The organism is Legionella gratiana (genome assembly GCF_001467695.1).
Lineage (GTDB): Bacteria > Pseudomonadota > Gammaproteobacteria > Legionellales > Legionellaceae > Legionella > Legionella gratiana.
In genome coordinates, this window is the sequence record NZ_LNYE01000020.1 from 1 (window position 1) to 57,671 (window position 57,671).

Sequence of the window (57,671 nt, forward strand, 5' to 3'; positions counted from 1 at the left end):
AGTTTGTCTTCTCTCTTCTTAATGAACTCACCCTCAAGGTGTGCTGCGTATTCTACTCATTTCACTCTCAGTGTCAAACACTTTCTGCATTTTTTTATAAAATATCTTGATTAATCTTTTTAATTTTCAATTGAGACAACATATATTAATGTAAGACATGATGTTAAAAATGCAATCTTTGGTCTTAAATTAATTTTTTGCAGGTCTGGCTATTCCTCTTTTTTTTTGCTAATCTCCGCAATTCAACTATGGTGGCTCTATTGGTCCCTTCGCGGCGATAGATCGTGAACCCCGTCAGGCCCGGAAGGGAGCAGCGGTAGCGATTGATTCGAGCGCCGAAGTGTGGCTCTTAGAGCTGCCACCCAACGTACGAAAACATAATATGAGCTATCTGGCACTTGCCCGCAAATGGAGACCACGTACTTTTTCTGAGCTCGTTGGACAAGATCATATTAAAAGCGCATTAATCAATGCACTCAATCAACAGCGTTTACACCATGCCTATCTTTTTACAGGAACACGTGGTGTAGGAAAAACAAGTATTGCGAGGATTTTAGCAAAATCACTCAATTGTGAACAAGGTATTAGCTCTAAACCCTGTTTGCAATGCGACACATGCTGCGCCATTGAACAAGGTCGCTTTATTGATCTGATTGAAATTGATGGTGCATCAAAAACGCGTGTTGAAGACACGCGTGATTTACTGGATAACGTACAATACCTTCCCACTAGTGGCCGCTTCAAAATTTATTTAATTGACGAAGTACATATGCTATCGCAACATAGTTTTAATGCACTGCTCAAAACACTAGAAGAACCACCAGCACATGTTAAATTTATTTTAGCGACCACTGATCCACAAAAATTACCAATTACTGTCTTATCGCGTTGCTTACAGTTTAATTTGAAGCATTTAACTTCTGAATTGATTGGTCAGCAGTTACAACTCATTCTTAGAGAAGAGCGATTCGATTTTGAAATACAAGCTGTTGACATATTAGCTCAAGCAGCCCGTGGCAGCATGCGTGATGCACTAAGTCTTTTAGATCAAGCCATTGCTGGCTGCGCTACTCAATTAAATGCACGTGATGTTAAAATGCTCTTAGGCTATACTCAACAGGATTATGCCCTGCAATTACTTCACGCCTTGGCAGATCAAAATGCGTCTCTGTTATTAAAAATCAGTCACCAAATTTCTCTTGAAGGAGGGCAATTCCAATATGTCCTGGATGAGCTTCTGAATTATCTTCATCAAATAGCGATCTACCAAAACGTAGGTGACATCAACCCTTTAATTAATCCTTCCTCAGAAATACAAAATCTTGCTCATCACATTTCAGCTGAAGATACTCAATTATTTTATCAAATTGGACTTAAGGGACGAGAGGAAATACATCTCGCCCCAGAATTAGTTATTGGTTTTAACATGACACTTTTACGTATGCAAACTTTTAGGCCTGTTTCTAAAGTGGCCCGTCCTTCTTTAGCTTCCTATCAGAATAGCTTACCTCTGCAACAACCGTCTGCCCCAAAAGTGCAAGCAACTATAAGTCCTCCTAAAATGCATGCAGAAGAGAACGCACCTAGTGCTATTACTCCAACTATGAAAGATAGCGATAACAGTCCACACGCTATTCATCAAGAGACTAAAGACTGGCCAAGAATTATTTCAGATCTTAAACTGACGGGCTTAGCACTGAACGCGGTTGAAAACGCAGAACTCATCGCAAAAGAAGGTCGAGAAATCTTGTTGCGTGTAGCTAAAGGACATCAATCCCTTTTTACACCAACAGTACTTACTCGGCTTGAACGTGCATTAAGTCAATATTATCAACATCAGGTCAAAATTACTCTAAACAGTGATGGGTCTGTTCAAGCTTCCCCAGCCCAACAAAAGGAACAAATAATGCAACAAAAACAAAAAAATGCGGAGCGTGCATTACTTAATGATCCTGTATTCCAGCAACTTCAGCAAGAATTTTCAGCTGAATTGGTCAAAAATTCTATTGTCTCATTAAAAGATGACTTGTAATATATGCGATTTAACCCTAAACCTATGAGGTCCTAACAAATGGATATGAATCAAAATCTTGGTAATCTAATGAAAGAAGCGCAAAAAATGCAACAACGCATGCAAGAAGCGCAACAACAATTAAGCCAATTAGTTGTTAGCGGTGAAGCAGGCGGCGGCATGGTGATGATTAAAATGAATGGTCGACATGATGCAACTGAAGTGAAAATAAAACCATCCATGATGGAAGAGGATGTAGAAATGCTCGAAGATTTAGTGGCAGCAGCTATTAATGATGCCGTACGAAAAATTGAAAAAGCGTCTAAAGAAAAAATCAGTCAATTAACTGCTGGCCTTAATATTCCTACTGATTTAATGGGCGGTGATAAGGGCGATAAGGAATAACCCTAAGCATGGATATTTTAACTCGCTTGGTCGAAGCACTCCGCTGTCTTCCAGGCGTAGGCCCAAAATCCGCCCAACGCATGGTTTTTCACTTGCTCCAATATCAAAGACAGCGAGGATTGCATCTTGCTTCTTGCTTAGAGCAAGCAATGAATCAAATACAGCATTGCGAACGTTGTGCTAATTATACAGAACAAAACCTTTGTGCTATCTGTCAAAATCCAGATAGAGATGCCTCCCTTCTCTGTGTAGTGGAAAGTCCGGCTGATGTATCCGCTATAGAACAAAGCAATGCCTTCCACGGTAAATATTTCGTCCTTATGGGAAAAATCTCTCCACTTGATGGATTAGGACCCGATGACATAGGGTTACCGCAACTTAAAAAGCTTATCGTTCAAGAAAGTATTAAAGAAGTAATATTAGCGTTGAGTCCTAGTGTAGAAGGACAAACCACCATTCACTTTATTCATCAGCTTTTACGTGATCAGCCAGTAAATATGACTCAATTGGCGCATGGCATACCTTCGGGTGGAGAATTAGAGTTTTTGGATGGTAATACTATAGGAAACGCTCTTCGCAACAGAGCAATAATTCATGTTTAAAACAGTATGTCGTAACAAGTATATGGAAGTCTTACGGAAACTCACAACAAAGAGACTGCTGCGAGAAGACAGGAAGCGCAAAACCGAAGTGTACACGCAGTCGCATGCAAATTCGAGTGCCATCTCGATAAAGCGATATTCCTCTGTAGTAAAATTTCCAAAGAAATCTATTATTATATTGATGCTACTCTTTACAGGTCTAGCAAACGCATCTTTTTCAAAAAATTTATGGCCTAAGTGGGAAGTAAATAATCCATTATCACATGAAGTGATTGATCATCAACTTTGGCAAACTTTTCTAAACCGTCGTATTGTCAGTAATGAAGAAAACATCAACCTTGTTGATTATAACCATATGACTCAGATAGATTTAAACTTATTAAAAGATTATTTAAAAAGCATGTCAGAAATCAATATTGATAATTACAACCGTAATGAACAACTCGCTTATTGGATTAATATTTATAATGCCTTAACAGTACAAATTGTCGCTAACTATTACCCTATTACTACCATTCAAGAAATTAATATTTCTCCGGGTTTATTCAGCGTTGGTCCTTGGGGCGCTAATCTAATCACCATAAAGAACACTCCTTTGACTCTAGATGATATCAATAATCGTATTATTAGAGCAATTTGGAACGAACCTCGTACTCATTATGCTTTAAATAATGCCACCATCGGGGCTCCAAACATAAGTAGAAAAGCATATCAGGGAAATAAGTTAGAAGAACAATTAAATCAAGCAGCTACAACCTATATTAACTCACTTAGAGGAGTACATGTTGTCGAAGGGAAACTCATAATCTCTAAGATCTATGAATGGTATGAAGAAGATTTTGGCGGCACCAAACAAGATGTAGTTTTTCATTTATTAATATTTGCTAAGGAGCCTTTGCAAAGCCAACTAAAGCATATTAATAGCGTTGATGGTTATATCTATAATTGGCATATTAATAGCCCTACTACCGACCTCTAATGAAAAAAATTTCTAGACTTACCCTATTTTTTACATTTTAAGATCTATAATTGACATATAAATATAAATAGCCGTACTAAGATTGCCAATGAAAAAAGCCGTATTGTCTTATTTTACTTACTTCCTCTTATTCAATTTATGTTTCTTTGTTTTACAATTAGCATTGGTGTACAACAATAACAGCAGTTTTGTGAATGCGATAAAACTTCCAGCACAAATTTGGGTAGAATTAATCGCAACGTTCATGATTCATCTTACTCTTTATATACTGTTATCATTTTTTCAAACGCTTCTGCTTATTGGCATACTAAAACGTCCCTGGCATCATTTTTCTACTCAGCAGTGGATAATTATTATTTGGACTCTCACTGTTTGCGCCATTCTGAGCGCTAATAGTTACTATTTTCCACTGAGTATATTTAGCAAACTGTTTTCACCACCTATACCCGAATCATTTATGCTTGTTGTATTAGTTATTTCGGTATTAGGATTAGGTTTTCTAATCATTAACAGCCTCCTTTATCGAAAGTGTTTGTATCCATTAGCAGTTATTGCCATTCTTCCTTTAATTTTGAACCTGACTCATAGCCAACCCATTCACCCACAGTACAGTGAAAAACCCAATATAATCCTATTAGGAATAGACTCATTAAGTCCAGACAGTGTTAATTCTAAAAGCATGCCTTTTTTTTCTAAATTAGTGAATCAAAGTACTCAATTTACTGATTCAATCAGCCCCTTGGCAAGAACTTATCCAGCATGGTCTAGTATTTTAACTGGGTTATACGCAGAACATCATCATGGAGAGGAAAATCTAGTAGCCAAAGATATGGTCAAAAGTGAATCAAGCATTGCCTGGATACTCAGAAAACAAGGATATACTACTATTTATGCTACCGATGACAGACGATTTAATAACATTGACAAGGAGTTTGGGTTTCAAGACATAATTGGCCCTAAGATTGGAATTAATGATGTTATTCTTGGAACGTCTAATGACTTACCACTCTCTAATTTATTAATCAATTTTCGAATTAGCTCCTGGCTATTTCCGTATAATTACAGTAGTCGCGCTAGCTTTTTTTCTTATTACCCACAAACTTTTACGACTAAATTAAAACATGACCTCTCCTCAGAGGTACGCAGTATGCCTATTTTTCTGGGAGTTCATTTCACACTTCCACACTGGCCTTACGCATGGGCGTCTTCCTTACCCGAGCAAGTCAATAATGAATTTAGCCTTGAGAACAGAGATATTCTGTATCAGCAATCTTTAAAGAAAGTTGATCAACAATTTGAAGCATTCTTTATGTACTTACAAGAGCATCATTATTTGGACAATTGTCTCCTTATTGTATTAAGCGATCATGGAGAAGTGCTCTATCATCCCAACTCTCGATTAACCAATTACTCTAATTATCAGGGCACGCTTCCCAGTAAATTTGCAGAGTATCTCAAAGAGAAAACTGCTACTGATCTAAATAAAAGCGCCGGTCATGGCTCTGATATATTAAGTCCTAAACAATATCACAATGTATTAGCGTTCAGAATTTATAAAAATGGGCAAATAATTACGAAAGATGACAAAATTGATACACGTGTTGCGTTAATTGACCTATCACCTACCATTCTCGATTTTCTGCATCTCAAAAACAAACAAAAAATGGATGGAATTTCTTTACTTCCTGCAGTACTTAATCCTAACCACGCATTACCAAACCGAACTTTTTTTATCGAAAGCGGAATATTTCCTAACCAGAAATTATCAAAAGAAAAGTCCATAAAAATTGGGCACTTATTTTATATGGTAAATCCTGAAACCGGCGAACTTGAAATTAAGCCCAACAAACTTCAATATTTTGAGGAACAAAAACTCTATGGAATAATCAAAAATAATTGGGTGCTCGTTCTTTACCCCGACGATAAAAATTATATTCCCGTTATTCAAAATCTCACAACAGGGGCATGGGATGATGATCTGAAAAGCAACTTTGCAAAAACCTCGCCAGCTTCTCAAATGTACCAACAACTTCATAAGTTTTATGGAAACAAACTATTTTTGCCTTTGCCTTAACTCGAAAATGCTAGTCCTAGATAAGGCAGTTAGTCCGTATCAAGTAAGTAGAACTTCTCGGCTTTTTCTTGAATAATCCTAAATTCGGCAGTTGAATCTACTACGTGTGCCGAATTTAGGATAATATGCTTTGAATATGGTGTAATGGAGTAAAAAATGAATCGTGGAGGCTTTTCCTGGAAAAGACTTATTGGTATTTCTGCTTTGAAAGCTAAAATCTCAAGAAAGATTGGCATCCCACTCACGCAATCGGGCAGACAAAGAAAATTAGGTGCGCTTATCATTAAATTCTTACGTACAATTTTCTTAGAAAAGAAAAAAAACAGAAATTAACTTCTCAATAGAAAATGATTTCTCGAACTTACGATAGGATCGAAAATAATTGCAAGTAGACAATAAACTTGCCAAAATTATGTATAAATATCATGCCTAAATCTAGAGAATTGAATGCCACAATCGAGCTATCTGCTATTTATCGATGAAGATCCGGTCAGCGAAGATCTAAAAAATTACTTTGCGCAATTTAATATAAAGATAGTTCAAAAAAATCAATTTAATCCGATGCAAAATATATCAGGAATACCTATTGCCATTCTAATTCATTGCTCGATGTTAAAAAATGAGCCGCAGATGATCCATCAATTTTATACAAACTATCCAGTTCCTTTATTAGTAATTAATGATACAGTAGATGAAGAAGCATGTATTAAGTCCCTTGAAGCAGGTGCTGATGATTTCATCGTAAAACCACTTCATTCAAGAGAACTTCATGCACGGATTAGCGCTATTAATCGGCGTGTTTTAAGAGCACAACAACACATTGAGCATGAAAAAGAAGTTCTTATTTTTTCCAACTGGAGACTTTATCCTGCTTCCAGGCAAGTTTTTCGTGACGATCACCAAGAGTTATTATTAAGTGCTGGTGAATACGATTTATTACTGACTTTTGTTCAACAACCTCAACGAGTCTTAGACCGAGAACTTTTGTTGCAAATTACTAAAAATAGCGATCTGAATCCTTTTGATCGAAGAATTGATGTCCAAATAAGCAGACTTCGTCAAAAAATAGAGCTCGATGCAAAAAAGCCAGCATTAATTAAAACCATTCGCAATGGGGGTTATATATTTACTGCACAAGTCATAGCATTAAAAGAGAGCGATATAAAATCTTGACCTTTTTAAAGCGTACAGGTGTACTGATGTCTCATTTTTTTGCTGTAAAAAGGTCAACAATTTGCGGCTTTTTGCCTGTTTTAAACATCTTCACACTTTTAATCGTATTATCACCTACTTTTAATACTTCAATACGATAATTTTCTAGGGTTAAGCATGATTCTGCTGGAGGAATATAGCCAAGATATTCAACAATTAAGCCACTTAACGTTTTTGGTCCAATATGCGGTAATTGCCATCCCATTAATCGATTTAAATGGCGTAAGGTTAAACCTCCATCCACAATAACGGAACCATCATTTTGAGGAGTGATGTCTCGGCTTAATGCCGCTACATCTGTAGTAAACTCACCTACAATTTCTTCAAGAATATCTTCCATGGTGACTAATCCTTGAATATTTCCATATTCATCAACTACAAAAGAACTGCGCTTTTTCATTTTCCTAAAATTTAACAGCTGAACATTTAATGGAGTAGCTTCCGGAATATAATAAGGCTCATCTGCTGCATGCAATAAGGTATTAAGATCTAATTTATCTTCTATGGCCAGATTTAATACATCGCGCATGTGAATCATTCCTACTAAATCATCTACTGAATCGCGATATAAGGGGAGTCTGGTATGCTTTGCAGTCTCTAATTGCTCCAATATTTCTGACCAAGGTTTTTCGATATCGATCCCCACAATCTCTGATTTAGGAATCATAATATCTTCTACTGTGGCTGTTTCTAAATCTAAAAGACTAATTAACATACTTTTATGCTCAACAGGTAATAATCCTCCTGCTTCATGCACTACAGAACGTAACTCTTCACCTGTCAATAATTCCTTTTGCATTTTATCTACTGAAACACGAAATATGCGTAAAACTCCATTAGACATTAAACTGCTCACATAGACTAAAGGAGCAAAAATCAATTGCAAAATTCTTAATGGCAGAGACGTAACAAATGCAACTTGTTGAGGATGAATTGCCGCAAATGTTTTAGGAATCATTTCAGAAAACACTAATATGACTAATGTTAATAAGGCTGTAGCTACAGCTATTCCTACATCGCCATAAAGGCGTTGACCAATTAAAGTTGCTATTGTTGAGGCAAAAATATTAGCCAATGTATTGCCGATTAACACAACACTTAGTAATCGGTCGGGACGCGCGAGGATCTGATTCACTCTAATGGCTTGTTTATTTCCCTTCTTAACTAGATGTTTTAATTTGTACCGATTAATAGACATCATTCCGATTTCAGTACCAGCAAAAAAAGCAGCCAATAAGATTAAAAATAATAATAGAATGAATAGAGTAGAAAGTTGAAGTTCCACCGAGTTTCCTTAAGCTTTTAGAACAGAAAATAAAGTAACACATGGTTTGCAAGAAAGCGAGATGAGGAGTAAGTCTGGAAAATCGAGTTAGGTTATTGATGGCTTTTTCTATCCCACAAATCAGACGCTACTGACGCGCATGATTTTCCTGGCGGGTGAGAACGAGTCAAACTTACATTATCAACTGTATTATCTCCATTTATTTACATGCCGTGACAGCCGTATAGCAGCAGTCGACTTCTATTAGAAAAACTACTGCTAAACTCACGTTATTTAGAAATCATATTATAAATACTGATGGGTAAAAACATAAAAGTAAATAATGCTTTTTCTATCATCTTAAAGTATATTTTCTTCCATCCTGCTGCTAAAGCATAATTCTGACTGAATTTCTTAAACCAAGGCCACTCCGAAATTCGAAAATGATCTTTAAAACCACAAAAGAAGTGTCCTGTTAAATACCCATAAAGATGAAAAAATTTATTTGGATAAAAAACATAGGTAGCAGAAGTTGAAGGCTCAAGATAAGTTGTATAATGCCAACAGTTTCTTGGCATGAATAACATATCACCCTTCTCAAGAACTACTTGATATCCTTCAGCTTTATTTATTCTTGGAAACTTTTTGCTGATAAAATCCTTAGGGTGACCAAAGTCAATAAAGCTATTACTTATGAAAGGAAGTTTATAAATATTATCGCTTTGGTCTTGGGTGAATAATAATAACTCTTTTTTTCCGCTTAAGCATAAATGAAGATTACAACAATGCTCTCGATCATAATGCATCTCTGTATGAGCTCCATTTCCACCAAAATAATATCCTACCTTATAATCTTTATTAAAAAATCTTGGCCTTAAAGGAAATTTTTGCCAAAGCGGCACGTGGCATTCTATTTTTGCAGATTCATTTCTAGAGAAAATTTGGGAAAAAATTCGATACGGTTTATTTTCTTTTATTGCAATGAGCGCCTCTTTTAATTCATTGCTTTGATTGTCAACATGGATATTATTTTCAAAAACACTGTATATTGTTTTTCCACTAAAACGCTCAATAAAATAATCCAAAGAAAATTTATCGGTGAAATTTTTTATTTTAATTAACATAGGCTCTTTTGAGTTATATAAAATTTTCATTATTAATTCTTCATAACCATATTCATATTCTAATACTCTAATTTTTTTGAGCTGCATTTTTTACTCCAAAACATCCTTAACATCAATATTTAATCATGCAGATCATTATTTGTACAATTGATTGTATTCATATACGATATGAAAAATTTGAATAATAATGGTTAGGGTGTGTTGACAATTGTCAACACACCCAATTACATCTTGTTAAAGTGGCTTTGTTGCTAGGTAATTGGAAACAGTTGATGAGTGAAATTAGGCCTAATTCTTCTAGATACATAAACGCTTTAGCATCAGTTCGATGCCGCTCTACAATACTAAAAATTGTTCCATCTGAGCAGGCATACGTATATCCGATCATCCTGCGTTACAACCTTATTTTTTCTCATTAAAACGCGCAACGCTGGATAAAATTTCTTTAAAAGCCTCATCAGGACCAACCCAACCATCAAGTTTCACCCATTTTCCTTCTTCTAAGTCTTTGTAATGACTGAAAAAGTGTTCTACTGAGCGCAATAAATGCTGCGGCAATTGTTCATAAGATTGAATGGATTCATAAATTTTGGTCAACTTGTTCGTTGGGACAGCCAGAATTTTCGCATCAATACCAGATTCATCGGTCATTCTCAACATTCCTACAGCTCGGCATGGAATCACAGATCCGCCCACTAAAGGTACTGGAGTTACAACTAATACATCTACCGGATCTCCATCCTCCGATAAAGTCTGCGGAACATAACCATAATTAGCGGGATAAAACATGGGTGTTGTTAAAAAACGATCAACAAATAATACTCCGGATTCTTTATTCATTTCATACTTTACAGGTTCACTGTGCATAGGAATTTCAATAACCACATTAATTTCTTTTGGTAAATCCCGGCCACTACTAATTTTCATTAAACTCATTGACTCCCCCTCCCTTTAATAATCGAATAAAAATTAAACAAACTCTCACGCCTTAAAATTCTTTGTGAAAGGTACATAAGGCGGCTATTATGCGAAAAATCGTCCCAAAAGGCAAAGATAAGCTGTTGTAATATAAGTAAGCAATGTATAATGGGCTATTTTAATTAAAATGAGATTGCTTATGAATTGCTTGTTTTGCAAAATTGCACAAAGTGCAATCCCTGCATCAGTAGTTTTTGAAGATGATGAGATAATGGCGTTTCGTGATCTAAACCCGCAAGCTCCTAAACATGTGCTAATAATACCAAAGCAGCATGTTTCTACACTGAATGATACCAGTGATGAACACCAAGCCCTGTTGGGAAAAATGATGTTAAGCGCAAAGAAAATTGCTCAAGCTGAAGGAATCAGTGATTCAGGTTATCGATTAGTTCTTAACATCAATTCTGACGGTGGTCAAACAGTATTTCATATTCATTTACATTTACTGGGCGGACGTCCTATGACTTGGCCGCCAGGTTAGGAATTACTATGGAACAATTATATAAAGATCTATTAGAACGAATTGGTGAAGATGTAACTCGTGAGGGATTGTTAGATACTCCAGCCCGTGCTGCAAATGCGATGCATTATTTGACTAAAGGCTATAAAGAAAATCTTGAAGACATCATCAATGATGCTCTATTTGAATCAGATATGAGCGAAATGGTTATAGTAAAAGAAATAGAAATGTATTCTATGTGTGAACACCATTTGCTGCCATTCCTTGGCAAATGCCATGTTGGGTATCTTCCTCACGGAAAAGTAATTGGTTTATCTAAAATTGCACGTATCGTTGATTATTATGCAAGACGGTTACAAATTCAAGAACGCTTAACCACAGAAATAGCAAGTTGTATTGAATCCATTACTGGAGCACGTGGGGTTGCCGTAGTTATTGAAGCAAAGCATCTTTGTATGATGATGCGTGGCGTTGAAAAACAAAACTCTGTAATGACAACTTCTGTTATGCTTGGTGACATGCGTAATAATCCAACAAGTAGAGCAGAGTTTTTAACTTTAATTCATGGAAAATAAAACATCGAAAGTACTTGGTTACGTTCCCCACCAAGAAGTGCACATCTTAGCGAAATCTCCCCAAGTTTCTTTGAACAAAAGATTATATATAGCCCGTTTGTTAACAAACGGGAGCATTCATTAATGGTACTAAGTTAATCGCTTTTTTTGAGTAAACTTTTCACATATCGACTTCCGAGGTTTGTCCCCCGGGTCCAGAAATCTCACGCTAGGATTAGATCTCTGGATCTTGTGGGCATGCCACGGAAAGTAAGTATGGGCCTTAACTTAGTGCCAGTAGAGCATACATCAATATGCGAGGCCTCTGGAGTGTTCTTTTCCAAGAGCCCTCAAGTTCAGACTTGCAGTGCACATAAGAGGTGAGCGCGCCTAGAACTACTCTTCCTCATGCCCTTCATGAAGATTCTCTACCGCTGATGTCTCATGATTGCTTTCTTCAACAAGAGTCACTGCTTCTTCACTTTGTTGTGGTTTATCTTTCCATTCGAGCTTCACTCGACCTTGTTTATCAATACCTGCAACAAAAACTTCTATCTCCTGTCCTTCTTGTAAAACAGCGTCCACCTTTTGCGTTCTATCACTACAAATTTGCGAAATGTGAAGCAACCCATCCTTTCCAGGTAAGAGATTAATAAACGCACCAAAATCAACTATCTTACTCACTTTACCTTGGTAAGTTTGACCCACTTCAATTTCGGCAATTAAAGATTTAATTTGCTTTTGTGCTTCTTCTAATGCTTTCAAATCAGGTGAAAATAATTGCACCATACCTGTATCATCTATATCTATAGAAACACCAGTGCTATCAATGAGACTTTTAATGGTTGCACCACCTTTCCCGATGATCGTACGAATCTTATCTTCAGCAACCTTCATGGTGCTAATTCTAGGAGCATGTTGTGATAACTCTTCTCTGTGCTCTGCTAATGCATTATTCATTACCCCAAGAATATGCAGACGCCCCTCTAAAGCTTGATCTAAAGCTTGTTCCATAATTTCATTGGTAATCCCCTGAATTTTAATATCCATTTGTAATGCAGTAATGCCATGTTCTGTGCCTGCTACCTTGAAATCCATATCACCTAAATGATCTTCATCGCCTAATATATCTGTGAGCACTGCATAACGATCACCTTCTTTGATCAAACCCATTGCAACCCCAGCAACAGGTGCTTTGAGTGGTACACCTGCATCCATAAGCGCCAAACTTGTACCACAAACTGTAGCCATTGAGCTGGATCCATTAGATTCAGTAATTTCTGAAACGACTCTGAGTACGTAAGGAAATTCATTTGCCTCAGGCAAAACTGCCATAATCGCACGTTTTGCTAAACGACCATGACCGATTTCTCGACGCTTAGGACTACCAATCATGCCCGTTTCTCCAACTGAATAAGGAGGAAAATTGTAATGGAGCATAAATCGATCTTTTGTTTCACCAGCGATGTTATCAAGCATTTGCGCATCCCTTTCATTCCCTAAAGTAGCAACAACTATGGCTTGGGTTTCACCACGAGTAAATAAAACAGAACCATGTGTTCTTTCTAAAAGCTTTGTACGGATAGCAATTGGACGCACTGTTTTACGATCACGACCATCAATACGCGGCTCTCCGTCAAGTATCCGATTACGTACTGTGGCACTCTCGATCTCAACGAACATAGCACCAATAACATCTGCATTTAACTCTTCATTTTCCGCCTGCAAAGCAGTAACTGTCTGTTCTTTTAATTCTGCCAAACGTTGATATCGTTCTTGCTTATCTTTGATAAGATAAGCGGCTTCTACTTGATGTTTTACCATATCAGCCACACGTGACTGCAAATTAACATCTACTTCAGGAGGAGCCCAATCCCAACGAGTTTTTCCTCCTTGTGTTGCCAGCTCCTCTATGCCTTTAATCACGCTCTTCATCATTTCATGACCGAACATGATTGCTCCTCGCATAATGTCTTCACTCAATTCTTTTGCTTCTGATTCAACCATCAAAATAGCATCTTTAGTCCCAGCCACGACTAAATCTAATTTAGATTGTTCTAAATCTTTGCGGCTTGGATTTAATAAATAAATACCATCTTTGTAACCAACACGTGCAGCACCTATTGGCCCATTAAATGGAACACCAGAAAGAGCTAAAGCGGCAGAGGATGCCACCATTGCCACGATGTCTGGTGACACTTCAGGATTTAATGACAGGACTGTAGCAATTACTTGCACTTCGTTACAAAAACCTTCAGGAAATAGAGGTCGAATTGGGCGATCAATGAGTCTAGAAATTAAAGTTTCATGATCAGTAGGCCTTCCTTCCCGTTTGTTAAATCCCCCAGGTATTTTTCCTACTGCATAAAACTTTTCCTGGTAATTTACTGTCAGAGGAAAAAATCCATTTCCTTCACCACCATCTTTTTTACCCACTACAGTAGCTAACACTTGAGTACCATTCATACTGGCAAGAACTGCTCCATCAGCTTGTCGTGCTACTTCACCAGTTTCTAATATAAGAGTGTGGTCACCAAATGCTATTTCTTTTGTAAACTTCGCCACGTAAGCTCCCTCATTAAGTAATTATAACGAAAAAAAGGCGCAGAAAATTGCGCCTTTATTTAAAGTATTTTGTTTTATGAACACATTTCTAAAGAAATGTTTTTGCTCACTAATCAATAAGAATCTCTCAATTCTAATGATTGAATTAATGTTTGATAGCGAGCTTCATTTTTGCGCTTTAAATATTTTAACAATTTACGACGTTTATTGACTAGTTCTTGAAGTCCACGTCGAGAATGAAAATCTTTTTTATGTTCTTTAAAATGTTCGGTTAAATATTTGATACGGTTTGTAATAATAGAAACCTGAACTTCAGGCGAACCAGTATCTTTATCAGAACGTTGGTATTTCTTTACAATTTCTGCTTTATCCGCGCTGTTTAGCGACATTATACACTCCTGGGACTACTATGTATTCATTCAAAGGCGAACATTCTACCAAGGCCAAGTCAATGAAACAAGTACTGAAAATTAATTTTGTGCAAAAAATTCGATTCATACTTTCAACACAAGAACAAAATTTAAAAAGAAAGCAGTCGTTTCGCCTTAATAGTACCGTTAGGACTTCGTTCACCTAACCCAATAAATTGTGCTCTCATGTCATAAAGACGAACACAATCAGCCAATTCAACACCTATTTTATTTGTGATTGTTCTACCCTGACGAATAGTAATCACTTCATCGTCCACAAGTGTCACTTGCTCCAGATAGGCAACAGCCCTATCTATAGGAATTAAACAAGCTTTTCTTTCGGTCAAAGACATTGACTCTAATTCATCAAGCGAATACATAGGCATATCATTTAAACCTGCTGTATACACTCGATGCAAGTGAGTCACATGCGCTCCTATGCCTAAGGCATCTCCAATATCTTCTACAAGATTACGGATATAAGTCCCTTTACTACAAGTTACTGTCAATGAAAACTGTGTTCCATCAAATTTATCAAGCGTTAACTCGCTAATCAAAATTTCTCGAGCTGTGCGCTCAATATTGATCCCTTTTCGCGCAAAGCAATAAAGCGGAGTGCCCTGATGCTTTAACGCAGAAAACATGGACGGAACCTGCTTTATGAGTCCCTTATGTTGCTCTAATACCTCGACTAATTGTTGTTCAGAAATTGTAAAAGTATCAACGCATGCAATTACATCTCCTGTTGCATCAGCAGTATTCGTTTTAATACCTAGCAAACCCGTAGTTTGATAACACTTATCTGCCTCAAGCAAAAACTGACATATTTTTGTTGCCTCACCAAAACAGATGGGTAACATGCCAGTAGCAAGAGGATCTAAACTCCCAGTATGCCCTGCTTTTTTAGCGCCAAATAATCTTTTTGCTTTTTGTAGCGCATAGTTAGAAGTTATTCCTTGCGATTTATTAAGTAAAAGAATTCCATTAATTATTGTTGTTGATGATGAACTAGTCACTTTCATGATTATCTGGAGGAGCCACTTTATCGATTAGGCGACTCAGTCGTTGTCCGTACTCTATTGATTCATCGTAAACAAAATGAAGTTGAGGTACTGTACGTAAGGTAATACTACGTGCTAAAGCACTGCGTAAATAGCTTGATGCTGCATTTAAAATAGATGTAACCATTTCTCGGTCATCATTAAGCACAGTAAAATATACTTTAGCATGTCCCAAATCAGCAGCAACCTTCACTGCTGATATAGTCACAAACCCAGTTAGTCGTGGGTCTTTAACTTCTTTCGGAATAATCTGAGACAACTTTCGCTGAATCATTTCAGCAACTCTGTCTGTACGTTTAAAATTATGGCTCATCTTTATAAATCACGTTTAATTTCTACTGTTTCATATACTTCAATTAAATCACCTGGTTTTACGTCATTGTAATTTTTCACTCCAATACCGCATTCAAATCCTTGACGAACTTCAACGACATCATCCTTAAATCGTCGTAAGGACTCTAAGGTACCTTCGTAAATAACTACATTAGCTCGCAATACGCGAATCGGATTATTACGCTTAATCACCCCTTCTACAACCATACAACCAGCAATTGCACCAATTTTGGGCGATTTAAATACATCACGAACTTCAGCAATACCAATAATTTCTTCTTTAAATTGTGGTGCGAGCATGCCTGATAAAGCACCTTTAATTTGATCAACAATATCATAAATAACGCTGTAGTAGTGTATTGAAACAGATTCATGTTCGGCAAGTTTCTTGGCACTACTATCTGCCCGAACATTGAAACCAATCAAAATTGCATCAGACGCTATAGCAAGATGTACATCAGACTCAGTAATACCGCCAACACCGCTAGAGATAACGGCAACCTTGACTTCATCAGTAGATAACTTCACTAAAGCATCTGAAATAGCTTCAAGAGAGCCTTGAACATCTGCCTTAAGTACAACATTAAGTACTTTAGATTCTCCAGCAGCCATATTCTCCATGATGCCTTCAATAGTTGACTTCTGGCGTCTTGCTAATTTTACATCACGGAATTTGCCTTGACGGAATAGAGCAACCTCTCTAGCCTTTTTCTCATCAGACACTACTACAGCTTCGTCTCCTGCATGAGGAATTGCCGATAAGCCGAGTACCTCTACAGGAATTGAGGGGCCGGCACTATCTGTCATATCACCATTATCACTTACCAAAGCTCGCACACGACCATATTGGAAACCAGCAAGGAGAGTATCGCCTTTACGCAAGGTACCACTTTGCACCAATACAGTAGCAACTGGACCTCTACCTTTATCTAAACGCGATTCAATAACCACACCTTTTGCAGCGCCATCTGTAATTGCAGTAAGCTCTAAAACTTCTGATTGTAATAATATTGAATCGAGAAGATCGTCAATACCCATTCCTGATTTCGCAGAAATATTTACAAACATAGTATCACCACCCCACGCTTCCGGAATCACTTCATGAACAGTCAATTCGTTCATAACACGCTCAGGATCAGCATCAGGTTTATCCATTTTATTAATAGCAACAATTATAGGTACCTTTGCTGCTTTTGCATGCTGTATTGCCTCTATGGTTTGTGGTTTCACACCATCATCTGCCGCAACAATCAAAATAACGATATCAGTCACTTTAGCTCCACGAGCTCGCATTGCTGTGAATGCAGCATGGCCTGGAGTATCTAAGAATGTAATCTCACCCTTTGGAGTACTTACATGGTATGCACCAATATGTTGTGTGATACCTCCTGCTTCACCCGAAGCAACTTTCGTACGGCGAATATAATCAAGTAACGAAGTTTTTCCATGATCGACATGTCCCATAATAGTCACTACAGGAGCTCTAGATTCGCGATGACTTCCTTCAGTAATAGACTCACCCAAGCCTGCTTCGATTGCATCTTCTTTAATAACACGTGCTTTATGACCCATTTCTTCAACAATAATAACTGCAGTTTCTTGATCTATCACTTGGTTTATGGTGGCCATTGCGCCAAGTGACATCATCACTTTTATTACTTCTGCAGCTTTTACTGACATTCTTTTTGCCAACTCAGCAACCGTAATTGTCTCAGGAATCAAAACTTCTCTTACTACTGGTGCAGTTGGTAAAGCAAAACCATGTTTTAAAGATTCTTCAGCCTCTCGATATTTATCTGATTTCTCTGTACCCTTACGTTTTTTAAACTTACTACGGCCACTGCGTCTATGAACCTCTTGCTCCTCTTCATCACGATCGTACGTTTGGTATTTAGGTTTTTTCTTAGCTTTTCTGAAATCAGATGAATCGGATTCAACCCCCTGGTCTGCATGTTTCTTTTTACTTTGCTTTTCAGGTTTATGCTCTTCTTTTAAGGAGAGTTCAGCCATTTCTTCGAGTGTAGAAGTTTCTTCCGAAACATCTGTAGTCGAGGTCTCTACAAATTCTTCTACTTTTTCTTCTTGGGGACTTTCTTCCTTTGACTCTTGGTGCTGCTCCGTTTCAGTGAATACAGTTTCAACCGGTTCTGTAAGTTCTATAGATTCTGTAGGTGCGGTAAGTTCTGTTGTAGAGGAGGTTTCAAGCACAATCTCTGCCGGCTGCTGCTCAGGCACTGCCACTTTTTCTTCAGCGGCCATGGACGCTTCAGGCTCAGGTTGTTCTATTACTGAACTTCGCTTAACAAAAACTTTCTTTTTACGAACTTCAATATTAACCGTTTTTCCGCTATAAGCATCATGCCCAATAGTAACTTGCGATAAACTTTTTCGTCTTAAAGTAATTCTTTCAGGTGAAACATTTGTATCACGCAAAGAAGTTTTCTTCAGGTGATTGAGAAGAATCCGTTTTTGCTCTTCATTCACAGTTTGTTGATCATCTTTAAAAGATAATCCTGCTTCCTGTAACTGGTTCAATAGGCGCTCAACCGGAATACCAACAACTTGAGCTAATTGTTTAACCGTCACATCCGCCATATTTTAATCCCCTTTCAGCAGTAACATTATTATCTGCATATCATTTGTACTACAATATTATCAAAAATCCATGGCTCTATAAAAACCATGGCTCTCTAGCCTTCATAATTAAAGCAGCGGCCTTGTCTTCTGTCATGCCTTCAATTTCTAATAACTCATCTACCGATTGCTCCGCTAAATCCTCCATAGATGTAATTCCTCGAGCTGCTAATTGATTAGCGAGATCGTGAGTCATTCCTTCCATTTCGAGCAGAGAATCGTCAGGTAGGCCAGATAAATCTTTATTGGTAGAAAGAGCCATTGTAAGTAAGTTATCGTTTGCTCTATTCCTTAGCTCTTCAACGATTTCTTCATCAAATTCTTCTATGGCCAAGAGCTCTTCTTTGGGCACATAGGCAATCTCTTCAAGTGAAGAAAAACCATGTGCTACTAATAATGCAGCTATTTCTTCATCAATTTCCAGTGCGGAAGTAAATAGCTTAATAATTTTACTTGATTCTTCTATGTTCTTATTTTCAAATTCGTCTGTAGTCATTACATTCAAAGTCCAGCCTGTTAATTGACTGGCTAAACGAACGTTTTGACCATTTCTACCGATAGCTTGCGATAACTGCTCCTTCTCTACAGCAAGATCCATAGTATGTGTATCTTCATCAACAACGATGGAAGATATATCTGCTGGAGCCATTGCATTTATAACTAATTGAGCTGGATTATCATCCCATAAAATAATATCGACTCGTTCACCACCAAGTTCACTCGAAACCGCCTGAACACGAGCGCCGCGCATACCGACACAAGCACCTACTGGGTCAATCCGGCCATCGTTAGTTTTAACTGCGATTTTCGCTCTATTTCCTGGATCACGAGCAGCAGCCTTAACTTCAATAACATTTTCACCAATTTCGGGTACTTCAATGCGAAAAAGCTCAACAAGCATTTCGTTACGAGTTCGACTAACAAATAATTGAGGGCCGCGAGCTTGCGGTGTTATTTCATATAAATAAGCACGTACCCTATCATTTGGACGAAACATTTCATGTGGAAGCATTTCTGTGCGCGGTAAGAAGGCTTCGGCTTTTCCACCGAGATCAATAATAATGTTGTCTCGAGTTACTTTTTTTACCGTACCATAAATCAGCTGTCCTAGTTTGCTTCTAAACTGATCAATTACTAGCTCACGCTCTGCTTCTCTAACTTTTTGCATAATCACTTGACGAGCAGCTTGAGCTTCAATTCGGCCAAACTCAATAGAAGGAATTGATTCTTCGATACGATCACCTACAGTTGCAGAGGGATTACGTACTTTTGCTTGCTCTACAGTGAGCTGGCGATCTGGATATTCGAGATCATCATCATTAACTACATCCCAATATCTAAAAGTTTCATAGTCACCAGTGCGTGAATCTAATTTAATTCGTACACCAATGTCTAATCCAAAGATCTTGCGAGTTGCAGACTCCAATGCGGCCTGAATGGCAAGTATAATAACGTCCTTACTTACACCCCTCTCGTTTGATAACGCCTCTGCAACCAGTAACAATTCTTTGCTCATTGTTCGCCTCTCTATACTGTCAAACTTGCTTTCACAATATTTGAAAAAAGTAATTCTTGATCTTCATTGTTTAGATTAAGCACCACAGAAGTTTCAGATACTGAAACTATAGTACCAATCATTTTACGTTTACCGCCAACTGGCTTAAAAGTTTTTACCTGAATCTCATGCCCTAAATAGCGTTGATATTGCCAACTTTTAAATAGAGGCCTAGGAATACCAGGAGATGATACTTCTAAACTATAATTTCCTTGAATTGGATCTTCTACATCAAGTAACGCACTTACTTGATGGCTTACTGCTTCACAGTCATCTATTGTTATTCCATCTGCTTTATCGATATATATTCGTAATAAAGAATGCCTACCTTGTGAAAGATATTCACATCCCCAAAGTTCATAGCCCATATCAGCAAGTGTAGGAGCTAATAAATGTTCCAATTCATCTTGTATCATAATATTTATAAATTTCAAAAGGCATATTTGCCTAATACAAATACAGTATAGTAGCCTTGCTGAAGAGAAAGCATTTCATTTGGAAATATTCTAAAGTAGAAATTCCGTAGAATGACTTTATTTTTCAGGGCTACTATTTTCTTAGTGCAATTACAAATTAACATAATCCTAAAAAACTGAATTTACTGCGAGTGATTGTATGTTTGCTAATTTCGCTGTAATTCAACTGCGTTTTTAAGATAATAAAAAACCCCATAAATGGGGTTCTAAATAAGTGGTAGCGGGGGCAGGATTTGAACCTACGACCTTCGGGTTATGAGCCCGACGAGCTACCAGGCTGCTCCACCCCGCGTCAACTGATGGCAAGTATACTGAGACTCTTCATTCTTAGCAAGTACTTTCGTTCAAGTTTGTTAATAAAATGAGTTCTGCATCAAAAAAATGAATTTCTAATGCAGATATTAGGGTATGTTAGATCAAGCAGCAAACGCATTAATACACGTCGCAATTAAAGCCCCAGGAAAAATACCCAAGTAAAGTAGCGACAAGCAGTTGAACGAAAAAATCAAAACATTACCTTTATTCACAATCACAGGCTCATGATGAGTTGGCTTATCGAAGTACATTAATTTAACAATACGCAAATAATAATAGGCACCGATAACCGTAAAGAATAAACCTACTACCGCAACCCAAGTCATTTGTGCATCGACTAAGGCTTTAAGCACAAGTAATTTAGTAAGAAATCCAACTGTAGGTGGAACACCAGCCATTGAAAACATAATGATTAGCATCATAAATGCAAGCCAAGGACTTCTTTTACTCAGTCCTTTTAAATCATCGACATTATCAATTTCCATCCCTTGGTTTGACATTAAAACAACAAGACCAAACGCAGCTGCTGAAGTAATTGAATAAACTACGATATAATAAAGAGCGGCTGAATACCCTGATGCACTTGCAGCCAGAATACCAAATAAGGCATATCCTATGTGCGAAATTGCTGAATAAGCAAGTAATCGCTTGATACTAGTTTGAACTACCGCAAACAAATTTCCTAATCCTGTCGAAAGCAGCGTGATCACTAACAATATTTGTTGCCATTGCGAACTAATATCTATCAAACCAATGGTAAGCAACCTAAACGTCATACCAACTGCAGCTATTTTCGGTGCGGCACTGATAAATAAGGTAACTGAGCTCGGTGCTCCTTGATATACATCAGGAGCCCACATATGAAAAGGTACCGCAGCCAATTTAAAAGCTATTCCTGACAAAATAAAGACCAAAGCAAAAGCTAATAATGCATTTTGTTGGTGCCAATTTGCAGCAATCGCATTAGCAACATCTAATAAATCTAACTTCCCTGTAGCGCCATAAATTAATGACATGCCGTATAAAAGCATAGCTGATGCGATGGAGCCCATGACAAAATATTTCATTGCCGCTTCAGAGGAATCACCATCTGTTCTCCTAATGGCTGTCATAGCGTACAGAGGCAATGATAATAATTCTAGCCCTAGAAAAACAGTTAATAATGAATGAGCTGAAACAAGAAGCATCATGCCTAGAGTAGAAAACAAACCTAATACATAATAATCGCCAGATGGCATCTGACGCTCATCTATATAGTTTCTTGAATATATAAAGCTAAGTAAAACAGTAAGATAAATAAAAAACTTCATTATATGAGCAACGTCATCACTAATAAATAAACCATTTAAAGTAATGACTTTATACATTCCAATATAAAGAAAGCTAACCAAAGTAGCGATAATCAATCCAATGCAGGATATAAAATAAGCAATTGATTTATATCTATGTCTTAAAAATAAATCGGTAAGCAATGCGATACATGCTGTAGCCAACACAACCATTTCTGGAAGAGCTACATGGATATTTTCAAGTAATGCTGTCATATTGATTAACCTTGATTACAGTTTTGATTGACTTGCTAATGCTAGAGTATGGCTTACTGTTTGATGGATATACTCTAACAATGGCTTAGGATAAACACCCATAGCAATTACTGCTAAAGCAAGCAACACGTAAGCACTTAACTCAAAGCCCGTAAGGTCTTTTAGCGCTGCAACCTTTTCATTAGCTACAGGACCAAAAATGACTCGTTTATACATCCAAAGGTTATAACCTGCTGAAGTAATTAACGTAGTTGCAGCCCAAAATGCGATCCAGAACCCCGCTTTGAGTGAGCCTAAAATTACCATAAACTCACCAACAAATCCTGAAGTTCCTGGCAGCCCGGCATTTGCCATACAAAAGAGCATAAAGAAGGAAGCAAACATAGGCATTGTATTCACAATTCCACCAAAGTCCGCTAATTGTCGGGTGTGCATACGATCATAAATATATCCAACACCAGCAAAAAGACCGCTGGAGACAAAAGCATGTGAAATCATTACAACAATTGCACCCTCTAATATTAAACCCGCTCCACTAAGACCTGATTGTTTCGCAATAGCAAAAATAGCAAAGGAACCTAGAGTCACAAAACCCATATGGGAAATTGAGGAATAGGCGATAAGTCGTTTCATATCCTTTTGAATGATTGCCACCAAAGCAATATAGACAATTGCAATTAAAGATAAAGCAATCATCACTCCTGCATAACGATTACATGCATCAGGGACTATGGGTAACGAAAAACGAATAAACCCGTAAGCGCCGAGCTTCAATAAAATTGCTGCTAAAACTACAGAGCCACCTGCAGGCGCTTCCGTATGGGCATCTGGCAACCAAGTATGAACTGGGAACATAGGAATTTTTATTGCAAAACCCAAGAAAAATGCAATGAAAATCAATGTTTGCGCAGTCATGCCTAACTTAATTGCATAAAAAGCTTCAATGTTGAATGTGCCAGCGATATATCCCATATACAAAAAGCTTGCTAACATTAACACCGAGCCTAAAAAAGTATACAAGAAAAACTTAATCGCAGCATAGACGCGATTATCAGAACCCCAAATACCAATAATTAGGTACATTGGAATCAATGTTGCTTCCCAAAACACATAGAATAAAATCGCGTCTAAAGCAGAAAATACGCCAACTAATAGACCCTGCATGATTAAAAATGCAGCTAGGTACTGGGAGACTCTACTGGTAATGCTTTCCCAAGTTGCTAAAATTACAATAAGATTGGTAAAAATGCTGAGTACAATGAGAAGCAAAGATAACCCATCGATACCTAAGCTATAACTAATCCCTAGAGCGGGCATCCACTGGAATACTTCTAAATATTGCATCCCTAGAGTTTTGGTATCAAAACCACCGACAAGAGGGATACAAAGCAGTAAGCAAAGTATTACCGTGAATAATGCTAAGTAGCGTGAAATATTCGGGTTACGATCATCTCCTACGAGAAGAACAAAAACACCGCCTATTATGGGTAACCAAACTAGTAAATTGAGCAAATAATGCATACCTTCACCCTATATTCAGCCGAGTATCAACCAGCATAAAAATCCAAATAATCCCAATACCATTACTGCCGCATAATGATACAGATAACCACTTTGTATCGCGCGACCTTTAGCTGAAAACCATCTAATAAGTCGGCTGCTGCCATTTACAACCATTCCATCGATTAATTTCTGATCACCTGCACTATAAAATATTTGTCCTATTCCTCTAGAACCCTTTACAATAAATAAGTTGTTAAAAGCATCAAAACCATATTTATTGATCAGTATTTTATAAATAAGTGAAAAACGACGAGCTAAATATCCTGGGAACGATGGAACAGCAATGTAACAAACCCAAGCTATCGCTGCACCTGCCAAAGTAATCCAAAGCGTCAATGAATACACTGAATGCAACATACTTTCAAAAGGTGACGTAACTTCATGTGCTAGTTCAGCCAGGACATTATGTTGAGGAAGAACAAATAATGATGAACCAATGAGGCTGGGGTTATCATAAAGCATAGGCATATAGAGTATATAACCCAATATAACTGAAGGTATTGCGAGTAGAACAAGTGGGAGCCATACTACCCATGGTGACTCATGAATATGGGTTAATGTATGCTCATCCATACGTGGTTTACCATGAAAAGTCATAAATAAGGATCTAAAGGTATAGAGCGCCGTCACACCTGCTCCAACAACAACGCAGAAATAGGCATAACTACTTCCTGGGATCTGTGATAATTGTGCTGCTTCAATAATCGTGTCTTTAGAATAAAATCCAGCAAAAGGTGGAAACGCACATAAAGCAAGAGAGCCAATAACATAGGTCACATAGGTAATTGGCATTTTATTCCATAACCCACCCATTTTTCTCATATCTTGTTCATGATGCATACCTATAATGACTGAGCCAGCACCGAGAAACAGCAACGCTTTAAAACATGCATGGGTAAGCAGATGAAATATCCCTGCACTATAGGCTGAAGCTCCCATCGCCACCATCATATAACCAAGTTGGGATAGAGTTGAATAAGCAACAACCCGTTTAATGTCATTCATGACTAAAGCTAAAATACCCGTAAAGAGTGCGCCACTAGCCCCAATCACCAATACAACGCTCAATGCAGTAGTGGAATATTCAATAAGAGGTGAGATACGCGCAATCATAAATACCCCTGCTGTAACCATTGTTGCAGCATGGATAAGTGCTGAAATAGGTGTTGGACCTTCCATGGACTCAGGCAACCAGACATGTAAGGGTATTTGTGCTGATTTTCCCATTGCTCCAACGTATAAAGCTAAACAAATTACAGTCATTAAAGACCAAGAGTGCCCTTGAAATAGCTCTATGTTTTGAGCAGCCAAGTAGTTTGCATTTTGAAACACTGTTGCATAATCAATACTTCCTGTATATGCAAAAATCAGAGCGATACCTATTAGAAACCCAAAGTCACCTACGCGGTTTACAATAAATGCTTTCAGACTACCTTCAATAGCAGACTCTTTCTGGTACCAAAAACCGATAAGCAAATAGGAAACAAGTCCTACGCCTTCCCAGCCAAAAAATAATTGTAAGAAGTTGTTTGCAGTAACCAGCATCAACATCATAAAGGTAAATAAAGAAATATAACTAAAAAAGCGTTGATAACCATCATCATCTGCCATATATCCAATACTGTATATATGTACGAGCAAAGATACAAAGTTAACAATAACCAACATCACCGCACTTAAGGGATCAATTAAAAAACCTATGTTAAAATCGAATGGAAGAATTAGTCCACCACTTGCCCAATGATAAATAACAGTGCTCTGTGTTGGAATGCTGCCAGAGAAAAGCTGACATGCCAAATATACTGATGTTGCAAAAGAAATAGCAACACCCAAAATAGTGACTGTATGAGCTCCAGCTCGTCCTATTTGATTACGAAAAAAGCCAGCAATCATAGAACCTGCAAGAGGCACTAGAACTATTATTAGACAAAGTTGTTGGATACTCACAATGTTAACCTTTTAAATGATTCATCTTATCTACATTAATGTTACCTCGATTTCTAAAAAGTAACATCACTATGGCTAAACCTATCGCCGCCTCTGCAGCAGCAACTGTTAATATAAAAAAGACAAAAACTTGTCCACCAATTTCGCTATAATAATGTGAAAATGCAATAAAATTAGTATTCACTGCAAGTAACATTAATTCGATACATACTAGCAATAAAATGATATTTCTGCGATTCATCATAATGCCTATAAGACCAAAACCAAATAAAATAGCACCTAAAATCAGGTAATTATTAACAGGTATCATCTAGAATTCCCCAATATTATTTCTCTGCTTTCATATTAATTAATTCCACTCGCTGATTTTTATGCGTCAGAATCTGTTGTTTTACATTTTGTCGTTTTGATTTTCTCGGGCCTCTATGTACCAAAGTGATTGCAGAAACGATCGCTATTAACAATAAAGCAGCTGCAATCTCAAAAGCCAGCAAATAATCTGTATAAAGCACCATGCCTAGAGCTTCAGTATTTGATAATGGTTGATGCACTTCAGATTCATTTTGTGTTGTATCAAGCAATTGTGAACTTATCGCATGACCTTGAACTTCAACGTTTTTCTTAAAGGTTCCTGAAGGAATAGACACCATCAAAAGTCCAAGCAACAAAGCAACAAGAATCAGTCCAAAAGGTAAATACCGCTTATAATGACTTTTCATAATTTCAACATCAATGTTGAGCATCATGACAACAAACAAAAACAAGGTCATCACCGCACCAACATAAACCAGCACCAGAATAAGCGCAAGGAACTCTGCCTCCGCAAGTATCCAAAGTGCTGCGCTGGCGAAAAAGGTTAATACAAGAAATAAAACACTACGTACAGGGTTATCTTGTATAATTACCATGAAGGCAGCACCGATTGCTAATGCCGCGAAAATATAAAAAATCACTTGGACTAATAATTCATGCATAAAAATTACCTCATCATCGGTATTTTTCGTCAGCAGCTCGATCTGCTGCAAGTTTTGGTTCCATCAAATCACCAAGCGCCAATAGCTTCTCTTTAGTCATAATATTTTGACCGCGCTCGCTAACATGATAATGATGTATGGGAGTAACTACTATTGAATCAACAGGACATGATTCCTCGCATAAACCGCAGTTAATGCATTTAAACATATCGATATCATATCGTGTTGTGCGACGGGAACCATCTTCACGTGGCTCTGCTTCAATGGTTATCGCTAGAGCTGGGCACACCGCCTCACATAATTTGCATGCGATACATCGCTCTTCGCCATTTGGATAACGACGCAGAGCTAATAATCCCCTAAACCGAGGTGAAATGGGAGTTTTTTCTTCGGGAAATTGTACAGTTACCTTTTTCTTAAAGAAATATTTACCGGTTAACTTTAAACCAAACAATAATTCTAATAAAAGAAAACTACGTAAATAATATTTTATATTTTGATATGCTTTTTTCATCGGCTTCTCTATTAATCATCAAAACCAAGGTTTAAGATGTGTTATAACCATTAATGCAGTTACAATAATCCAAACGATGGTGACTGGAATAAGTACTTTCCAACCTAAACGCATAAGCTGGTCATAACGATAGCGAGGAAAAGTTGCCCTTACCCATAAATACACGTAAAGGAAAAAGCATACTTTTACGAGTAACCAAACAAAACCTGGTACAACAAAAAAGATCTCTTCTAAAACGGGGATTCCCTCAAATGGAGACATCCATCCCCCCAGAAACAGGACACTGAGTAATACAGAAATAAGAATCATACTGGCATATTCGGACAAGAAAAATAGCGCAAATCCTATCCCAGAGTATTCGACATGGAACCCCGCAACAATTTCTGACTCACCTTCAGCTAAGTCAAAGGGAGCTCTATTTGTTTCAGCAATACCTGCAATCCAAAATACAAAAAAAAGTGGCAATAACGGAATAAACCACCAATGTAAAATGCCCCCTCTTTGTGAATTGACAATATCTGTTAAGTTCATGCTTCCTGCTGCTAGTAGTACTCCTACTAAAGCAAAACCCATCGCTATCTCATAAGATACAGTCTGGGCAGTACTCCTTAAGGCACCAAACATTGCATATTTAGAATTAGATGCCCAACCTGCAATTAATACCCCATAAACACCTAAGGAACTCATTGCAAAAATATAGAGCACACCCGCATTAATGTTGGCTAGAACTACTCCTTCTTGAAAAGGAACAACAGCCCAACCTACTAAAGCAGGTACCAATGCAAACAAGGGTGCGGCAATGAAAAGATATTTATTCGATCGCGTTGGAACAATAATTTCTTTTGTAATTAACTTAATTAAATCAGCAATCGGCTGAAGTAGCCCTTTAACACCAACTCGGTTTGGACCTATCCGTGCCTGAATATACCCTATTACTTTACGCTCAGCGTAAATTAAATAGGCAACACAGAGTAATAAAGGTATTACTATCACTAATATTTTAATGATGATCCAAATTAATATGCTAATATCTTGTAGCATTTTTTTACCTGCCTAGCGCTTAATAGTTATTGCAGCAAATGAATGTCCTAAATCAACAGTCTCAGGCATCGCGTTTGCTACCCATACAACATCTGCCGCAATGCGCTCATCACGTTTAAGCGGCAATGTTATCTCAATATCTCCCTGAGATACAGTAGCAACATCATCTAATTTTAATTTATCTGCTGTTTCAGGATTGATGCGTATACATGCTGATTCAGCTGCAGCACATGTTTGCAACTCCTTAGTATTTCTGACAATTGCGTCACTACGATATAGAGGCCACTCGCCTACTCGGACTAAGGATTGATTCATTAGTGGTAAGCACTCAGGATAATAAGGTTTATATTCATGCTCCATTGTAATTGCAAGAATATTTTTAATTTCAGTCAATACCTCTTCAGTCGACATATATTCAAAATCTTTGCAATGAAGCAAATTACCTAGCACTCTTAAAATTTTCCATGCAGGTCGAGAATCTCCATAAGGAGGTACAGCTCCTTTTACTGTTTGCCAAGTATTATCAACATTAATATATGTCCCTGACGTTTCTGCATAAGGAGCCATAGGTAAGATTACATCTGCATAATCATGCATAGATTCATGATCATAAGCAGAGAGAAGTACCACAAATTCCGCAGCAAGCATCGCTTGTCTTGCACCAAAGGGATTAGCAAAGTCAAACCCTGGCTCAACCCCCATTAAAACATATCCTTTGAGCTTAGCATTGAGCGCTGACTGGATATCCATTCCTAAAGTGGAAGATTTCCCTGCAGCTGCCCTATGGGGGACCATCCCTGCCATCCAAGCTCCTGCAGCATTAGCCCCATGAGTCAACCTGAGTGCTTTTGCACCACTTAATTTTTCAATTAAGAAAACAAAAGTGCGCAATAAGGAAGCTTCTGGATGATTTTCGCAAAGTGCACCGGTAACTAGGCACGCCTTTTCTTCTTTTAATGCCCGAGCAACACTTCGAATTGCCTCATCCGGCTCTAAGCCTATTAATAATTTTTGTATTTCATCAGGTAAATTCTTTACATTATCGGTAAGGGCTAAAATAAGTTTCGCCAATTGTAGTGGCATTTCCAGAGGTGAAATGATAACGCGTTCACTCAGATCAAAGCGGTATTCAAAATCTGCTGGATTAATTGCATAAACTTTGGCTCCATTACGAAAAGCCTTACGAACTCGAACACCGGCCAAAGGAACTTCTCGATCAATATTACACCCAATAAGTAGTATCGAATTTTGATGCTCTATATCTGCATAAGCCAAGGAGCTTTTCGGAGTCGTTGTTTGATTTTCTTGATCTTTAAAATCTACTTGTTGCACTCTATGATCGAGATTGTGCACCCCAAGTTCACGCATCAGTTTTTGCAATAAAAACAGCTCCTCTAAAGTAGAAGAACTTGAAGCAAAAGCGGCTACTTGCTCTGGACCATTATTTTTTATAACGCGAGCTAGCCCATCTGCCGTAAATTTTAAGGCTGTTTCCCAATCAACCGTTTCCCATTGACCGTTTCGTTTAATTTGGGGCTGAGAAGCTCTTGCTGCGCTTTTTAATCCTAAATAACTGAATCGATCGCGATCCGATAACCATGTTTCATTAATTGCTTCGTTTTCCTTGGGAACAACACGCATTAACTCATTTCGACGCGTATGCAAATAAATATTTGATCCTAAACAATCATGCGGCACAACACCTTCATGTTGAGTCAATTCCCATGCTCTTGCTGTAAAACGAAAAGGTTTTGATGTTAGGGCTCCGACAGGGCATAAATCAATAATATTGCCAGAAACTTCTGACTTCATACTGTGCTGAACATAAGTACCGATTTGCATGTGTTCACCACGTCCTGTTGCTCCTAACTCTCTTAATCCAGCTATTTCTTCGCCAAAGCGAACACAGCGAGTACAATGGATGCATCGAGTCATTTCGGTAGAAATAAGTGGTCCTAAATTATCGTCATCTACAGAACGTTTTGTTTCCCTATACTCTGAAGAATCGGAGCCAAATCCCATAGAATTATCTTGTAATTCGCATTCTCCGCCTTGATCACATATTGGGCAGTCTAAGGGGTGATTAATGAGCAGAAACTCCATTACTGCTTTTTGGGAATGTAACGCTTCTTTTGATTTTGTAAATACTTTCATCCCATTGGTGATGGGTGTTGCACAAGCAGGAACTGGCTTTCTGCCATTTTCTACTTCCACTAAACACATGCGGCAATTTGCGGCCACAGATAACTTTTTATGATAACAAAAGCGTGGAATATGGATACCAGCTTCATCTGCCACTTCAATGATCATCTGACCATTTTCTGCTTCAAATACTTTACCGTCGATTTCAATAGTAGTAGTCATAGTCAAACCTTTTAATTATGCTGCGACGATTGAGCGTTTATGTTTCACGAAATATTCAAATTCATCGCGGAAATGCTTAACAAAACTTTGTACAGGCCAAGCTGCTGCCTCACCTAATGCACAAATAGTGCGTCCTTCGATATTATTCGCAACATTGACTAATCTCTCTACATCCCCAGGTTCCCCATGGCCATCCTTAATGCGGTGTAATATACGAACCATCCAACCAGTACCTTCGCGACATGGAGTACATTGACCACAAGACTCATCCATATAAAACTCTGCGATACGATATAATGCATCTACCATACATGTAGTTTCATCCATGACGATTACTGCACCTGACCCTAGTCCTGAACCAGCCTTTTGTATGCTGTCATAATCCATATCAAGACCCATCATAACGTCGCCTGGCAAAACAGGCATTGATGTTCCTCCAGGGATCACCGCTTTTATCTTTCGACCTTCTCGAACTCCACCTGCTAACTGTAAAAGCACTTTAAAAGGTGTACCTAATGGAATTTCAAAGTTTCCAGGCTTATTCACATGCCCACTGACGCTGAAGCACTTAGCTCCGCCATTATTAGGTTTACCTAATTTTAAGAACCACTCACCACCTTTTTCCATAATCACAGGAACAGAGGCAAAAGTTTCGGTGTTATTTATTGTCGTGGGTTTACCATACAAACCGTAATTTGCAGGGAATGGTGGTTTAAAGCGTGGTTGTCCTTTCTTTCCTTCAAGAGAGTTAAGTAGCGCAGTTTCTTCACCGCAAATATAAGCACCCGCACCCAAGTGATTGTATAAATCAAAAGTAACACCAGAGCCTAAAATATTTTTGCCCAATAGTCCTGCAGCGTAAGCTTCCTTTAGGGCCATTTCGGTATGTTCATAAGGTAGCCAAAATTCGCCACGAATGTAGTTATAGCCTACCGTTGCTCCCATGGTATATCCTGCAATAGCCATGCCTTCTATAAGCTGATGAGGATTAAATCTTAGTATATCTCGGTCCTTACACGTACCTGGTTCGCCTTCATCAGAATTACATACCACGTATTTTTGTACTGGATTATTGCGGTTCATAAAACTCCATTTCAACCCGGTAGGGAATCCAGCACCACCTCGGCCTCGTAATGCAGAAGTTTTTAATTCATCAATAATATGTTGTGGAGAAGTTTGTTCTTTTAAAATTTTTCTCCAAGCACTGTATCCACCAACACTTTCATATGCAGATAGTGTCCAAGGCTCTGGTAGATGAAATGTTCGATAACAAACTTGATTTAATTCAACCACGGCAACCACCTCTATCTTATTGGTATTGTTCCAACACTTTGTCTATTGATTCAGGAGTCAAATTTTCATGATAGTCTTTGTCTACCTGCATCATTGGTGCATTCACACAAGCACCCAAACATTCCACTGCTCTTAAAGTAAAGCGCCCATCATCCGTAGTTTCACCTAATTTTATACACAATTTTTTTTCTAGGTGCTCCACAACAGCAGCAGAATCACAAAGCATGCATGAAATATTGGTACATACATTTATCAGATGTCTGCCCACTTGCTTATGCTCATACATCGTATAGAAACTGGCTACTTCATAAATCGCTATTGATGGCATATCAAGATAATTGGCAATTGCATCCATTAATTCAGTACTTAAATAGCCATGCTCCTCTTGAACAATTCTTAAAGCACTCATGACAGCAGATTGTTTTTGATCCGTTGGATATTTCGCAATCCAATGATCAATTTCTTTTATTCTCTCGGCCGAGACTAGTTGACGCAATATTTTTGCTGAATTATCAGACATTTCTAAACCTTTTATTTAGGGGGTCGTGCAAAAAATTTACATGACTTGCAAAACAACGTACCATTAAGAGTTAACGATCAATTTCACCAAATACTATATCCTGGCTTGCTAAAATAGCTACACCATCAGCAATCATATGCCCTCGAGTCATTTCATCATAACTGGACAAATGAGCAAAGCCAGGAGCACGAATTTTCAACCTATAGGGTTTGTTGGCACCATCAGATACCATATAAATACCAAACTCGCCTTTAGGTGCTTCAACAGCACTATATACTTCACCTCGAGGTAAACAAAAACCCTCAGTAAATAATTTAAAATGATGAATTAGTTCTTCCATATCTTCTTTCATTTCCACGCGTCGAGGTGGTGTAACTTTATAATCATCTATTCGAACTGGACCTGGATTTGCTTTCAACCACTCAATACATTGCCTAATAATACGATTTGATTGCCTTAGCTCTTCTACTCGGACTAAATAGCGATCATAACAATCACCTGTTTTACCTACCGGAATATCGAAATCTACACGATCATATGCTGCATAGCTTTGCTTTTTTCGTAAATCCCAAGCAATTCCAGAACCACGAAGCATGGGTCCTGTAAAGCCCCATTGCAGTGCATCTTCCGGTGAAACAATGCCAATATCAACGGTTCGTTGCTTCCAAATTCTATTGTCAGTTAATAATGTTTCATATTCATCAACACAACGTGGAAAACGCTCAGTAAATGCCCAAAGAAAATCAAGTAGGGTGCCATTACGCTCTTCATTTAGTTTTTCAACTTCGCGGTCATTGTGCCATTTTGACGCTTGATACTTAGGCATCGTATCAGGCAAATCCCGTGCTACACCACCTGGTCTATAGTAAGTCGCGTGCATTCGGGCTCCAGATACAGCTTCATAGCAGTCAAATAAATCTTCACGCTCCCTAAAACAATATAAAAAAACAGTCATAGCCCCTATGTCAAGTGCAATTGCTCCCAGCCATAAAAGATGATTTAAGATACGTGTTACTTCATCAAACATGGTTCGAATATATTGAGCACGTAAGGGGATTTCTATATTTAAAAGTTTTTCGATTGCTCGCACATATGCATGCTCATTACACATCATAGAAACATAATCCAGCCTATCCATATAACCAATAGTTTGTATATAGGGTTTTGTTTCTGCTAATTTTTCTGTTGCTCTATGTAATAAACCAATGTGAGGATCAGCGCGTATTATTGTTTCGCCTTCGAGTTCAAGAACTAAACGTAACACGCCGTGTGCCGCTGGGTGTTGTGGGCCAAAATTTAAAGTATAGTTTTTTAGTTCAATCATTTTCGCCACCTTTATTACCAACATAACGGTTATCATTACGAATAACCTTGGGCACTAAAACTCTCGGCTCAATATCTACTGGAGCATAAATAACTTTTTCAGATTTTGCATCATAGCGCATTTCGACATGGCCACTCAGTGGGAAATCTTTGCGAAATGGATATCCAATAAAGCCATAATCAGTCAAAATCCTTCTTAAATCAGGATGTCCATCAAATAAAATACCGTATAGATCATAAGCCTCTCGCTCAAACCAATTCGCCCCTTTCCATAAATCATGTACTGATGGAACAATTAGATGCGACTCATCAACAAATACTTTAACGCGCAAGCGATGATTTTTTTGAGTTGAAAGTAGATGGTAAACTACTGCAAAACGAGGTTTATTGAGGGTGTATGCTTTAACTTCTTGACGTTCAACACCTCGAGAAAAGCCTTTTTCAGTTGCTGTATCTGTTTCCCAATCATATTGACCATAAAGCAAGTAATCCACTGCACAAAGATCAATAAGCTGATCAAAACAAAAAGCATCTAAATCACGTAATTCGAGCATTACTGCTTTTAGATTTAATCCATCAATTTCAATGGTTACTTCATCATGAGCGACAGATATGTTGCTAATATAACTTGCCAATTCGCTCTTGAGTTGTTCAACCAAATAATCATTTTTTATCATCTAATTTGCACCTTCGATAACCTTAACCTTCTAAGATTTTTTTATGCCTGATTTTGTTTTGTAATTGAATAATCCCATAAAGCAATGCCTCAGCAGTTGGAGGGCAACCTGGCACATACACATCAACAGGAACGATACGATCACACCCTCGAACTACTGAATAAGAATAGTGATAATATCCTCCACCATTAGCACAGGACCCCATGGACACAACCCATCGAGGTTCAGGCATTTGATCATAGACTTTGCGCAAAGCAGGAGCCATTTTATTACACAACGTACCAGCAACTATCATCACATCAGATTGGCGTGGACTAGGCCGAAAAATAATTCCAAATCGGTCCAAATCATAACGCGCAGCACCAGCATGCATCATTTCTACTGCACAACATGCTAAACCAAACGTCATAGGCCACATGGACCCACTACGCGCCCATCCAACAAGTTTCTCGACCGAAGTCGTTACAAAGCCACTTTTTTGCAATTCAGCAACCGCCATAGCTAGCCTCTAAGCAGTTAAATATTAATAAAAAAAAGAGTATTTCTAATCGGATACTTCTGCTTATAGAAGTCGATCAGAAATGAACATTACTTGCACCTAAAACTTATTCCCACTCAAGTGCGCCTCGTTTCCATTCATAAATGAAGCCAATAACTAATAATCCTAGAAATAACATCATCCCTGCAAAACCAAACCAACCTATCTTACGTAGAACCAAGGCCCATGGAAAAAAGAAAGCCGTTTCTAAATCGAAAATAATGAACAGAATAGCAACAAGATAAAATCGAACATCAAAAGGGATATGGGCATTTTCAAATGCACCAAATCCACATTCGTAAGGTGAGTTTTTGGCATCATCAGGCTTATGTTTTGAAAATAGGCTACCAGCACCTATCATCGCTAAACCTAATGCGACTCCAATAACTATAAAAATAAGAACTGGAAAATATTGAGATAGCATTTTTGTACCTTGCACGGATTAAAATGGTGCCGAAGGCCGGACTCGAACCGGCACGGCTTACGCCACCGCCCCCTCAAGACGGCGTGTCTACCAATTTCACCACTTCGGCATGTTTTTCTATTTATTATTACTTTTTAACCATTTCTTTTTACTTCAGGAGCAAAGTAAAAAGTTTTACTTATCCTTTTTATTAGTGTTATCAATCGGTACTGGAATTGAATCCACCGGTACGCTTGTTTGCTGAGGAATTACTTGTTGTTCCGCTTTTTTATATTGCATAGATACTAAATAGGATAGCAATAAGCTAGTAACAAAAAAAATCAGCGCTAAAGCACCCGTTAATTTAAATAAAAAGCTTCCAGTTCCTTGGCTACCAAATAGTGTATTTGATGCTCCTGATCCGAAAGCTGCGCCAATATCAGCACCTTTACCATGTTGGATAAGAACCAAGCCAATTAAAACTACAGCAACGATTACATGAATCATTAATATCAATTGATACATTTCACAATTTCCACAAACTGTTTCGCGTTCAACGACGCTCCCCCTACCAAACCACCATCAACATCTGGCATCGAAAATAGTGCAGCAGCATTACTTTCATTAACACTACCGCCATAAAGAAGTGGTAAGCGTTCAGCATCGCTATCATTTATTCCTGCAACCAGCTTTCTAATGAACTTATGTACTTCCTGAGCCTGTTCAGGTGATGCAGTCTTTCCAGTACCTATTGCCCACACCGGCTCGTAAGCTACCACACAATCACGAAAGCAATTTTTATCTTGTTCGCATACTGCCAGCAGTTGATTTGCTATAACTTGTTCCGTCTGCCCTTTTTCACGTTCAATTAGTGTTTCACCGACACAAAGAACAGGTATCATACCATGATCTTTTACATGGTGGAATTTTTGCGCTACAAAATTTTCATCTTCGTGAAATCCACGCCTTCTCTCGGAATGCCCTACTAAGATGTAGCGACAGTTAAAATCCTTCAGCATTGGAGCTGATATCTCTCCTGTATAAGCCCCAAAATCCTTGGGATATACATTCTGAGCTCCTAGCTCAATAGTACTTCCTGCAATTATGCTCCTAACTTGCGGTATATAAATTGATGGTGGCATAACCACAACATGGGTATTTTTAACAGACTGGAGTAACTCTTTAAGTTCATTTGTTAATTGAATTACTTGTTGTAGCTGACCATTCATTTTCCAATTGCCAGCGACTATTTTTTGTCTCATTAATTTACCCTCTTATTTTCCACTGCGGACTATACCCAAACTCAGACCAGATGTGTAGTCTTATTGTATTTTTTTTATTAAAAGCTTTCTTTGAGCAATCATTACTGGGCCAATAATCTACTCTATGGCTATACGATCATCAATTTGACTTATGTCTTCACAAAGTTTTTGTGCGTATTGCTTTACTAAGGATTCGTTAATCCCTTCTACCATAACGCGTAGTAGAGGTTCTGTACCTGATGGTCTAAGCAACACTCGTCCTTCACCATGTAAACGTTCTTCTAAAACCTTGACTCGTTCAATCACTTGTAAATTTTTAGCTAAAAGTTCTGCGTGTTCGGTTTTTAAATTTACAAGACTTTGTGGTAATAATGTAAGACCTTGCGTTAATTGTTGTAGTGTTTTACCTTGCTTTACCATCATCGATAAGACTTGTAATGCAGCAACTATTCCATCACCGGTTGTAGTCTTATCCAAACACACGATATGCCCTGAAGGTTCCCCACCAATTTTCCAATCATTTTTGTGTAAAGCCTCTAGAACATATCGGTCACCCACTTTTGAGCGAATGAATGGAATGCCTAGATCATTAAGCGCCCGTTCCAAGCCATAATTACTCATCAATGTTCCAACCACTCCTCCATGTAATACACCTCGTTGTTGTCTGTCTTTGGCAATAATATATAGAATTTGATCGCCATTAACGAGGTTGCCCTCTGAATCAATTAAAATAGCGCGATCGCCATCACCATCAAGTCCTATACCAATATCTGCCCCTGTACTAATGACCTTTTGCCTTAATAGCTCTGGTGAAGTTGAGCCACAATTTTCATTGATATTAAAACCATCGGGACGATTGCCTATAGAGATAACCTGAGCGCCAAGTTCTGCAAATACATTCGGTGCAATATGATAAGTCGCACCATTTGCACAATCAACAATAATCTTTAACCCTGATAATCGTGTTAAAGAAGGAATGGTAGACTTGCAAAACTCTATATAACGTCCAGTTGCATCATTAATTCGTGTTGCCTTACCCAATTTTTCAGAAGATACGGTTTGCATCTTTTTTTCCAGTTCTGCTTCTATAGCGAGCTCAACACTATCGGGCAATTTTCCACCCTCTGCAGAAAAAAACTTAATCCCATTATCTTCAAACAGATTGTGTGACGCACTAATCACAATACCTGCATTAGCTCTTAGCGTTTGAGTTAAATAGGCAATGCCTGGTGTTGGCATCGGACCTAATAAAGCAACATCAACTCCAGCTGCAGATAAGCCAGCCTCTAAAGCAGACTCTAACATATAACCAGACACTCTTGTGTCTTTACCGATAACTACTTTTTTGCGATGACCATTAGCCAATACCTGACCCACTGCCCAGCCTAATTTTAATACAAATTCAGGATTAATATTGGATAGCCCCACATGCCCACGAATACCATCAGTACCAAAATATTTTCGCTGACTCATCCTTACTTACCTCTCATGTAATCGATGCTGCCTGGGATGTACTATCCGCACGACAAATCATATTGATCATATATAACGCTTGTTTTGTTTCATCGACATCATGCGTTCTTATAATTCCAACGCCTTTCAATGCCGCATACACCGCCACTGCAATGCTGCCTATTAAACGGTCGCCAATCTTTTTTCCAAGTATGGCACCAATGGTGCTTTTACGTGATGCCCCTAAAAGCAAAGGCAATCCAAATGACGAAAAAATATCAAGCTTTTTGACTAGGAGCAAATTATCATGTACTCGTTTTCCAAAACCAAAACCAGGATCTAAGATGATATTCTGGCGATTAATACCTTGACGCTCACATTCCGTGATACGCTCCTTAAAAAAGTGCATTATCTCATTAAGTACGCCATCTGCATAATGAGGATCATCCTGCATATTTTGCGGCTCTCCTTGCATATGCATCAAACAAACGGGAACTGCAAGTTTGGCTGCCATTGAAAGAGCTCCGTCGGTACGTAACGCATAAACGTCGTTAATTAAATTAGCACCTGCATTTACAGCTGCTTCCATCACTTCTGGCTTGTTTGTATCAATGGAAATACAAATATCCGAATCAAAACGAATTTGTTCAATTACAGGAATAACTCTCTTTAACTCAGCATCTACTGATACTTGCTGAGCGCCAGGTCGCGTGGATTGTCCACCAATATCAATTATATCCACTCCTTGAGTAATTAATTGAAATGCATGTTCACATGCATTATCCACTGATAAAAAATGGCCTCCATCAGAAAAAGAATCGGGTGTGACATTTAATATACCCATTATTAATGGATTGTCAGAAGGACTGTCTGGAGTGAGTTGGCGTTGATGCTGAAGCCAACTCATAAATTGCTTTGAATTCACCTGCGTCTCTCACTATGATTAATAAGTTCAGTGCTCTTCGGCAGGATTTATTATTACTTCAGGATCAGTTGGTTTCTCAGGCTGCTTATTATTATCCAGTATGTCGGCACCATCTAAAGGTTTTGATGAATCCCAGTCTTGTGGTGGTGAAGGTTCTTTACCTGACATAATTTCTTGGATTTGTTGAAAATCTATAGTTTCATACTTGATTAAGCTTTGCGCCATTAAATGGAGTTTATCCATGTTGGTAACCAGAATTTCCTTAGCTCGCTTATAGTTTCTATCAATAATTGCTCGTACTTCATCATCAATCTGTTGGGCTGTCCTGTCTGACATTTCTTTGTGCTTATTCATTGAACGGCCTAAGAATACCTCTTCTTCCTCTTCGCCAAAGGTAAGTGGTCCTAAAGTCGATAATCCCCATGTAGTAACCATTTTACGCGCTATCTCCGTAGAGCGCATAATGTCATTCGAAGCACCTGTAGTCACACTTTCCGGACCAAAAATAAGCTCTTCAGCAATTCGCCCACCAAATAAACTGGATAATTGACTTTCCAAGCGACGCTTGCTATGACTGTATCTATCTTGCTCAGGCAGAAACATAGTCACGCCCAGCGCGCGTCCACGAGGAATAATAGAAACTTTATAGACAGGATCATGCTCTGGTACACATAAGCCTACAATCGCATGTCCTGCTTCGTGATATGCTGTTAACTTTTTCTCATTATCATCCATTACCATGGAGCGCCGTTCAGCCCCCATCATAATTTTATCTTTTGCATTATCCAATTCCACCATGCTTACTTTGCGTTTATTAGCTCGTGCAGCAAATAAGGCTGCTTCATTCACAAGATTTGCTAAATCAGCACCAGAAAATCCAGGGGTTCCACGAGCGATGGCCATTACATCTACATTGGTGTCTACTGGAGTTTTTTGCAAATGTACTCTTAATATTTGTTCTCGTCCTCGAATATCAGGCAAAGGTACTACAACTTGGCGGTCAAAACGACCTGGACGTAATAATGCAGGGTCTAAAACATCTGGGCGGTTAGTTGCAGCAACAACAATAACTCCTTCATTACCTTCAAAACCATCCATTTCAACAAGCAATTGGTTCAGGGTTTGCTCTCGTTCATCATGACCACCCCCAAGACCCGCGCCTCTATGACGCCCTACAGCGTCAATCTCATCTATGAAAATGATACAAGGAGCATGTTTTTTTGCTTGTTCAAACATATCACGAACACGAGAGGCTCCTACCCCAACAAACATTTCGACAAAATCAGAACCTGAAATCGTGAAAAAAGGAACCTTCGCTTCACCTGCAACGGCTCTAGCTAAGAGCGTTTTACCAGTTCCGGGCGAACCAACCAGCAACACCCCACGTGGAATACGCCCACCAAGATTTTGAAATTTGGTGGGATCGCGCAAGAAATCAACCAATTCTTTAACTTCTTCTTTTGCTTCATCAACTCCAGCAACATCTGCAAAAGTAACTTTGACTTGGTCTTCACCAAGCAAGCGGGCACGTGATCGCCCAAATGACATGGCACCACGACCCCCACCTCCTTGCATTTGACGCATAAAAAATACCCAAACACCAATTAGAAGCAACATTGGGAACCAGTTGATAAATAAATGTAGAAGGAAACTTTCTTGCTGTTTTTCCTGACCGCTTACATCAACTTTACTTTTTAATAGCTCACCAAGAAGAGCATTATCTTGCATTGGCATGTAAGTCACAAAACGCTTATTATTTTTGGTTATTCCTTTGATGATCTTATCATCTTCAATTGTGACTGAATTGACCATACCTTGATCAACTTCTTTTAAAAACTGGCTGTAAGAAAGCTTTTCAGCAACTGAGTTTCGAGGGCCGAAATTACTGAAAACTGAAACAAGCACTATTGCTATAATCAGCCATAAAAATAAATTCTTAACCATGTCGTTCAAAGTATTAACCTCGTTAGTGACGAACTGCTTTATATTGTGCAATCAAAATTATTAGATCATAAAGTTACTATAAATTGTATCCCTTTGCCAGCAAATAGGTTTCTTTTGAACGAGCACGTGAAGCCAAGGGCTTACGAATAACTACTTTTTTAAAAGAAGACCTTACCTGTTTTACTAAATCATCAAAACCTGAACCATGAAAAACTTTAATTAACATAGCTCCTCCAGGTTTTAACATTTTTTCAGCAAAATCAAAAGCCAGTTCAACCAAATACATTGCCCTCGGAATATCAATCGCTTTACTTCCACTCATATTTGGGGCCATATCTGATAATAACAAGTCTACGCTACGTTCAGGAATTAAATTTATTAACTTTTGAAATATTTCTTCTTCCTGGAAATCACCAAGAATAAAATCCACATCAGGCAGGGCATCCATAGGTAAAATATCTAAAGCGATGATTCGTCCGCAACCTTGTAATTGCTCCGAAACATACTGAGTCCACCCTCCTGGGGCAGCACCAAGATCAACTACAGTCATTCCAGGTTTAAGTAATGACTCCTTATCATCTACTTCTTTTAACTTGTAAACAGCGCGACTGCGATAACCCTCTGCTTGTGCTTTCTTTACATAAACATCATCAAAGTGCTCTTGCAACCAGCGTTTACTGCTTTTAGTACGCTTCATAAATTTTTAAATGGATCTCAATATATTTCTATGATACTGAATTTCACTACCTTTTCCCAGCAAAACGTGCAATAATTTGCCATTTTATCATTTAGGCCCTAAATGACTTAGGGTATATTTAGGATACTACAGTGGATAATTCATATAAAAAATCACTTAAAGCCAAAGCCCACCATTTAAAACCCGTTGTTCTGCTTGGGGCCAAAGGTCTAACAGAAGCAGTGATCGCGGAAACAGATGTTGCTTTACTTTCCCATGAACTCATCAAGGTAAAAATAAATGGTGCGGAAAAAGAAGATCGACTTATCATGGCTAATGAACTATGTCATCAACTGCATGCTGAATTCGTGCAAATGATCGGTAACACTGTCATTATGTACCGTAAAAATGAAGAGAAACATAAGTGACAGAACTCTAAGTATTGTATACACTAGACCTTACTATTTAGCAAATAACCTATTCCCTTCAAGAGCCAACCCTTATATTTATATGTGAAAAAGGTACTGGGCAAAATAAGGGGTAATTAAACTATCGTATGGCCTATGATATTAAAATACATACCAAATGCACTCACATTATTGCGTTTACTATTAATCGCTCCTTTTTTATTCTATTTATACCATCATGAATATGTTATTGCTTTTTATTTATTTATTCTAGCTGGTCTTAGTGATGGTCTGGATGGTTTTTTAGCAAGAAGCTTTAACTGGCAAAGTTTTTTTGGATCCTTTGTCGATCCCCTAGCCGATAAATTATTAATCGCTTCCAGCTTTATTTCATTAGCGTTAATAGGTGTACTGCCTTGGTGGTTAGTTGCATTAGTATTCCTCAGAGATTTAACTATTTCTCTCGGAGTCGTTGCATGGTACCATTTTATTCGTCAAAAACTAGAGTTTCAACCTACTCTTTTGAGTAAAATCAATACTGCATTACAGCTTACCTTAGTGACTTCCTGTCTCTTTGAACTGGCTTATTTTGCCTTCCCTATATATTTATTGACCACACTAATCTGTTTAACAACAATAACGACAGCCATTACCTACATTGATTATCTTTGGACTTGGGGCAGAAAAGCATGGCCCAAAAAAGAATTGTCAAAATGAATAAACAGTTGGCTTTAGCTATAAAAATAAACAATCAAGCAAGCCTTGAAGATTTTAATTGGGTAAACAATAAGCTACTGCAACAACAATTAGAAAACATACTGAATTATAGAGAAAATCGATTACTTTATCTTTGGGGTGTTTCTGGAAGTGGAAAATCCCATTTATTACAAGCATGTTGTCAAGCAGTCAACTCGACTCAATCGGCAATCTATCTTCCCTTAGCTCTCCTTAAAGAGTGGGGGCCACAAACGATAGAAGGTATTGAAGAGCAAACATTAATCTGTATTGATGATATTAATATCATTGCGGCCGATCCGATTTGGGAGGAAGCTTTATTCCATTTATATAATAAAATCAAAGATACAGAGAGAAGTATTTTAATTATTTCTGGAAACCAATCACCGACAACCATTCCTATTAAACTCGCGGACTTACGTTCCAGATTGAGTTGGGGCTTAGTCATTCAATTAATGGAACTCAATGATGAAGGTAAAATTACTACGTTAAAACACTATGCATTAAAACGAGGTTTTGATTTACCAGACACTGTTGGCCAATTTCTGCTTAATAGATGCTCGCGAAATATGCATGATCTACATCATATACTGAATCGTCTTGATGATGCTTCTCTTGAAGCACAGCGAAAAATAACGATTCCCTTTGTAAAAGATACTTTAAATATTTAATGTGAGTTCTATTATCCCATCGATAAATCCAAGCGCTACTAACCATTTATCGTGCCAAGGCGAGAAATCAGTATAATGGGCAAAAGCAGCCCAAAAGCCCAACATTGCCAATGTGAGGATTTTTGCCTGCTTTTAACGAGAAATAATCTTCAATTTATAGAGATAAAAGCTCCTTATCGGGGTTCTAAAAGTTACTAGTCATCGAAGTTCCTTGAAGATGTTTAGATTCCTCTTGTTCTTTTTCTTCTGCTCCAAACATCTGGCTTGGTGGTGTTTTTGAGGAGGAGACAGATGATGCAAACATGGAAAGTGAACTGACACGAGTTTCTGGCTCCATAAACTGCATTTCTGCTTCCTCGATTTCAATTACTTCCTCATCTATTCCTTTTTTATCTTCACCTGATTTATTTACTGGTGCTACATTGCAGTGTGTAGTTATACATATAGGAACAATAGCCTCATCTATTTTTTCACCCCAATAATGCAGCAAACTAGTTTCTCGTTCATATAACGGATCTAATTTTTTTAATGTGCTTAGAATTAAGTGATTTATTTCTTGGCAACGTTGGGCCAAATCGATGGCAACTTGTGATTCAGCGGATGCGTTTCTTGCAAGACCATGCAATGCGACTACTAAGCCATCAATTGCAGGATCAGTTACAGCGGAATTTTTGATAACCCTGTAAGAGTGTTTTGCTAATAGTCGCAGTATTTCTACTGCGATTAATCCTTTTTCTTCTTCAGAAGCTTTTAAGTAAGAGGCTTCGAGGTATTTAAAGGCCACTTTTGGTGAAGAGCTGCCAGCTAGGGGATTAGTGCCATCCATCGTCATTTTTGCAAGTGTGACAAGTTGTGCTGAGGTGGCATACGGAAGATTTTGTTTAAGTGTTTCTTTGCAACTTTCTGCAGTGCTTTCAGATCTGAATCTATATCTTAGTGAATTTATAGTTGAGAGGGCAACTTCTATTTTTTTATGAGCGTTGATCGATTGTTCATTTTGTTCAATGGTATGTGCATATAATTGAATAGCATCAGCGCCTTGGGATATATTATAATTTCTCGACATTAGGCAGGTTGATAAGGAAACTAAGCCGGCGTCTATATATGGTTTCATAGCCTCGATGGCACCTGATAAATGTGCTTGAGTATCATCAAAAAAACTAATTGCGATGGGGCCGCCGTGATATGCTAATAATTCTCCAACTGTTTGTTGCATCATAAGCGCCTTGTTATCTTTCGTAGCACTTCCACGAATTTCTAATTTAACTTGTTCATCCACACCGCTATCAATTGTATATTGCTTACATTTTTCTTCATCTTCTAAGAAAGATAAAACCTCTGCATAATTAGTGAGAATCTCAGCGTTTTTTCCATCTATTTTTTGCCTCAATTGAAGACTAAGAACTCCATCTTGTTTTTTTGTTTGAGGAAATAGTGTTTCACAACGGGCACGTACAATACTACTGGCTACTCTCCAGCTAGTGTCATTGATAAAATAGGTGGCTAGGTCTTCTTTATTTGAATTATAATTTTGTAAATCAATAGGGCCATTTTTTCTTACTTGTTCCATTAACGGCAAATACAGCTCATTATAAGCTGAACCAATGGGCCTGACACGACCTTTCTCGTCAATATATCCCGGATCTGCTGAAGTAATGACACCAAGTACGTTAAAGCCTTCTGTCTTTAAAATTTGGATAAGCTCATAACGACTCATAGATGCAAGCTCATGACCATAATTTTTAATATCATTTAAACCCATGTTGGTAAAAAGGTATACTTCTGTTATCCCTTTAGCTTTTAGTTCTTTTAAAAGAGCTAGATTGACCTGTTTGGTACCATATAATAGCGTGTCATCAACATCTAAAAAAACAAAATGCTTTGTCATGATTAATTACCTCTAGTACATTTGAAAATCACTTATATTTTGTACAAAGAAGGTTAAGGATTACTTTTGACTCTATTACAATTTTGCATAATCTATGCATTTATTAAAAATGCCTCGGTGATTTTAAGCTCTTAATCCCCTCATATGCTTTTAGCTACACTAATCCCTTTATCTTGATCCCTTTGACTAGAGAATAAGAAGAGCCACTTTGTTAAGACAGAACTTACGTTCGTTAATGACAACAAGAAAAAGCCTTTTCATTCAAATCTTGATATTCACGATCCGTTGTCAACAAAACAGGTGATTTAAGGAAAGAATAAAAATTTGTACTTGCTCTTAGATCGGAAGCATTTCTACTCCAAGTTAATTCTGGAGGCATGGGTTGTTCGTTAACGTTGAGTTCATGCTCTAATTGAGCAAGTCTTTTAGTGAATCGTGCCGTGTTAATCACTTTTTCTTTTAAATGTGCTAATTTCATTGCTTCTTTAATTAATAAATCTTTATCGCATAATTTCTGTACATTTTCCTCATTCAATCCAAACCAATTAGTCACTATTTTTTCTAATCCAGGACGCTCAACATACCAATAAATGCTGAGTGCAGCTAATCCCACGATCGTGCTAAAAAGAATGACCGGCCAAAAAGTGGGAAGTACAGAATCCAGGACAAGACTCGAAACAAAAAGAGCAACAGATTGGCCTGCAAAAAAGCCACCACCTAAAAAAAACAGTGCAGACACCCCAGAAATCATGGTTTTCACCATTTGCATATTTTTGCTATTTAAGGCCTCATCAAATTGCTTACTGGCTACCGCAAGAAACATAAATCGTTTCTGCAACATAGAAAGTATCTGCTCCAACTGGTGCAAATCTTCTTGTGACATATCGACAAGAGTATAATTATTGATTTTCTTTCTAATCATCTTAATTTTTTGTAATTGCAATAAATAAGCATCTAATAATTTATATTCACTTAATTTAACTCCTAAAGCATTAGATACTTTAACTAAATCAATTCCAAAAAAAGCAATCACAGAAAGTAAAATAAAAGCAAACCCTACTCCAAGCATAATTGAAGATGACGAAGCAAACAAACTTAGTACAGTCACAATACCATCAAATCCTTGACACGCAGTAACTAAAATACCTGAAGTAGTAAGTAATAAAAATTTGATCTTGCTCCTCTCAGCAGAATCGTTGTCTTTTTTATCTATTTTGTCGTTATCGCCTTTCATAGAAACACCGAAATCTTGCAATAACGCTGCTTGTAAAGAGACAAGAATGAATTCTAGCTTCTCACTTTTTTTCGACTTTTCAAAAAGTTTAATAGGATCGGTACTTAGCCAAGAAATTAAATTGTTGATCTCGATAGAAGCAAAAGATTGGATTTTATGTCGCCGGATACCACTGGCAAGTAAATATTTTTTTATCCATTTTTGTGAATGTAGACTGATTGTAAGGTTCACCACAGCGCTTCGACTTCAAATTTCACTACAACGTTTAATGCTACAACAATTCCAACCAAATGGATATTTATTTGGTTAGTTCAATTGCTGAGCGGCATGCAGATGCTTCGCAATCATGCAACATTAGTTTCATCCTAACCAATAAATGAATTGAAAAATAAAATATCTTTTTGCCTATTTTTTGTTCACGTCTTATAATTAAAGTGCAATAATTGAACGAGGGAGCGATCATGAAAAAAACGATAATCGCAGTTCTAGTATTTGTACCTACGCTATTCTTAAGCGGCTGTTATGTTACCTCTTCTACTGGAAACTACTATTATAGTGGTTATACGGGTTATTATCCGAGTGTTTATTATTCTAGTTATTATCCAGGCGTCTGGGGTGGCAGATACTGGGGCAGTAGGTACTGGGGTGGTAATAAATGGTATGGTGGATGGCGCGGCACTGGATGGCGTAGCACCGGATGGCACAACACGGGATGGAACACTGGATGGCGTGGCACTGGATGGCGCGGTGCTGGCTGGCATGGCCATCGTTAACAAATTCAGTTAATCTAATTTGATAGATGAATTAAAGTTAACACTTTTCATCTCATGAGCCTTAGTAAATCAAATTATTAACATCAACTCGATATAAAATAAAGTGATTATTTTATATCGAGTTGTTTTTATTTAGAATATTAATGGACTCCCGGTTAGACTGATTTTAAGAATTAGAGTCAGATTGCATTATAAAGCACTTAGATACAGAATATTCTGCTTCTTTTATTTCTTGCTGAGGACCTATTTTTTTTACAGCTATATAACGATTTAATCGAGGTGACAATAACCACATAAACAAGGCAATTATTAAAGTCACAATACCAATACAAGCAAATACATCAGTATAAATCAGCAAAGAACCAATTCCCGGTTTAATATGCTCGGGAAGCTCCGTATAAGAAGCTACGCTAGCACCAATAAATCCAGCTATCGCAGAGGTTAAAAACCACATTCCCATAACAAAACCAGTAATTTGCGCAGGAACTAATTCTGCAACCATAGCCACGCCTAAAGCAGAAACCAGCAACTCACCAATACTTTGAAATAAATAACTTATAATCAACCACCATGAAGAAACCATTCCATGTTCCGTATAAAAATAGCGAGCAAAAAAGAGCATTAAAAAACTCAACCCACACATAGTCATACCTAAAGAAAATTTATAAGGAATAGAAAATGAAATTCCTTTTTTATTGAAAAAACCGTAAAAGTGAGCTAACACCGGACTCATTATTACAATCCAAATAGGATTCAGTGCCTGGAAGCTTTGAGGATCAATAGTAATTCCTAAGAAAACAGGAGTCACGTTATACACAGCAAATAAATTGAGCGATGTCGGCATTTGCTGATATAAAGTAAAGAAAATTACCGCCTCTAACATTAATGCTAAAGCAACTAACATGCGGTTTCTTACTGTTTTATTTTCTTTCCGTAGCATAAAAATATAATAACCAATTACTAGAAGCGTAATACACCAAAATAAATTTTTTGCGAACATTACGTGTTGCAATAAATATGCTGAAATTTCAGTGAGTAAAAGTATCCCAAAGAGTATCGTTAACCAATAGAATGACGAGATATCTCGTTTGTCTGCTTCCGTATTAATATGAGCAATAAATTGGTGTTGTAACCAATAATTAGCTAATCCAATTAACAAGCCGATTGCGCTCATCATATATGCATAGGAATAACCATACCGGCTTGAAATTGCAGGACCTGCAAATAAAGCAATCATACTGCCCAAATTAATTGCCATATAATATAAAGTAAAGCCTCCATGTAACCGAGGATCATTTTCATTATAACATTTAGCTAATAGATTCGATGGATTAGCTTTAAATAAACCATTTCCTACACATATTAAACCAAGTGCAAAAAATACATGTTCTTTGTCAGTAATCGCTAATGAAAAATAGCCCGCTGCTAAAACAATCAAGCCAAGAACTATAGTACGTTTGGTACCTAATATTCTATCGCCTAAGTACCCACCAATAACCACCATACCATAAACAAGAGCTGAAAAAGCACCAAATGTATAATAAGAAACCGTATCGCTATAACCTAAGTATCGGATAAAAAACAGTGTTAAAATCCCTTGCACTGTATAAAACCCAAACCTCTCCCATAATTCCAACATAAAAATCATGTGAAATGCGCGTGGTTGTTCGCGAAGAAGATTTACCATGGACGTTCTTCCTTAAAGGGAGTAAACTTTTAAAAGTAAAGGAGTTTTAATTATTTTGCAAGAGACATTGTTAAACTCACTTTCGAAAATAAATCAAGAAAAGAAACCTTTTTAAACTACCTAAAAATTGAGTACATTTTGAGAGGATGATTTTGGAAGTGCTTGCTAATTCATCTCAAACTCAACTATATTTCACATAAATAGCCCATAAAATGCGATAAAAATAATCATCATGTCTAAAAAAGCCATTTATTTAGCCGGAGGTGGTGCTCGAGGCGCTTATCAAGCGGGAGTACTAAAAGCAATTGGTCAAATATTACAAGTTAAAACACTTCCTTTTGAAGTAGTCACTGGAGTCAGCGTTGGCAGTATCAATGCGGCTGTGCTTGCTGAAAATGCTGATGACTTTCCAACAGCACTTGATAAGCTGGAAACTATGTGGGGTGAAATCCATTGCCAACAAGTCTACAAAGCCAGCAACTTTGCATTAGGCAAATCGGTTGTACGTAATATGAGTACGATGATGCTCAAACAACGCCAAGCAGCCCATTTATTGGATACATCCCCACTGAAACAAATGATTGAAGAGGGACTTGATTTCACTAAAATTACACAAAATATAAGCAATGGAAAACTAAATACTCTGGAAATAATCAGCAATTGCTATGAAACACGTCAGACTATTTCTTTTTATGAAAATAATAATCTTGAATTTACTGATTGGAACTATCCAAGACATGGCAGTAAACGCGCCAACATTCAGGTAGAACACATTTTAGCATCCAGTGCCTTGCCTTTATTTTTTCCCACGGTACTACTTGATGGATTTCATTATGGTGATGGCAGCATAGGCTTAGCAGCACCACTTCGTGGAGCCATTCGTTTTGAAGTAGATAAAATTTTAATTTTAGGGACTCGAGCTATACCCACATTCGTTGAACAGGAAAATTTACGTAATAATGACGATATTCCTTTTTCACATATTTTTGGAAACATGCTGAATGCTCTGTTTTTAGACAATCTGGATCGTGACATTGAAATGGTCAATCGCATGAATGAAATTGCTATGCTCCTTTCAATATGGAAGAAACGTCGTTCTCCTTGGCGGCCCATCACTACCTTACACCTAAGGCCCAGTAAAGATTTAGCACCTTTAGCACAAATACATTTTAAAGCATTACCTACATTACTTAGATATTTGCTTAATGTTTTGGGCGAAAAGAAACATTCTGGTGATCTTCTAAGCTTTGTACTTTTTGAACAAGATTACACAAGGGAGCTTCTTCAGTTGGGTTTTCAAGATACGATGAATAATGCGAAAGAAGTGATTGCTTTTTTTGAATAATATCAGACTTCTTCGAAAACTCGCTACAGTGAGACTGGTGCAAGAAGACACGGGGCACAGAACCGGAGCGTACACGTAGCACCGTATCGACGAAGCAATTCTCCGCTGGAGCAGGGTTTTCGAAGAAATCTATTAATCGATTATAGCGTCATTAAGTGAGTTTTAGATAAGGGAGTGGTGCTCTACGATCGCAAAAATGCGAGAACCTCTTTAGTATCAGGAAAAATGCCATGCCAAAGAAAAAAAGCTTCTGCTGCTTGTTCGACCAACATCCCTAAACCATCAACTGCTTCACACCCAAAGTTCCTAGCATATTGGACAAAAGCAGTTATGCCCTGTTGTTTATAAGACAAATCATAACAAAACGGTTTTGCAGTCATACATTCCTTTGGTAGCGCTACAAACTCTCCTGCCATGCTTGCAGAAGTTGCATTTATAACGACATCAAACACTCCTTCAACTTCATGAAGGTTGATACACTTAGTCTGCGGAAAATCAAGCTGAAAGGCTGCTGCTTTAGAGGAGGTGCGATTCGCTATAATGAGTGCGGCAGGATGTTCCTCTAATAAAGGATGGATAATTCCACGCGCAGCCCCTCCGGCACCTAGGATTAATATACGCTTGTTCTGCACCGATAAGTAACGACTTAAGTCGCGAATAAAACCAGCTCCATCGGTATTATCTGCATACAATTGATGTGCTTTTACCCACAAGGTATTTGCTGCTCCAGCCCGTTCGCAGCGAGAGCTACGCTGTTGTGCCATTGCAAAAGCACGTTGCTTAAAAGGTAAAGTAATATTAAGTCCTTTACCCCCTTGATTGAAAAAATCAACAACTTGTTGCTCAAAATCGTGATCATCGGCTTCAATTTTTTCATAGGTTAAAGAAACATTGACCTGCTTTGCAAAATGTTGATGAATAACAGGGGATAAACTATGGGCGATAGGATTACCCATAACTGCATAACGCTGAAACAATCTACTCTCCTAAATATTTTATTGGGTTATCTTGTCCAGATAGCTCACATGGTACAACAAAATAACTACAAATATAATTAACTTTTCTTGCAAAAATACACAATTTTACAATAATTAAAATAAGCCTTTCTTCGTCGTAACATCAATACTTTTCAGACAATGAATAGAGAAGTTACGAATAAAAATTAAATTTGAATTAAGGAAAATTCAATGAACGACTTTTCCGAACAAGAAAAAAATATCTTAAGAAACAGTCCCTTGTTGAAACATTTATCAGAGAAAAACTATCAGCTGTTCCTGGCAATTTCCTCTAGATCTACTTTTGGAAAAAGTGATCTCTTACTTAAAGAAGGAGAAATGAGTGATGATTTTTTCATTATTATTTCTGGAACTGTTGGACTTTATAAGAAGGAAAATGAAAACGCTGATCCTGAATTGATAGAAACACTCACTGTTGGTGAAACAATTGATGAAATGAGAGCCATTCAAAATCGTACTTGTGCACTTACAGTAATCGCAACTGAATCCGTTGTTGTATTACAGACTTCCATTAGTCACTTACATACTTTAGAAAATCAACGCTGTCATAAAGCAATTGTAGACGCCATTATCAAAATTATTAGTGATCGATTATTCCACAGCAATGAAACCATTTTAAATAAGATCCATGAGAAAAAGAGAAAAAATAAGCAACTTCTCTTTTCTCTTTTTAGCATGCTTGTTCTAATTATTTTCTTATGTGAGTTAGGTATAGGACTTTATTATACGTTAAATCCTATGGATTTTTGCAATTGGATTAGTGCTCTTCCTGCTGAAAGTGCTAAAGTCTCATTATAGCTAGCATAGGTGGTTCCTCAGTGCCTTAGACTCCGTGAGGCAATACCATCGATTTTTCGGATAGCTCTTAAGTCTCTTGAATGTCTGCATGTCCTTTATGATAATTCAAGAGCCGCAATCCATTTGCCACAACAATTAAACTAGCCCCCATATCTGCAAAAACAGCCATCCACAAAGTAGCAATACCTCCAAGTGCTAAAATAAAAAACACTCCTTTAATGGCAATGGATAAGCTAATGTTTTGTCGAAGAACTCTTGCCGTATTGCGACTTAAATCAATATATAATGGCAGCATGGCTAAATTATCATTCATCAAGGCTACATCAGCCGTTTCCAATGCTGTATCTGTCCCCTTACCCATTGCAAAACTAATGCTTGCTTTAGCCAGTGCCGGCGCATCATTAATACCATCGCCAACCATGCCTACCGTTTGATACTGTGCTAAGAGTTGATTAATTGCGTGCAATTTATCCGTAGGTAATACATTGGCCTTCACCTCATCTATGCCCACTCGTTTCGCAATGGCATGTGCGGTTACTGCATTATCACCCGTCAGCATTGCTGTTTTTATCCCTTGCTCATGAAGCCGTGAAATAGCCCACTGACTGGACTGACGCAATGTATCTGCCACTGCAAAAAGGGCAAGAACGGTAGTATCATTACTTAAAATGACCGTGGTTTTTCCTTCTACCTCCAATCGTTTCAACTCTTTTTCTATTTCAGGATTACATACGTGATTGTCTTCGGCCAGTTGATGATTCCCTACATAAAACAGTTCCTCTTGCACTACCCCCTTCACGCCTCGACCAGGGAGCGCCGCAAACTCATCAATCTCTAATAAAGCGGTGTTAGGCTGTTCTTGCTGCCAATAAGTCACTAGAGCATTCGCTACAGGATGCTCCGAATGGCTATCAAGGCTTGTTGCAAGAAGAAGTAACTCTTCTTTTGTTTTGCGCGGATCATAAACAATAAAATCAGTAACTACAGGTTTGCCTTCAGTTAAGGTGCCTGTTTTATCCAAAGCAATTAATTTTAACTGATGCCCAGTTTCTAAATAGCTGCCGCCTTTAATTAAAAGTCCATGCTTGGCCGCAGAGGCTAATCCGCTCACCACTGTAACCGGGGTTGAAATAACTAAGGCACAAGGACAAGCAATCACTAATAAAGTGAGTGCTTTGTAGAGCCAATCATAAAAGGGATAGCCAAAGACCAATGGTGGAATTAATGCAATTAAAACGGCAATCAATACCATAATCGGCGTATAATATTGCGCAAAGACATCAACAAAACGTTGTGTCGGCGCACGTTCCGCTTGTGCTTGTTCAATGGCCTTCCCAATCTTAGCAAGAAGGGTATCTCCAGAGACTTTCGTGACTTTGACTTCGAGCACCCCATATTCATTGAGTGTTCCCGCAAAAACCATATCGTCTATTTCTTTAGTCACCGGCATAGACTCGCCTGTAATTGGTGCTTGATTGACTGTGCTTTTTCCTAAAACTACAACCCCATCTAAAGGAATACGCTCTCCAGGCTTTACTTTAAAAACAGCGTCTAAGTTCACCTGCTCAATAGGAGTTATTTGCCATTGCCCATTCTCCTGTTTTATCCGTGCAACTTCCGGTGCGATTTGCATCAAACTGCGAATAGCAAGACGCGCCTTATCTAAAGAATAGCGCTCAATACGTTCAGCCAAGGCAAATAATACCGTCACCATCGCCGCTTCAGGCCATGCACCAATAAAAACCGCGCCAATAATAGCAATCAACATTAAACTGTTAATATTCATCGCCTTAGTTCGCAAAGCCAGCCACCCTTTTTTAAAGGTAGAGGGACCACTTAAACCAATCGCCAATAAAGCAGGAGCAATAATCCAGCTTGAAAATTCTGTGTTCAGATAATAGGCCATAATTTCTGAAAACAACGCCAAAATACCCGCTAATAGAATGATTTTCCAAGAAAAATCAACGGTTGTTTTTTCACCTTTTTTAGCTAAAGAACTACTGCCTTGCGTGCGAACACTCATACCTAATAATTCAATGCGTTGTTGCAATGCATCAATGACGGGAAAACGATGATGAATTGTGACCTCTTCCGCGATAAAATTAAATTCCATATGCTCAATTTCAGAAACATCTTGTAACTGTTTTCTGATGAGCTGTTCTTCTGCTGGACAATCAAGCCCAGCCACAAAAAAGGTAGTTGCTGTTAATGGTGTTGTCATAATGAATTTCCACATTGCCCACAAAACTTAGCCCCAGCTGGAATGGATGCGCCACAACTGCACACTATATTTTGGACTCCTTGGCCGCATTGCCCACAAAATCGAGCTCCAGGAGCATTAAAAGTTTGACAACGTGTACAGGTAACTCCCTGTGATTCATTTCGAGACAAATAATAGTTATCATGATTTTTTCGCTTATGATGGGATTTATCATATCCGCTATTATGAGAGCTACGATATTGCCCATGATGTTTATTTAGGTTGCCCAGTAATCGTTTTAAAAAACTCATGTTAATTCTCCTCATCGTCATCTTCAGTAAAATGCCGCAACATGTCTTCTAAAATACACCGTACATGTGCATCAAAAATACTGTAATAGATATGTTTTCCTTCGCGGTTGGCAATCAGTAAACGTGCAGAGCGCAACAAACTCAAATGATGGCTTGCTAAGGGCACTGAAAGATTCAATTGCTCTGCCAATTCAGACACTGATTTAGGCCCTTCATTAAGACACGTGAGTAGAAGCCGCAAGCGATTAGGTTCACCCATTAGATGCAGTGTATCGCTTAAAGTAATAATTTGATCTTGGGTTAGCATGTTCAGTTCAACACTTAAATAAGTATTTAACTATAAATATAGCGTACCTCTTGAATTTGTCAAATAGACTAGAACCAGTAATGAATCATTGTCCAAAAATCCTAGCATCTTAAAAAACTTCTTGACCTTTTCATCAAAGCCGATTTCGATATGAGAACTAAGTATATTGGGTATATCAATCTAAGGTAATTGTCTTGCTTTCATAGCTGAACCAACGACTTTTTGTAACGCAAAATAGCCAACTTATTTGGAACTAGATCCCGTATAAATGCGGTACATCCTCGCTTTCGCTCTGAATCTTCTACACATCTTGTCCGTAAATAAAACAGGATCCAATTATTTCTTTTGCAGAGGGAGACGGTATTGAGAGCAGCGTCACCCTCTGCGCAAGCAGCTGTCTCTTGATGAGGTATGATCAAGAGACAGGCTTTCGCTGGGGACACGCTTTACGGGATAACAAACGTTAATTAGGAATGCCCCAAACTTTTGGAAACGACTTCAGCTAAATCACGCGACAAGTTCTGCTTCGCTAACCTTTCTAACTGATTGTGCATTAAACTCTGTCTGGATTTATCATAACGTTGCCACCGAGTAAATGGATTAGCAAGACGCGCTGCTATCTGTGGATTAATCTTATCTAACGTAATCAGAAAATCCGCTAAAAAGCTGTATCCGCTTCCATCAACAGCATGGAAGTTACGTGGATTTGTCATACAAAATGCACTCACTAATGCCCGAACTTTGTTGGGATTTTTAATGTTAAATGCAGCATGTCGCACTAACGTTTTGACATGAGTTAACGTATCCGGAAGCTCACTGGTTGCTTGAATCGCGAACCACTTATCTAATACCAAATCATTTTTTGCCCATTGTTTGTAAAAATCCTCGATCGCCTGTTCACGTGCTCCTTGATTGGTACAATTGGCGAGTAACGAAAAACTCGCTATTTGATCGGTCATTGTCTGTGCGGACATAAATTGCTGTTGACACATCTCTAAAGCCATCGCTTCTTTAGACTTCATCATGAGCCATAAACAAATATTACGCAATTTTCTACGGCCATAAGCTGCTCCATGCATCTTATGATTTTCTGCTCTCCATAACTGTTGATAAAGTGTTTGTGCAGAATCATACAAATACCAGCCCAATTGTTGGCGGAAAAAGTCACGGGCAGCTTCTACTGCGCTCACATCAACACAATCTAATGTTGCGGCAATCTCTTCAAAACCTGGAGGAGTCAATAATTCTGCGCGTAGATCAGCATCTAATGAATCATCAAGCAAGACATGCTTGAATGCGGAACTCAAGGCAGAAGGAATTTGCCATGTATTTGATGGCTGGTGTAAATAATCCTTAATACAGTTTAAAACAAGACTCTGGGCAGCATCCCACTTAGCATACCCATCTGTTTCATATCGCAATAAAAAGAGTAACTCTTCTTGGCTTAAATGGTGTTTTAATTTGATGGGAGCAGAAAACTCTCTTAATAAAGAGACAACCGGTTTTTCGCTCAAACCCGAAAAACTAAAGCGCTGCTCTGCTTCTTTTAACTCCAAAATCTCCCTATCTACAGAAATCATTTGGCCTTTGGAATTAAAGAGAGCCATACGAATAGGAATATGAAACGGTTTCTTCTGAAGACATTCAGGAGTAGGAGGACAACTTTGTTGCATCGTTAAGGTTAACGTGTCATTTGTATAAGCACTAGTTACTGTAACTTCTGGAGTCCCGGCCTGGCTGTACCATCGTTTAAATTGACTCAGATCTACTTGATTTGCATCCTCCATTGCCGCAACAAAATCATCAATAGTAACTGCTTGACCATCATGACGTTCAAAATATAAATCCATACCGCGCCGGAAGCCGTCTTTTCCAAGTAAAGTATGCTGCATGCGAATTACCTCAGCCCCTTTATTATAAACGGTTGCAGTATAAAAATTATTTATTTCCTGATAGGAGTCAGGTCGCACCGGATGTGCCATTGATCCTGCATCTTCTGGAAATTGGGTGCTACGTAACATGCGAACATCCATGATGCGGTTCACATCACGCGAATTCATATCACAAGAAAACTCTTGGTCGCGGAAAACAGTTAGCCCTTCTTTCAAACTTAATTGAAACCAATCTCGGCAGGTCACACGGTTACCTGTCCAATTATGAAAATATTCATGGGCAACAACACCTTCAACATCCGCAAAATCTTGATCTGTAGCCGTATCTGGACTCACGAGAATGTATTTTGAATTAAAAATATTTAATCCTTTATTTTCCATTGCCCCCATATTGAAATCACTAACGGCTACGATCATGAAAATATCCAAATCATA

Annotated in this window: 52 protein-coding genes, 2 tRNA genes, 1 other RNA gene and 2 pseudogenes (1 of these 57 running past the window's edge); 16 read left to right on the forward strand and 41 right to left on the reverse strand. The window is 38.0% G+C overall.

Translation table 11 applies throughout. From position 1 onward, the window contains the following. The first annotated feature begins 258 nt into the window (after window positions 1-258). The 8 genes from ffs (at window position 259) to Lgra_RS04855 (ending at window position 7,244) form a co-directional block, all read left to right on the forward strand. Window positions 259-355: signal recognition particle sRNA small type (ffs, locus tag Lgra_RS17210), an RNA gene on the forward strand. A gap of 27 nt (window positions 356-382) precedes the next feature. Beyond that, a complete protein-coding gene (gene dnaX / locus Lgra_RS04830) occupies window positions 383-2,032 on the forward strand; it encodes a DNA polymerase III subunit gamma/tau (protein ID WP_058498147.1) in 1,650 nt (549 codons plus the stop codon). A 39-nt stretch (window positions 2,033-2,071) separates the two neighbouring features. Beyond that, entirely contained in the window at window positions 2,072-2,416 is a 345-nt protein-coding gene (locus Lgra_RS04835; protein ID WP_058498148.1) for a YbaB/EbfC family nucleoid-associated protein, read from the forward strand. Between the two features lie 8 nt (window positions 2,417-2,424). Then, on the forward strand, window positions 2,425-3,018 hold the full coding sequence (recR, locus tag Lgra_RS04840) for a recombination mediator RecR (protein WP_058498149.1): 594 nt from the start codon (window positions 2,425-2,427) through the stop codon (window positions 3,016-3,018). Window positions 3,019-3,199: 181 nt separating this feature from the next. After that, a complete protein-coding gene (locus Lgra_RS04845) occupies window positions 3,200-3,997 on the forward strand; it encodes a DUF547 domain-containing protein (protein ID WP_058498150.1) in 798 nt (265 codons plus the stop codon). 88 nt (window positions 3,998-4,085) lie between these two features. Then, a complete protein-coding gene (locus Lgra_RS04850; RefSeq protein ID WP_058498151.1) occupies window positions 4,086-6,071 on the forward strand; it encodes a sulfatase-like hydrolase/transferase in 1,986 nt (661 codons plus the stop codon). Between the two features lie 156 nt (window positions 6,072-6,227). Further along, on the forward strand, window positions 6,228-6,404 hold the full coding sequence (locus Lgra_RS17975) for a hypothetical protein (protein ID WP_165482865.1): 177 nt from the start codon (window positions 6,228-6,230) through the stop codon (window positions 6,402-6,404). Between the two features lie 114 nt (window positions 6,405-6,518). After that, window positions 6,519-7,244: a winged helix-turn-helix domain-containing protein gene (locus Lgra_RS04855; RefSeq protein ID WP_058498152.1), complete on the forward strand. Its 726-nt coding sequence runs from the start codon at window positions 6,519-6,521 to the stop codon at window positions 7,242-7,244. A 31-nt stretch (window positions 7,245-7,275) separates the two neighbouring features. Here the strand turns inward: Lgra_RS04855 and Lgra_RS04860 are convergent, their stop codons facing one another. The 3 genes from Lgra_RS04860 to ppa all read right to left on the reverse strand — a co-directional run bounded on the left by Lgra_RS04860 (window position 7,276) and on the right by ppa (window position 10,607). Further along, window positions 7,276-8,568 (reverse strand): HlyC/CorC family transporter, encoded by a 1,293-nt coding sequence (locus Lgra_RS04860; protein ID WP_058498153.1) that lies wholly within the window; start codon window positions 8,566-8,568, stop codon window positions 7,276-7,278. A gap of 269 nt (window positions 8,569-8,837) precedes the next feature. Further along, window positions 8,838-9,758 carry a cupin-like domain-containing protein gene (locus tag Lgra_RS04865; protein ID WP_058498154.1) on the reverse strand — a complete coding sequence of 307 codons (921 nt, stop codon included), beginning with the start codon at window positions 9,756-9,758 and terminating at the stop codon, window positions 8,838-8,840. Window positions 9,759-10,073: 315 nt separating this feature from the next. Continuing rightward, window positions 10,074-10,607: an inorganic diphosphatase gene (ppa, locus tag Lgra_RS04870; protein WP_058498155.1), complete on the reverse strand. Its 534-nt coding sequence runs from the start codon at window positions 10,605-10,607 to the stop codon at window positions 10,074-10,076. 181 nt (window positions 10,608-10,788) lie between these two features. Between ppa and Lgra_RS04875 the strand changes: the two genes are divergently transcribed. Both Lgra_RS04875 and folE read left to right on the forward strand, forming a co-directional pair. Next, window positions 10,789-11,130, forward strand: a complete 342-nt coding sequence (locus Lgra_RS04875) for a histidine triad nucleotide-binding protein (protein ID WP_058498156.1) — start codon at window positions 10,789-10,791, stop codon at window positions 11,128-11,130. Window positions 11,131-11,138: 8 nt separating this feature from the next. Then, window positions 11,139-11,684 carry a GTP cyclohydrolase I FolE gene (folE, locus tag Lgra_RS04880; protein WP_058498157.1) on the forward strand — a complete coding sequence of 182 codons (546 nt, stop codon included), beginning with the start codon at window positions 11,139-11,141 and terminating at the stop codon, window positions 11,682-11,684. 375 nt (window positions 11,685-12,059) lie between these two features. On the opposite strand, the gene pnp is transcribed toward folE, so the two are convergent. From pnp to rlmE, 30 genes and pseudogenes are all read right to left on the reverse strand, one after another. Then, entirely contained in the window at window positions 12,060-14,228 is a 2,169-nt protein-coding gene (gene pnp, locus Lgra_RS04885) for a polyribonucleotide nucleotidyltransferase (RefSeq protein WP_058498158.1), read from the reverse strand. Between the two features lie 113 nt (window positions 14,229-14,341). Beyond that, a complete protein-coding gene (rpsO, locus tag Lgra_RS04890; protein ID WP_058498159.1) occupies window positions 14,342-14,617 on the reverse strand; it encodes a 30S ribosomal protein S15 in 276 nt (91 codons plus the stop codon). A gap of 131 nt (window positions 14,618-14,748) precedes the next feature. After that, complete coding sequence (truB, locus tag Lgra_RS04895; protein WP_058498160.1) at window positions 14,749-15,660, reverse strand: tRNA pseudouridine(55) synthase TruB; 912 nt, start codon at window positions 15,658-15,660, stop codon at window positions 14,749-14,751. Next, on the reverse strand, window positions 15,647-16,012 hold the full coding sequence (rbfA, locus tag Lgra_RS04900; protein ID WP_058498161.1) for a 30S ribosome-binding factor RbfA: 366 nt from the start codon (window positions 16,010-16,012) through the stop codon (window positions 15,647-15,649). Before rbfA ends, truB begins: the two co-directional genes overlap by 14 nt. Before the next feature lie 2 nt (window positions 16,013-16,014). Continuing rightward, window positions 16,015-18,030 (reverse strand): annotated as a pseudogene (gene infB, locus Lgra_RS04905) (translation initiation factor IF-2); the annotation flags it as partial. A gap of 266 nt (window positions 18,031-18,296) precedes the next feature. Continuing rightward, window positions 18,297-18,627: pseudogene (locus Lgra_RS18600) on the reverse strand (translation initiation factor IF-2 associated domain-containing protein); the annotation flags it as partial. A 76-nt stretch (window positions 18,628-18,703) separates the two neighbouring features. Then, window positions 18,704-20,182 carry a transcription termination factor NusA gene (gene nusA / locus Lgra_RS04910; protein ID WP_058498163.1) on the reverse strand — a complete coding sequence of 493 codons (1,479 nt, stop codon included), beginning with the start codon at window positions 20,180-20,182 and terminating at the stop codon, window positions 18,704-18,706. A gap of 11 nt (window positions 20,183-20,193) precedes the next feature. Continuing rightward, window positions 20,194-20,637: a ribosome maturation factor RimP gene (gene rimP / locus Lgra_RS04915; RefSeq protein ID WP_058498164.1), complete on the reverse strand. Its 444-nt coding sequence runs from the start codon at window positions 20,635-20,637 to the stop codon at window positions 20,194-20,196. Between the two features lie 275 nt (window positions 20,638-20,912). Next, window positions 20,913-20,989, reverse strand: a tRNA-Met gene (locus Lgra_RS04920). Between the two features lie 124 nt (window positions 20,990-21,113). After that, window positions 21,114-22,556, reverse strand: a complete 1,443-nt coding sequence (gene nuoN / locus Lgra_RS04925) for an NADH-quinone oxidoreductase subunit NuoN (RefSeq protein WP_058498165.1) — start codon at window positions 22,554-22,556, stop codon at window positions 21,114-21,116. Window positions 22,557-22,571: 15 nt separating this feature from the next. After that, window positions 22,572-24,077, reverse strand: coding sequence for a complex I subunit 4 family protein (locus Lgra_RS04930; RefSeq protein ID WP_058498166.1), 1,506 nt, complete (start codon window positions 24,075-24,077; stop codon window positions 22,572-22,574). 15 nt (window positions 24,078-24,092) lie between these two features. Further along, complete coding sequence (nuoL, locus tag Lgra_RS04935; RefSeq protein WP_058498167.1) at window positions 24,093-26,066, reverse strand: NADH-quinone oxidoreductase subunit L; 1,974 nt, start codon at window positions 26,064-26,066, stop codon at window positions 24,093-24,095. 4 nt (window positions 26,067-26,070) lie between these two features. Beyond that, window positions 26,071-26,376 (reverse strand): NADH-quinone oxidoreductase subunit NuoK, encoded by a 306-nt coding sequence (gene nuoK / locus Lgra_RS04940; protein ID WP_058498168.1) that lies wholly within the window; start codon window positions 26,374-26,376, stop codon window positions 26,071-26,073. Between the two features lie 16 nt (window positions 26,377-26,392). After that, the gene (locus Lgra_RS04945) at window positions 26,393-27,040 is read right to left on the reverse strand and encodes an NADH-quinone oxidoreductase subunit J (RefSeq protein WP_058498169.1); all 648 of its coding nucleotides are present in this window, start codon (window positions 27,038-27,040) and stop codon (window positions 26,393-26,395) included. Between the two features lie 13 nt (window positions 27,041-27,053). Beyond that, entirely contained in the window at window positions 27,054-27,554 is a 501-nt protein-coding gene (nuoI, locus tag Lgra_RS04950) for an NADH-quinone oxidoreductase subunit NuoI (RefSeq protein WP_058498170.1), read from the reverse strand. Window positions 27,555-27,572: 18 nt separating this feature from the next. Beyond that, entirely contained in the window at window positions 27,573-28,595 is a 1,023-nt protein-coding gene (nuoH, locus tag Lgra_RS04955; RefSeq protein ID WP_058498171.1) for an NADH-quinone oxidoreductase subunit NuoH, read from the reverse strand. Window positions 28,596-28,607: 12 nt separating this feature from the next. Further along, complete coding sequence (gene nuoG, locus Lgra_RS04960; protein WP_058498172.1) at window positions 28,608-30,959, reverse strand: NADH-quinone oxidoreductase subunit NuoG; 2,352 nt, start codon at window positions 30,957-30,959, stop codon at window positions 28,608-28,610. 15 nt (window positions 30,960-30,974) lie between these two features. After that, window positions 30,975-32,252, reverse strand: a complete 1,278-nt coding sequence (gene nuoF, locus Lgra_RS04965) for an NADH-quinone oxidoreductase subunit NuoF (RefSeq protein ID WP_058498173.1) — start codon at window positions 32,250-32,252, stop codon at window positions 30,975-30,977. A gap of 16 nt (window positions 32,253-32,268) precedes the next feature. Next, window positions 32,269-32,772 (reverse strand): NADH-quinone oxidoreductase subunit NuoE, encoded by a 504-nt coding sequence (gene nuoE, locus Lgra_RS04970; protein ID WP_058498174.1) that lies wholly within the window; start codon window positions 32,770-32,772, stop codon window positions 32,269-32,271. A gap of 70 nt (window positions 32,773-32,842) precedes the next feature. After that, entirely contained in the window at window positions 32,843-34,096 is a 1,254-nt protein-coding gene (locus tag Lgra_RS04975) for an NADH-quinone oxidoreductase subunit D (RefSeq protein WP_058498175.1), read from the reverse strand. Continuing rightward, window positions 34,089-34,772 (reverse strand): NADH-quinone oxidoreductase subunit C, encoded by a 684-nt coding sequence (locus Lgra_RS04980; RefSeq protein WP_058498176.1) that lies wholly within the window; start codon window positions 34,770-34,772, stop codon window positions 34,089-34,091. The genes Lgra_RS04975 and Lgra_RS04980 overlap by 8 nt, the downstream gene beginning before the upstream one ends. A 22-nt stretch (window positions 34,773-34,794) precedes the next feature. Further along, window positions 34,795-35,271: a NuoB/complex I 20 kDa subunit family protein gene (locus tag Lgra_RS04985; RefSeq protein ID WP_058498177.1), complete on the reverse strand. Its 477-nt coding sequence runs from the start codon at window positions 35,269-35,271 to the stop codon at window positions 34,795-34,797. Window positions 35,272-35,377: 106 nt separating this feature from the next. Beyond that, the gene (locus Lgra_RS04990) at window positions 35,378-35,734 is read right to left on the reverse strand and encodes an NADH-quinone oxidoreductase subunit A (protein ID WP_058498178.1); all 357 of its coding nucleotides are present in this window, start codon (window positions 35,732-35,734) and stop codon (window positions 35,378-35,380) included. A 24-nt stretch (window positions 35,735-35,758) separates the two neighbouring features. After that, a tRNA-Leu gene (locus Lgra_RS04995) sits at window positions 35,759-35,843 on the reverse strand. Window positions 35,844-35,908: 65 nt separating this feature from the next. Then, a complete protein-coding gene (gene secG / locus Lgra_RS05000; protein ID WP_058498179.1) occupies window positions 35,909-36,238 on the reverse strand; it encodes a preprotein translocase subunit SecG in 330 nt (109 codons plus the stop codon). Beyond that, window positions 36,226-36,975 (reverse strand): triose-phosphate isomerase, encoded by a 750-nt coding sequence (gene tpiA, locus Lgra_RS05005; RefSeq protein WP_058498180.1) that lies wholly within the window; start codon window positions 36,973-36,975, stop codon window positions 36,226-36,228. The genes secG and tpiA overlap by 13 nt, the downstream gene beginning before the upstream one ends. 117 nt (window positions 36,976-37,092) lie before the next feature. Next, the gene (glmM, locus tag Lgra_RS05010) at window positions 37,093-38,448 is read right to left on the reverse strand and encodes a phosphoglucosamine mutase (RefSeq protein WP_058498181.1); all 1,356 of its coding nucleotides are present in this window, start codon (window positions 38,446-38,448) and stop codon (window positions 37,093-37,095) included. A 13-nt stretch (window positions 38,449-38,461) separates the two neighbouring features. Continuing rightward, window positions 38,462-39,352 carry a dihydropteroate synthase gene (gene folP / locus Lgra_RS05015; RefSeq protein ID WP_058498182.1) on the reverse strand — a complete coding sequence of 297 codons (891 nt, stop codon included), beginning with the start codon at window positions 39,350-39,352 and terminating at the stop codon, window positions 38,462-38,464. Between the two features lie 27 nt (window positions 39,353-39,379). Then, on the reverse strand, window positions 39,380-41,296 hold the full coding sequence (ftsH, locus tag Lgra_RS05020; protein WP_058498183.1) for an ATP-dependent zinc metalloprotease FtsH: 1,917 nt from the start codon (window positions 41,294-41,296) through the stop codon (window positions 39,380-39,382). A gap of 76 nt (window positions 41,297-41,372) precedes the next feature. Next, a complete protein-coding gene (rlmE, locus tag Lgra_RS05025) occupies window positions 41,373-41,993 on the reverse strand; it encodes a 23S rRNA (uridine(2552)-2'-O)-methyltransferase RlmE (protein WP_058498184.1) in 621 nt (206 codons plus the stop codon). Window positions 41,994-42,124: 131 nt separating this feature from the next. Here rlmE and yhbY point away from each other — a divergent pair, with 131 nt between their 5' ends. The 3 genes from yhbY to hda all read left to right on the forward strand — a co-directional run bounded on the left by yhbY (window position 42,125) and on the right by hda (window position 43,785). Beyond that, entirely contained in the window at window positions 42,125-42,400 is a 276-nt protein-coding gene (yhbY, locus tag Lgra_RS05030; RefSeq protein WP_058498185.1) for a ribosome assembly RNA-binding protein YhbY, read from the forward strand. 135 nt (window positions 42,401-42,535) lie between these two features. After that, complete coding sequence (locus Lgra_RS05035; RefSeq protein ID WP_058498186.1) at window positions 42,536-43,096, forward strand: CDP-alcohol phosphatidyltransferase family protein; 561 nt, start codon at window positions 42,536-42,538, stop codon at window positions 43,094-43,096. Next, window positions 43,093-43,785 (forward strand): DnaA regulatory inactivator Hda, encoded by a 693-nt coding sequence (gene hda / locus Lgra_RS05040; protein WP_058498699.1) that lies wholly within the window; start codon window positions 43,093-43,095, stop codon window positions 43,783-43,785. The genes Lgra_RS05035 and hda overlap by 4 nt, the downstream gene beginning before the upstream one ends. Window positions 43,786-43,969: 184 nt before the next feature. Here the strand turns inward: hda and Lgra_RS05045 are convergent, their stop codons facing one another. Both Lgra_RS05045 and Lgra_RS05050 read right to left on the reverse strand, forming a co-directional pair. Next, a complete protein-coding gene (locus tag Lgra_RS05045) occupies window positions 43,970-45,673 on the reverse strand; it encodes an HAD family hydrolase (RefSeq protein ID WP_058498187.1) in 1,704 nt (567 codons plus the stop codon). A 232-nt stretch (window positions 45,674-45,905) separates the two neighbouring features. Next, the gene (locus tag Lgra_RS05050) at window positions 45,906-47,138 is read right to left on the reverse strand and encodes a hypothetical protein (RefSeq protein ID WP_058498188.1); all 1,233 of its coding nucleotides are present in this window, start codon (window positions 47,136-47,138) and stop codon (window positions 45,906-45,908) included. Window positions 47,139-47,368: 230 nt separating this feature from the next. Between Lgra_RS05050 and Lgra_RS05055 the strand changes: the two genes are divergently transcribed. After that, window positions 47,369-47,680, forward strand: a complete 312-nt coding sequence (locus Lgra_RS05055) for a hypothetical protein (RefSeq protein ID WP_083502858.1) — start codon at window positions 47,369-47,371, stop codon at window positions 47,678-47,680. Between the two features lie 166 nt (window positions 47,681-47,846). Here Lgra_RS05055 and Lgra_RS05060 read toward each other — a convergent pair whose 3' ends face one another. Then, a complete protein-coding gene (locus Lgra_RS05060) occupies window positions 47,847-49,367 on the reverse strand; it encodes an oligopeptide:H+ symporter (RefSeq protein ID WP_058498190.1) in 1,521 nt (506 codons plus the stop codon). A gap of 232 nt (window positions 49,368-49,599) precedes the next feature. Here Lgra_RS05060 and Lgra_RS05065 point away from each other — a divergent pair, with 232 nt between their 5' ends. After that, window positions 49,600-50,712, forward strand: coding sequence for a patatin-like phospholipase family protein (locus Lgra_RS05065; RefSeq protein WP_058498191.1), 1,113 nt, complete (start codon window positions 49,600-49,602; stop codon window positions 50,710-50,712). A gap of 182 nt (window positions 50,713-50,894) precedes the next feature. On the opposite strand, the gene aroE is transcribed toward Lgra_RS05065, so the two are convergent. After that, window positions 50,895-51,689 carry a shikimate dehydrogenase gene (aroE, locus tag Lgra_RS05070; RefSeq protein WP_058498192.1) on the reverse strand — a complete coding sequence of 265 codons (795 nt, stop codon included), beginning with the start codon at window positions 51,687-51,689 and terminating at the stop codon, window positions 50,895-50,897. A 210-nt stretch (window positions 51,690-51,899) separates the two neighbouring features. On the opposite strand from aroE, the gene Lgra_RS05075 reads away from it, so the two are divergent. Continuing rightward, a complete protein-coding gene (locus Lgra_RS05075; RefSeq protein WP_058498193.1) occupies window positions 51,900-52,526 on the forward strand; it encodes a Crp/Fnr family transcriptional regulator in 627 nt (208 codons plus the stop codon). 67 nt (window positions 52,527-52,593) lie between these two features. Here Lgra_RS05075 and Lgra_RS05080 read toward each other — a convergent pair whose 3' ends face one another. From Lgra_RS05080 to pepN, 4 genes are all read right to left on the reverse strand, one after another. Continuing rightward, a complete protein-coding gene (locus Lgra_RS05080) occupies window positions 52,594-54,747 on the reverse strand; it encodes a heavy metal translocating P-type ATPase (protein ID WP_058498194.1) in 2,154 nt (717 codons plus the stop codon). Continuing rightward, complete coding sequence (locus Lgra_RS05085) at window positions 54,744-55,037, reverse strand: zinc ribbon domain-containing protein (RefSeq protein ID WP_058498195.1); 294 nt, start codon at window positions 55,035-55,037, stop codon at window positions 54,744-54,746. Before Lgra_RS05085 ends, Lgra_RS05080 begins: the two co-directional genes overlap by 4 nt. 1 nt (window position 55,038) lies before the next feature. Further along, window positions 55,039-55,344, reverse strand: coding sequence for an ArsR/SmtB family transcription factor (locus Lgra_RS05090; RefSeq protein WP_058498196.1), 306 nt, complete (start codon window positions 55,342-55,344; stop codon window positions 55,039-55,041). Between the two features lie 467 nt (window positions 55,345-55,811). Next, window positions 55,812-57,671, reverse strand: the 3' portion of a protein-coding gene (pepN, locus tag Lgra_RS05095) for an aminopeptidase N (RefSeq protein WP_058498197.1). The gene runs 726 nt beyond the window's last position; only the last 1,860 of its 2,586 coding nucleotides appear in the window; its start codon lies beyond the right edge, outside the window; the stop codon is at window positions 55,812-55,814.

What these genes read in the sequence shown, in the direction of transcription:
- dnaX (WP_058498147.1), top strand. Translation starts at nt 383, where the DNA reads ATGAGCTATCTGGCACTTGCCCGCAAATGGAGACCACGTACTTTTTCT.
- Lgra_RS04835 (WP_058498148.1), top strand. Translation starts at nt 2,072, where the DNA reads ATGGATATGAATCAAAATCTTGGTAATCTAATGAAAGAAGCGCAAAAA.
- recR (WP_058498149.1), top strand. Translation starts at nt 2,425, where the DNA reads ATGGATATTTTAACTCGCTTGGTCGAAGCACTCCGCTGTCTTCCAGGC.
- Lgra_RS04845 (WP_058498150.1), top strand. Translation starts at nt 3,200, where the DNA reads ATGCTACTCTTTACAGGTCTAGCAAACGCATCTTTTTCAAAAAATTTA.
- Lgra_RS04850 (WP_058498151.1), top strand. Translation starts at nt 4,086, where the DNA reads ATGAAAAAAGCCGTATTGTCTTATTTTACTTACTTCCTCTTATTCAAT.
- Lgra_RS17975 (WP_165482865.1), top strand. Translation starts at nt 6,228, where the DNA reads ATGAATCGTGGAGGCTTTTCCTGGAAAAGACTTATTGGTATTTCTGCT.
- Lgra_RS04855 (WP_058498152.1), top strand. Translation starts at nt 6,519, where the DNA reads ATGCCACAATCGAGCTATCTGCTATTTATCGATGAAGATCCGGTCAGC.
- Lgra_RS04865 (WP_058498154.1), bottom strand. Translation starts at nt 9,758, where the DNA reads ATGCAGCTCAAAAAAATTAGAGTATTAGAATATGAATATGGTTATGAA.
- ppa (WP_058498155.1), bottom strand. Translation starts at nt 10,607, where the DNA reads ATGAGTTTAATGAAAATTAGTAGTGGCCGGGATTTACCAAAAGAAATT.
- Lgra_RS04875 (WP_058498156.1), top strand. Translation starts at nt 10,789, where the DNA reads ATGAATTGCTTGTTTTGCAAAATTGCACAAAGTGCAATCCCTGCATCA.
- folE (WP_058498157.1), top strand. Translation starts at nt 11,139, where the DNA reads ATGGAACAATTATATAAAGATCTATTAGAACGAATTGGTGAAGATGTA.
- rpsO (WP_058498159.1), bottom strand. Translation starts at nt 14,617, where the DNA reads ATGTCGCTAAACAGCGCGGATAAAGCAGAAATTGTAAAGAAATACCAA.
- truB (WP_058498160.1), bottom strand. Translation starts at nt 15,660, where the DNA reads ATGAAAGTGACTAGTTCATCATCAACAACAATAATTAATGGAATTCTT.
- rbfA (WP_058498161.1), bottom strand. Translation starts at nt 16,012, where the DNA reads ATGAGCCATAATTTTAAACGTACAGACAGAGTTGCTGAAATGATTCAG.
- nusA (WP_058498163.1), bottom strand. Translation starts at nt 20,182, where the DNA reads ATGAGCAAAGAATTGTTACTGGTTGCAGAGGCGTTATCAAACGAGAGG.
- rimP (WP_058498164.1), bottom strand. Translation starts at nt 20,637, where the DNA reads ATGATACAAGATGAATTGGAACATTTATTAGCTCCTACACTTGCTGAT.
- nuoN (WP_058498165.1), bottom strand. Translation starts at nt 22,556, where the DNA reads ATGACAGCATTACTTGAAAATATCCATGTAGCTCTTCCAGAAATGGTT.
- Lgra_RS04930 (WP_058498166.1), bottom strand. Translation starts at nt 24,077, where the DNA reads ATGCATTATTTGCTCAATTTACTAGTTTGGTTACCCATAATAGGCGGT.
- nuoK (WP_058498168.1), bottom strand. Translation starts at nt 26,376, where the DNA reads ATGATACCTGTTAATAATTACCTGATTTTAGGTGCTATTTTATTTGGT.
- Lgra_RS04945 (WP_058498169.1), bottom strand. Translation starts at nt 27,040, where the DNA reads ATGCATGAATTATTAGTCCAAGTGATTTTTTATATTTTCGCGGCATTA.
- nuoI (WP_058498170.1), bottom strand. Translation starts at nt 27,554, where the DNA reads ATGAAAAAAGCATATCAAAATATAAAATATTATTTACGTAGTTTTCTT.
- nuoH (WP_058498171.1), bottom strand. Translation starts at nt 28,595, where the DNA reads ATGCTACAAGATATTAGCATATTAATTTGGATCATCATTAAAATATTA.
- nuoG (WP_058498172.1), bottom strand. Translation starts at nt 30,959, where the DNA reads ATGACTACTACTATTGAAATCGACGGTAAAGTATTTGAAGCAGAAAAT.
- nuoE (WP_058498174.1), bottom strand. Translation starts at nt 32,772, where the DNA reads ATGTCTGATAATTCAGCAAAAATATTGCGTCAACTAGTCTCGGCCGAG.
- Lgra_RS04975 (WP_058498175.1), bottom strand. Translation starts at nt 34,096, where the DNA reads ATGATTGAACTAAAAAACTATACTTTAAATTTTGGCCCACAACACCCA.
- Lgra_RS04980 (WP_058498176.1), bottom strand. Translation starts at nt 34,772, where the DNA reads ATGATAAAAAATGATTATTTGGTTGAACAACTCAAGAGCGAATTGGCA.
- Lgra_RS04985 (WP_058498177.1), bottom strand. Translation starts at nt 35,271, where the DNA reads ATGGCGGTTGCTGAATTGCAAAAAAGTGGCTTTGTAACGACTTCGGTC.
- Lgra_RS04990 (WP_058498178.1), bottom strand. Translation starts at nt 35,734, where the DNA reads ATGCTATCTCAATATTTTCCAGTTCTTATTTTTATAGTTATTGGAGTC.
- secG (WP_058498179.1), bottom strand. Translation starts at nt 36,238, where the DNA reads ATGTATCAATTGATATTAATGATTCATGTAATCGTTGCTGTAGTTTTA.
- tpiA (WP_058498180.1), bottom strand. Translation starts at nt 36,975, where the DNA reads ATGAGACAAAAAATAGTCGCTGGCAATTGGAAAATGAATGGTCAGCTA.
- glmM (WP_058498181.1), bottom strand. Translation starts at nt 38,448, where the DNA reads ATGAGTCAGCGAAAATATTTTGGTACTGATGGTATTCGTGGGCATGTG.
- ftsH (WP_058498183.1), bottom strand. Translation starts at nt 41,296, where the DNA reads ATGGTTAAGAATTTATTTTTATGGCTGATTATAGCAATAGTGCTTGTT.
- rlmE (WP_058498184.1), bottom strand. Translation starts at nt 41,993, where the DNA reads ATGAAGCGTACTAAAAGCAGTAAACGCTGGTTGCAAGAGCACTTTGAT.
- Lgra_RS05035 (WP_058498186.1), top strand. Translation starts at nt 42,536, where the DNA reads ATGATATTAAAATACATACCAAATGCACTCACATTATTGCGTTTACTA.
- hda (WP_058498699.1), top strand. Translation starts at nt 43,093, where the DNA reads ATGAATAAACAGTTGGCTTTAGCTATAAAAATAAACAATCAAGCAAGC.
- Lgra_RS05045 (WP_058498187.1), bottom strand. Translation starts at nt 45,673, where the DNA reads ATGACAAAGCATTTTGTTTTTTTAGATGTTGATGACACGCTATTATAT.
- Lgra_RS05055 (WP_083502858.1), top strand. Translation starts at nt 47,369, where the DNA reads ATGAAAAAAACGATAATCGCAGTTCTAGTATTTGTACCTACGCTATTC.
- Lgra_RS05060 (WP_058498190.1), bottom strand. Translation starts at nt 49,367, where the DNA reads ATGGTAAATCTTCTTCGCGAACAACCACGCGCATTTCACATGATTTTT.
- Lgra_RS05065 (WP_058498191.1), top strand. Translation starts at nt 49,600, where the DNA reads ATGTCTAAAAAAGCCATTTATTTAGCCGGAGGTGGTGCTCGAGGCGCT.
- Lgra_RS05075 (WP_058498193.1), top strand. Translation starts at nt 51,900, where the DNA reads ATGAACGACTTTTCCGAACAAGAAAAAAATATCTTAAGAAACAGTCCC.
- Lgra_RS05080 (WP_058498194.1), bottom strand. Translation starts at nt 54,747, where the DNA reads ATGACAACACCATTAACAGCAACTACCTTTTTTGTGGCTGGGCTTGAT.
- Lgra_RS05085 (WP_058498195.1), bottom strand. Translation starts at nt 55,037, where the DNA reads ATGAGTTTTTTAAAACGATTACTGGGCAACCTAAATAAACATCATGGG.
- Lgra_RS05090 (WP_058498196.1), bottom strand. Translation starts at nt 55,344, where the DNA reads ATGCTAACCCAAGATCAAATTATTACTTTAAGCGATACACTGCATCTA.